Origin of the sequence: Nonomuraea sp. NPDC049158 (assembly GCF_040648335.1) — a bacterium.
Lineage (GTDB): Bacteria > Actinomycetota > Actinomycetes > Streptosporangiales > Streptosporangiaceae > Nonomuraea.
Genome location: NZ_JBEZDM010000002.1, coordinates 285063 through 341470 on the forward strand (window position 1 = coordinate 285063; position 56408 = coordinate 341470).

57 protein-coding genes and 1 pseudogene (1 of these 58 only partly in view) are annotated in these 56408 nt (G+C 70.2%); 24 read left to right on the forward strand and 34 right to left on the reverse strand.

The features are described 5' to 3' along the window. Both AB0B61_RS05460 and AB0B61_RS05465 read right to left on the reverse strand, forming a co-directional pair. On the reverse strand, window positions 1-147 hold the 5' portion of the coding sequence (locus AB0B61_RS05460; RefSeq protein ID WP_225292283.1) for a DUF5302 domain-containing protein. Its footprint begins 54 nt before the window's first position; 147 of the gene's 201 nt are visible here — the first part of the coding sequence; it begins with the start codon at window positions 145-147; its stop codon lies beyond the left edge, outside the window. Between the two features lie 48 nt (window positions 148-195). Continuing rightward, complete coding sequence (locus AB0B61_RS05465) at window positions 196-1653, reverse strand: MDR family MFS transporter (protein ID WP_358428383.1); 1458 nt, start codon at window positions 1651-1653, stop codon at window positions 196-198. A gap of 56 nt (window positions 1654-1709) precedes the next feature. Here AB0B61_RS05465 and AB0B61_RS05470 point away from each other — a divergent pair, with 56 nt between their 5' ends. Further along, window positions 1710-2240: a PadR family transcriptional regulator gene (locus tag AB0B61_RS05470; RefSeq protein WP_358428385.1), complete on the forward strand. Its 531-nt coding sequence runs from the start codon at window positions 1710-1712 to the stop codon at window positions 2238-2240. A 66-nt stretch (window positions 2241-2306) separates the two neighbouring features. Here the strand turns inward: AB0B61_RS05470 and AB0B61_RS05475 are convergent, their stop codons facing one another. Both AB0B61_RS05475 and AB0B61_RS05480 read right to left on the reverse strand, forming a co-directional pair. Then, a complete protein-coding gene (locus AB0B61_RS05475; protein ID WP_358428388.1) occupies window positions 2307-3164 on the reverse strand; it encodes an aldo/keto reductase in 858 nt (285 codons plus the stop codon). Window positions 3165-3429: 265 nt separating this feature from the next. Beyond that, on the reverse strand, window positions 3430-3858 hold the full coding sequence (locus AB0B61_RS05480; RefSeq protein WP_358428390.1) for a MarR family winged helix-turn-helix transcriptional regulator: 429 nt from the start codon (window positions 3856-3858) through the stop codon (window positions 3430-3432). A 67-nt stretch (window positions 3859-3925) separates the two neighbouring features. Here AB0B61_RS05480 and AB0B61_RS05485 point away from each other — a divergent pair, with 67 nt between their 5' ends. Both AB0B61_RS05485 and AB0B61_RS05490 read left to right on the forward strand, forming a co-directional pair. Beyond that, window positions 3926-4738, forward strand: coding sequence for a glucose 1-dehydrogenase (locus tag AB0B61_RS05485; RefSeq protein ID WP_358428393.1), 813 nt, complete (start codon window positions 3926-3928; stop codon window positions 4736-4738). A 2-nt stretch (window positions 4739-4740) separates the two neighbouring features. Continuing rightward, window positions 4741-5127, forward strand: coding sequence for a nuclear transport factor 2 family protein (locus AB0B61_RS05490; protein WP_358428396.1), 387 nt, complete (start codon window positions 4741-4743; stop codon window positions 5125-5127). Between the two features lie 11 nt (window positions 5128-5138). On the opposite strand, the gene AB0B61_RS05495 is transcribed toward AB0B61_RS05490, so the two are convergent. The 4 genes from AB0B61_RS05495 to AB0B61_RS05510 form a co-directional block, all read right to left on the reverse strand. After that, window positions 5139-5456, reverse strand: coding sequence for a YbaB/EbfC family nucleoid-associated protein (locus AB0B61_RS05495; protein WP_358428399.1), 318 nt, complete (start codon window positions 5454-5456; stop codon window positions 5139-5141). A gap of 9 nt (window positions 5457-5465) precedes the next feature. Beyond that, window positions 5466-6344, reverse strand: coding sequence for a hypothetical protein (locus tag AB0B61_RS05500; RefSeq protein ID WP_358428402.1), 879 nt, complete (start codon window positions 6342-6344; stop codon window positions 5466-5468). Further along, on the reverse strand, window positions 6344-6694 hold the full coding sequence (locus AB0B61_RS05505) for a hypothetical protein (protein ID WP_358428405.1): 351 nt from the start codon (window positions 6692-6694) through the stop codon (window positions 6344-6346). Before AB0B61_RS05505 ends, AB0B61_RS05500 begins: the two co-directional genes overlap by 1 nt. Before the next feature lie 408 nt (window positions 6695-7102). After that, window positions 7103-10048 (reverse strand): response regulator, encoded by a 2946-nt coding sequence (locus tag AB0B61_RS05510; RefSeq protein WP_358428408.1) that lies wholly within the window; start codon window positions 10046-10048, stop codon window positions 7103-7105. 180 nt (window positions 10049-10228) lie between these two features. Here AB0B61_RS05510 and AB0B61_RS05515 point away from each other — a divergent pair, with 180 nt between their 5' ends. The 13 genes from AB0B61_RS05515 to AB0B61_RS05575 all read left to right on the forward strand — a co-directional run bounded on the left by AB0B61_RS05515 (window position 10229) and on the right by AB0B61_RS05575 (window position 24228). After that, on the forward strand, window positions 10229-10915 hold the full coding sequence (locus AB0B61_RS05515) for a response regulator (RefSeq protein ID WP_358428411.1): 687 nt from the start codon (window positions 10229-10231) through the stop codon (window positions 10913-10915). Further along, window positions 10912-11745 carry a glutamate ABC transporter substrate-binding protein gene (locus AB0B61_RS05520; protein WP_358428414.1) on the forward strand — a complete coding sequence of 278 codons (834 nt, stop codon included), beginning with the start codon at window positions 10912-10914 and terminating at the stop codon, window positions 11743-11745. Before AB0B61_RS05515 ends, AB0B61_RS05520 begins: the two co-directional genes overlap by 4 nt. Before the next feature lie 96 nt (window positions 11746-11841). Then, window positions 11842-12585 (forward strand): amino acid ABC transporter ATP-binding protein, encoded by a 744-nt coding sequence (locus AB0B61_RS05525; RefSeq protein ID WP_358428417.1) that lies wholly within the window; start codon window positions 11842-11844, stop codon window positions 12583-12585. Between the two features lie 9 nt (window positions 12586-12594). After that, the gene (locus tag AB0B61_RS05530; protein ID WP_358428420.1) at window positions 12595-13431 is read left to right on the forward strand and encodes a glutamate ABC transporter substrate-binding protein; all 837 of its coding nucleotides are present in this window, start codon (window positions 12595-12597) and stop codon (window positions 13429-13431) included. A 2-nt stretch (window positions 13432-13433) separates the two neighbouring features. Next, entirely contained in the window at window positions 13434-14102 is a 669-nt protein-coding gene (locus AB0B61_RS05535; protein ID WP_358428423.1) for an amino acid ABC transporter permease, read from the forward strand. Beyond that, window positions 14099-14893 carry an ABC transporter permease subunit gene (locus tag AB0B61_RS05540; RefSeq protein ID WP_358428426.1) on the forward strand — a complete coding sequence of 265 codons (795 nt, stop codon included), beginning with the start codon at window positions 14099-14101 and terminating at the stop codon, window positions 14891-14893. Before AB0B61_RS05535 ends, AB0B61_RS05540 begins: the two co-directional genes overlap by 4 nt. A gap of 204 nt (window positions 14894-15097) precedes the next feature. Continuing rightward, on the forward strand, window positions 15098-16150 hold the full coding sequence (locus AB0B61_RS05545; RefSeq protein WP_358428429.1) for an extracellular solute-binding protein: 1053 nt from the start codon (window positions 15098-15100) through the stop codon (window positions 16148-16150). Next, complete coding sequence (locus AB0B61_RS05550) at window positions 16129-17268, forward strand: ABC transporter ATP-binding protein (RefSeq protein WP_358428432.1); 1140 nt, start codon at window positions 16129-16131, stop codon at window positions 17266-17268. Before AB0B61_RS05545 ends, AB0B61_RS05550 begins: the two co-directional genes overlap by 22 nt. After that, window positions 17265-18128 (forward strand): ABC transporter permease, encoded by an 864-nt coding sequence (locus AB0B61_RS05555; RefSeq protein ID WP_358428435.1) that lies wholly within the window; start codon window positions 17265-17267, stop codon window positions 18126-18128. The genes AB0B61_RS05550 and AB0B61_RS05555 overlap by 4 nt, the downstream gene beginning before the upstream one ends. Then, the gene (locus AB0B61_RS05560; protein ID WP_358428438.1) at window positions 18121-18933 is read left to right on the forward strand and encodes an ABC transporter permease; all 813 of its coding nucleotides are present in this window, start codon (window positions 18121-18123) and stop codon (window positions 18931-18933) included. The genes AB0B61_RS05555 and AB0B61_RS05560 overlap by 8 nt, the downstream gene beginning before the upstream one ends. Then, entirely contained in the window at window positions 18930-20978 is a 2049-nt protein-coding gene (locus AB0B61_RS05565) for a hydantoinase/oxoprolinase family protein (protein ID WP_358428441.1), read from the forward strand. Before AB0B61_RS05560 ends, AB0B61_RS05565 begins: the two co-directional genes overlap by 4 nt. Before the next feature lie 2 nt (window positions 20979-20980). Beyond that, window positions 20981-22999 (forward strand): hydantoinase B/oxoprolinase family protein, encoded by a 2019-nt coding sequence (locus AB0B61_RS05570; RefSeq protein ID WP_358428444.1) that lies wholly within the window; start codon window positions 20981-20983, stop codon window positions 22997-22999. Continuing rightward, complete coding sequence (locus AB0B61_RS05575; RefSeq protein ID WP_358428447.1) at window positions 22996-24228, forward strand: amidohydrolase; 1233 nt, start codon at window positions 22996-22998, stop codon at window positions 24226-24228. Before AB0B61_RS05570 ends, AB0B61_RS05575 begins: the two co-directional genes overlap by 4 nt. A gap of 1 nt (window position 24229) precedes the next feature. Here the strand turns inward: AB0B61_RS05575 and AB0B61_RS05580 are convergent, their stop codons facing one another. Genes AB0B61_RS05580 through AB0B61_RS05600 form a run of 5 tightly spaced genes read right to left on the reverse strand, consistent with a single transcriptional unit; the run spans window position 24230 to window position 27006 of the window. After that, a complete protein-coding gene (locus AB0B61_RS05580; RefSeq protein WP_358428450.1) occupies window positions 24230-25186 on the reverse strand; it encodes an ABC transporter permease in 957 nt (318 codons plus the stop codon). Beyond that, a complete protein-coding gene (locus AB0B61_RS05585) occupies window positions 25146-25973 on the reverse strand; it encodes an ATP-binding cassette domain-containing protein (RefSeq protein ID WP_358428453.1) in 828 nt (275 codons plus the stop codon). Before AB0B61_RS05585 ends, AB0B61_RS05580 begins: the two co-directional genes overlap by 41 nt. Next, window positions 25970-26425, reverse strand: a complete 456-nt coding sequence (locus AB0B61_RS05590; RefSeq protein WP_358428456.1) for a MarR family transcriptional regulator — start codon at window positions 26423-26425, stop codon at window positions 25970-25972. Before AB0B61_RS05590 ends, AB0B61_RS05585 begins: the two co-directional genes overlap by 4 nt. Before the next feature lie 46 nt (window positions 26426-26471). After that, window positions 26472-26786, reverse strand: coding sequence for a hypothetical protein (locus AB0B61_RS05595; protein WP_358428459.1), 315 nt, complete (start codon window positions 26784-26786; stop codon window positions 26472-26474). Beyond that, the gene (locus AB0B61_RS05600; protein ID WP_358428462.1) at window positions 26761-27006 is read right to left on the reverse strand and encodes a DUF6461 domain-containing protein; all 246 of its coding nucleotides are present in this window, start codon (window positions 27004-27006) and stop codon (window positions 26761-26763) included. Before AB0B61_RS05600 ends, AB0B61_RS05595 begins: the two co-directional genes overlap by 26 nt. Before the next feature lie 90 nt (window positions 27007-27096). Between AB0B61_RS05600 and AB0B61_RS05605 the strand changes: the two genes are divergently transcribed. Together AB0B61_RS05605 and AB0B61_RS05610 are read left to right on the forward strand one after the other, a co-directional pair. Beyond that, window positions 27097-27372: a hypothetical protein gene (locus AB0B61_RS05605; protein WP_358428465.1), complete on the forward strand. Its 276-nt coding sequence runs from the start codon at window positions 27097-27099 to the stop codon at window positions 27370-27372. Window positions 27373-27762: 390 nt separating this feature from the next. After that, window positions 27763-28425 carry a DUF4097 family beta strand repeat-containing protein gene (locus AB0B61_RS05610; RefSeq protein WP_358428468.1) on the forward strand — a complete coding sequence of 221 codons (663 nt, stop codon included), beginning with the start codon at window positions 27763-27765 and terminating at the stop codon, window positions 28423-28425. Window positions 28426-28505: 80 nt separating this feature from the next. Here AB0B61_RS05610 and AB0B61_RS05615 read toward each other — a convergent pair whose 3' ends face one another. Continuing rightward, on the reverse strand, window positions 28506-28727 hold the full coding sequence (locus AB0B61_RS05615; RefSeq protein WP_358429323.1) for a DUF4259 domain-containing protein: 222 nt from the start codon (window positions 28725-28727) through the stop codon (window positions 28506-28508). Between AB0B61_RS05615 and AB0B61_RS05620 the strand changes: the two are divergent. Then, a pseudogene (locus AB0B61_RS05620) lies at window positions 28655-28837 on the forward strand (hypothetical protein); the annotation flags it as partial. The gene AB0B61_RS05615 and the pseudogene AB0B61_RS05620 sit on opposite strands and share 73 nt — an antisense overlap. Window positions 28838-28994: 157 nt before the next feature. Here the strand turns inward: AB0B61_RS05620 and AB0B61_RS05625 are convergent. From AB0B61_RS05625 to AB0B61_RS05635, 3 genes are all read right to left on the reverse strand, one after another. Beyond that, the gene (locus AB0B61_RS05625; RefSeq protein ID WP_358428471.1) at window positions 28995-30170 is read right to left on the reverse strand and encodes a mannonate dehydratase; all 1176 of its coding nucleotides are present in this window, start codon (window positions 30168-30170) and stop codon (window positions 28995-28997) included. 135 nt (window positions 30171-30305) lie between these two features. Further along, a complete protein-coding gene (locus AB0B61_RS05630; protein ID WP_357956244.1) occupies window positions 30306-30464 on the reverse strand; it encodes a hypothetical protein in 159 nt (52 codons plus the stop codon). A 328-nt stretch (window positions 30465-30792) separates the two neighbouring features. Next, window positions 30793-31698 carry a LysR family transcriptional regulator gene (locus tag AB0B61_RS05635; protein WP_358428474.1) on the reverse strand — a complete coding sequence of 302 codons (906 nt, stop codon included), beginning with the start codon at window positions 31696-31698 and terminating at the stop codon, window positions 30793-30795. Between the two features lie 63 nt (window positions 31699-31761). Here AB0B61_RS05635 and AB0B61_RS05640 point away from each other — a divergent pair, with 63 nt between their 5' ends. Continuing rightward, window positions 31762-32094 (forward strand): Scr1 family TA system antitoxin-like transcriptional regulator, encoded by a 333-nt coding sequence (locus AB0B61_RS05640; RefSeq protein ID WP_358428477.1) that lies wholly within the window; start codon window positions 31762-31764, stop codon window positions 32092-32094. Between the two features lie 509 nt (window positions 32095-32603). Here the strand turns inward: AB0B61_RS05640 and AB0B61_RS05645 are convergent. From AB0B61_RS05645 to AB0B61_RS05660, 4 genes are all read right to left on the reverse strand, one after another. Further along, window positions 32604-33935 carry a TIGR02679 family protein gene (locus AB0B61_RS05645; protein WP_358428480.1) on the reverse strand — a complete coding sequence of 444 codons (1332 nt, stop codon included), beginning with the start codon at window positions 33933-33935 and terminating at the stop codon, window positions 32604-32606. A gap of 86 nt (window positions 33936-34021) precedes the next feature. Beyond that, window positions 34022-38131: a TIGR02680 family protein gene (locus tag AB0B61_RS05650; RefSeq protein ID WP_358428483.1), complete on the reverse strand. Its 4110-nt coding sequence runs from the start codon at window positions 38129-38131 to the stop codon at window positions 34022-34024. Continuing rightward, the gene (locus AB0B61_RS05655; RefSeq protein ID WP_358428486.1) at window positions 38131-39273 is read right to left on the reverse strand and encodes a TIGR02678 family protein; all 1143 of its coding nucleotides are present in this window, start codon (window positions 39271-39273) and stop codon (window positions 38131-38133) included. Before AB0B61_RS05655 ends, AB0B61_RS05650 begins: the two co-directional genes overlap by 1 nt. Further along, window positions 39270-40790: a TIGR02677 family protein gene (locus AB0B61_RS05660; protein WP_358428489.1), complete on the reverse strand. Its 1521-nt coding sequence runs from the start codon at window positions 40788-40790 to the stop codon at window positions 39270-39272. Before AB0B61_RS05660 ends, AB0B61_RS05655 begins: the two co-directional genes overlap by 4 nt. 308 nt (window positions 40791-41098) lie before the next feature. Here AB0B61_RS05660 and AB0B61_RS05665 point away from each other — a divergent pair, with 308 nt between their 5' ends. Both AB0B61_RS05665 and AB0B61_RS05670 read left to right on the forward strand, forming a co-directional pair. Beyond that, a complete protein-coding gene (locus AB0B61_RS05665; protein WP_358428492.1) occupies window positions 41099-42148 on the forward strand; it encodes an NADP-dependent oxidoreductase in 1050 nt (349 codons plus the stop codon). Window positions 42149-42196: 48 nt separating this feature from the next. Then, window positions 42197-42592: a MerR family transcriptional regulator gene (locus tag AB0B61_RS05670; RefSeq protein WP_358428495.1), complete on the forward strand. Its 396-nt coding sequence runs from the start codon at window positions 42197-42199 to the stop codon at window positions 42590-42592. Window positions 42593-42791: 199 nt separating this feature from the next. Here the strand turns inward: AB0B61_RS05670 and AB0B61_RS05675 are convergent, their stop codons facing one another. From AB0B61_RS05675 to AB0B61_RS05710, 8 genes are all read right to left on the reverse strand, one after another. Further along, window positions 42792-43856 (reverse strand): cellulose binding domain-containing protein, encoded by a 1065-nt coding sequence (locus tag AB0B61_RS05675; protein ID WP_358428498.1) that lies wholly within the window; start codon window positions 43854-43856, stop codon window positions 42792-42794. Window positions 43857-43912: 56 nt separating this feature from the next. Then, entirely contained in the window at window positions 43913-45688 is a 1776-nt protein-coding gene (locus AB0B61_RS05680) for a cellulase family glycosylhydrolase (RefSeq protein ID WP_358428501.1), read from the reverse strand. A gap of 175 nt (window positions 45689-45863) precedes the next feature. Beyond that, window positions 45864-46835 (reverse strand): L-histidine N(alpha)-methyltransferase, encoded by a 972-nt coding sequence (gene egtD, locus AB0B61_RS05685; protein WP_358428504.1) that lies wholly within the window; start codon window positions 46833-46835, stop codon window positions 45864-45866. Window positions 46836-46853: 18 nt separating this feature from the next. Further along, window positions 46854-47552, reverse strand: coding sequence for an ergothioneine biosynthesis protein EgtC (gene egtC, locus AB0B61_RS05690; protein WP_358428507.1), 699 nt, complete (start codon window positions 47550-47552; stop codon window positions 46854-46856). Window position 47553: 1 nt separating this feature from the next. After that, window positions 47554-48846, reverse strand: coding sequence for an ergothioneine biosynthesis protein EgtB (gene egtB / locus AB0B61_RS05695; RefSeq protein WP_358428510.1), 1293 nt, complete (start codon window positions 48844-48846; stop codon window positions 47554-47556). After that, window positions 48843-50048, reverse strand: coding sequence for an ergothioneine biosynthesis glutamate--cysteine ligase EgtA (gene egtA / locus AB0B61_RS05700; RefSeq protein WP_358428513.1), 1206 nt, complete (start codon window positions 50046-50048; stop codon window positions 48843-48845). The genes egtB and egtA overlap by 4 nt, the downstream gene beginning before the upstream one ends. A gap of 149 nt (window positions 50049-50197) precedes the next feature. Then, the gene (locus AB0B61_RS05705; RefSeq protein WP_357956278.1) at window positions 50198-50437 is read right to left on the reverse strand and encodes a zf-HC2 domain-containing protein; all 240 of its coding nucleotides are present in this window, start codon (window positions 50435-50437) and stop codon (window positions 50198-50200) included. Window positions 50438-50506: 69 nt separating this feature from the next. Further along, entirely contained in the window at window positions 50507-51145 is a 639-nt protein-coding gene (locus AB0B61_RS05710) for a sigma-70 family RNA polymerase sigma factor (RefSeq protein ID WP_358428516.1), read from the reverse strand. Between the two features lie 172 nt (window positions 51146-51317). Here AB0B61_RS05710 and AB0B61_RS05715 point away from each other — a divergent pair, with 172 nt between their 5' ends. Beyond that, window positions 51318-51902 (forward strand): NUDIX domain-containing protein, encoded by a 585-nt coding sequence (locus AB0B61_RS05715; RefSeq protein WP_358428519.1) that lies wholly within the window; start codon window positions 51318-51320, stop codon window positions 51900-51902. Window positions 51903-51993: 91 nt separating this feature from the next. On the opposite strand, the gene AB0B61_RS05720 is transcribed toward AB0B61_RS05715, so the two are convergent. Then, window positions 51994-52485, reverse strand: a complete 492-nt coding sequence (locus AB0B61_RS05720) for a hypothetical protein (protein ID WP_358428522.1) — start codon at window positions 52483-52485, stop codon at window positions 51994-51996. On the opposite strand from AB0B61_RS05720, the gene AB0B61_RS05725 reads away from it, so the two are divergent. Further along, window positions 52479-53813 (forward strand): hypothetical protein, encoded by a 1335-nt coding sequence (locus AB0B61_RS05725; protein WP_358428525.1) that lies wholly within the window; start codon window positions 52479-52481, stop codon window positions 53811-53813. The genes AB0B61_RS05720 and AB0B61_RS05725 overlap by 7 nt on opposite strands. Before the next feature lie 64 nt (window positions 53814-53877). Here AB0B61_RS05725 and AB0B61_RS05730 read toward each other — a convergent pair whose 3' ends face one another. From AB0B61_RS05730 to AB0B61_RS05745, 4 genes are all read right to left on the reverse strand, one after another. Continuing rightward, entirely contained in the window at window positions 53878-54168 is a 291-nt protein-coding gene (locus AB0B61_RS05730) for a hypothetical protein (RefSeq protein ID WP_357956291.1), read from the reverse strand. Between the two features lie 186 nt (window positions 54169-54354). Then, on the reverse strand, window positions 54355-54675 hold the full coding sequence (locus AB0B61_RS05735; protein WP_358428528.1) for a cyclic-phosphate processing receiver domain-containing protein: 321 nt from the start codon (window positions 54673-54675) through the stop codon (window positions 54355-54357). Beyond that, on the reverse strand, window positions 54675-55157 hold the full coding sequence (locus AB0B61_RS05740; RefSeq protein WP_357956294.1) for an NUDIX domain-containing protein: 483 nt from the start codon (window positions 55155-55157) through the stop codon (window positions 54675-54677). The genes AB0B61_RS05735 and AB0B61_RS05740 overlap by 1 nt, the downstream gene beginning before the upstream one ends. Before the next feature lie 13 nt (window positions 55158-55170). Further along, a complete protein-coding gene (locus tag AB0B61_RS05745; protein ID WP_358428531.1) occupies window positions 55171-56379 on the reverse strand; it encodes a tetratricopeptide repeat protein in 1209 nt (402 codons plus the stop codon). Between the last annotated feature and the right edge of the window lie 29 nt (window positions 56380-56408).

Genomic DNA, 56408 nt, shown 5'->3' on the forward strand with positions numbered 1-56408 from the left:
GCCGTGAATCTTGGAAGGGTCGTTGCCCCTGCCACCCGCGCTCGAGTCGGCATGCTGGTTACGCTTGCGATCCAGCGCCTCGCGGAACTTGCGCTTCATCTCGTCCTCGGGAGTTTCGTCGACTTCCGGCTCCGGTGTTTCCGCCATGAGGACCTCCTGGTGTTGGGGACAAGAACCAGCTTCCCATGACGGCGCTCAGGACGCGAAACTGGCCTCGACCTTGGGCTGCGGGGTTTCCCGGTCGATCCGCGCACCGGGCATGGCGATCAGGGCGACCAGCGCCACGAGGGCGCCCGCCACACCCAGCGAGGGGATGACCAGGGCCGCGGCCGAGGCGTGCGCGGCGGCCAGCCCGTGCAGCGGCGCCTCGGTGGCGATGACGGAGGTGTAGGCGGTGCCGGCCAGCGCCAGGGCGACCGAGCCGCCGATCTGGCGGAAGAACGTCAGGTTGGCCGAGGCCGTACCCATGTACTGGGGCGGCACCGAGTCCCGCACGGCCACGGTCAGGCCGGAGAGCATCGGGCCCATGCCGAGGCCGATCAGCGCCATCCACCCGACGAGCACCCAGGCAGGCGTGTCCACCGTCAGGCCGGCGCACAGCAGCGTGCCCACGACCAGGAGGAACGGCGCCGCCACCAGCCACGGCTTGTAGACGCGCGTCCGGCTGATCAGCGCGCCCACGACCATGCTGCCCACCACCATGGCCAGGGTCAGCGGGTAGATCCGCAGTCCCGACTCGGTGGCGCTGGCGCCGAGCGCCTCCTGGAAGTAGCGCGGCAGGAACACCACACCGGCGAACATACAGAAGGCGGTGAAGAAGGAGGTCACGTTGACCAGCGTGTACGTACGGTTCCGGAACAGGTGCATGGGCATGATGGGCGCCTCGGCCCGCCGCTCCACCACCACGAACACCACGAGCGACACCAGACCCAGCACGATCGGCCCGACCACCGGCGCGCTGGTCCAGGTGTGGCCGTCGAGCCCCTTCTCGGTCAGGCCGATGAGCAGCGCGCTGATGCCCACCGTGAAGACCCCGATGCCCAGATAGTCGGGCCGCCCGCCGCCATGCCCCGGCCGGCGCGGCAGGCGCAGCACGATGATCGCGATCAGGACCAGCCCGATCGGCACGTTCACATAAAAGGCCCAGCGCCAGCTCGCGTGATCGGTGAAGAGCCCGCCCAGGAACGGCCCGGCGAGGTAGCTGAGCGCCATCACCCCGCCCATCGCGCCCTGCACCCGCGCGCCGCCCTTCTCCGGCGGGAACAGTTCGAGCACCAGGGCGATCGACAGCGGCAGCAGCGCGCCCGCGCCCAAGCCCTGCAACGCGCGGAACAGGATGAGCTGCGTCATGTCCTGGGCCACCCCGCACAACGCCGACCCCAGGAGGAACACGGACATCCCGATCAGCACCAGCGGCTTTCTGCCGTGCTGGTCCGACAACCTTCCATAGAGGGGCACGGTCACGGTCGAGGTCAGCAGGTAGGCCGTGACGACCCAGGTGTAGAGGTCGACGCCGCCCAGCTCCGTGATGATCCGCGGCAGGGCCGTACCGACGATCGTCTGGTCGAGCATTCCCAAGAACATGCCGCCGAGCACGGCGACCAGCAGGAGGCCATCGCCTCCGCGCTTCGCGTCTTTCGTGTCAGTATTCACGTGTGGAGATTGACATGTAAGGACTGACATGTCAATCCATTGGTATGCTGGCCGGCATGTCCCTACGGATCGCGCTGCTCGGGCTCCTCGACGCCACGGGGTCGGCCAGCGGCTACGACCTGGCGAAATCCTTCGAGCGGTCGCTCAATCACGTCTGGCAGGCCGGGCACACGCAGATCTATCCGGAGTTGGTGAAGATGGCCGCCGACGGGCTGGTGGCGGTCGAGTCAGAGGGGGCGCGCGGGCGGAAAATGTACGCGATCACGCCTGAGGGCGCCGGGCAGCTGCGCTCCTGGCTGATCGAGCACGAGCCGACCGGTGCGATGCGCAGCGAGGTGGCTCTCCAGGCGTTCCTGCTCCCGCTGCTCGACAAGGAGTCGGCGATCGCGGTGGTGGAGCGCATCAGGGCGCGCTTGCAGCAGCGGCTGGCCGTCCTGGAGTGCAAAGACCCGACGAAGTTCGGCCGGTACGCGCTCAACCTCGGCCTCACACAGGGCCGTTCGGCGCTCGCCTGGGCCGATGAGACCCTGGCCGAGCTGCGCGGGCTGGAGCCGGCCGACCAGCCGGCCCCAGCCCACCTGCAGTAGGACTAAGAAAGCGTCCAGCTATGAAAGCGTCCAGTTAAGAAAGCGTCCAGTTAAGAAAGCGTCCAGCTAAGAAAGCAGGGACAGCTCTTCAGCGGTGAGGACGAGGTCGGCCGCGGCGGCCGAGTCGACGATGCTCTCCGGCCTGCTCGCCCCGGGGATGGGGATCACCACCGGGCTGCGCGCCAGCTCCCAGGCCAGGCAGACCTGCTGCGGCGACACGCCCCGCGCCGCCGCCACCGTGCCGAACGCCGCGTGCTTGCCGCCGAGCTCCCCCGCCGAGCTGATGCCGCCCAGCGGCGACCACGGCAGGAACGCCACCCCGAGCTCCGCGCACACGTCGATCTCCGGCTCGCTGGACCGGAACTTCGGCGAGTACTCGTTCTGCACACTGGCCAGCCGGCCGCCCAGGATCTCGTGGGCGAGCCTGATCTGCTCCGGATTGGCGTTGGAGATGCCCGCCATCCGGATCTTCCCCGCGTCGAGCAGGTCACGCAGGCCGCCGAGCGTCTCCTCGTACGGCACGGCGGGGTCGGGCCGGTGATGCTGATAGAGCCCGATCGCTTCGACCCCCAGCGCCTTCAAGGAGCGCTCGCACGCCTCGGCCAGGTAGTCCGGCCGGCCATTGACCTGCCAGCCGCCGCCCGCCACGCGGGTGTGGCCGCCCTTGGTGGCCACGAGGACGTCGCCGGTGTCGCCACTCCAGCCCGCCAGAGCCTTGGCCACGATCCGCTCGTTGTGACCCACCTGGTCGGCTGAGGGCGTGTAGGCGTCGGCGGTGTCGATGAGGGTGACTCCCGCGTCGAGCGCCGCGTGGATGGTCTTGATCGACTGGGCTTCGTCGGGCATGTGCCCCGCTACGGACATGGGCATGGCGCCGAGCCCGATGGCGCCGACACGGGTCTGGCCGATAGATCGTGTGTTCATGAAACCCATCCTCCCCAGGCCGCGGAGGTGAAGTCGAACCGGGGTCAGGGTAGTCCTCGCCCTGGACTCACTCCATCGACTGGCCCATCGCATCGGCGCCGATGACCTACCTGGTCATGGGGACCGATCCGGTCACCACGTAGGGACCGTCAGGCGTCACCTCGATGCGCATACGTCTCCACCTCCCGCGGGCGGGGGCCGTGGGCCATGCCTCCCGACGTGGATCGGCCGAAACCCGCAGGCTGAGCCCGGTCCGACCGCCTGTCTAGTCGCGGATGTTCTGCGCTAGCTGGATGAGAATCTCCTCGAACGAGGCGGTCTGCTCCTCGCTGAGCCCCGTGCGCAGGCGGGTGTCGAAGGCCACCGCCACCTCACGCAGCCGGTGGAACAACCGCTCCCCCTCCTCGGTCAGCTCGACCATGTGGACGCGCCGGTTGGCGGGGTCCCGGCGGCGGGTCAGCAGGCCGCCGCTCTCCATCGCGTTGAGGTGGTGGGTCAGCGTCGCCCCCTGGATGCCCACCGCCTCGGCGAGCTCGCGCTGGTTGCCCAGCTGCCGGGATTTGATCGAGATGAGGATCTGCCAGACCGGGGCCGACCCGCCCACGGAGGCGAGCGCGTCGTCGAAGGCCCGGCTCACGGTCCTGGCGGTGTTGGTGAGCAGCAGGCCGATCGGTGGCCGGAAGGGTGGCATCATGCCGCCGAGTTTAGCAGTGCCATCTAATCGTTTGACATCTAATGCTTCGATATCTATCGTCCTAGACATGCAGCCAAACCCTTCCCTCAATGGCAAGGTCGCGGTCGTGGCGGGGGCCAGCCGCGGCATCGGCGCCGTCACCGCCCAGGCCCTGGCCCAGGCCGGCGCCGCCGTGGTGCTCGGCGCCCGCGACACGCAGGCGGTCGAACAGGTCGCCGCGGACATCCGCTTCGACGGCGGGCAAGCGCTGGCCGTATCCCTCGACGTCGGTGACGCGGCGTCGAGCGAGCGGCTGGTCCAGCGGGCGCTGGAGACCTTCGGCCGGCTGGACGCGGCCTTCAACAACGCCACCGACGGGCCGATGCCCGCGCCGCTGGCCGACATCGATCCCGACGAGTTCGACCGGGGCATCCGCACGAACGTGCGCGGCACCTTCCTCGGCATGAAGTACCAGATCCAGGCCATGCTCGCCTCAGGTGGCGGGTCGATCGTCAACATGGCCTCGCTCGCCGGGCTCCAGGGCAGCGCGAACCTGAGCGCGTACGTGGCGGGCAAGGCCGGGATCATCGGCCTGACGAAGGTGGCCGCGCTCGACTACGCCGACCAGGGCATCCGCGTCAACGTGGTCGCCCCCGGTCCGATCCTCACCCATCACCTGGAGGCGGCGGGCGAGGAGGCGCAGCGCCTGGCCGGGCTGTCGACGCCCATGCGGCGCATCGGCCGATCAGAAGAGGTGGCCGCGGCGGTCGTATGGCTCTGCTCCGACCAGTCGTCGTTCATCACCGGAGTGACCTTGCCCATCGACGGCGGACAGGCGGCGGGCAACAAGCCCGCGCGCATGTACCGCCAGGGCCGGCCCATGGAGAGACAGGAGATCTGATCATGACCATCGACCAGCGACTCGGCGAACTCAGCAGGCAGTGGATGGAGGCCGAGCGCCGCGGCGACATCGAAGCGCTCGACGCGCTCACCGTGCCCGACTTCACCCTCGTGGGACCGCTCGGCTTCATCCTGAACAAGGACCAGTGGCTGGCGCGCTACCGCGGGGGCGGCATGGTCACGCACGAGATGAGCTGGGCGGACGTCACCGTACGGGAGTACGGCGACACGGCGGTGGCCATCGGCGTACTGGCGCAGCGCGCCGCGTTCCAGGGCACACCGGCCGACGGGCGCTTCCGCGTCACCCAGATCTCGGTCAAGGACGGGGACCGGCGCCTGCTGGCGAGCCTCCACTACAGCCCGATCGCGGCCCCACCGGGCCGCCCCTGACCCACGGGAGGTCAGCGGCCGGGGCTGTCGAAGATCGTCTGGGTGGCGGCGAAGGTCTGGGCGCTCACGTCTTCCTCGGCCTGCCGGGCCGCCTCCATGAGCGCGTCGGACAGCGCCTCGGAGCCCAGCCGCATCGCGCGCGGCGCGATGCGCACGCTCGCCAGCCCCCCGCTCGGCAGGACCTCGACCGTCACCTGCCCATCCGCCGCGACGCCGCGCCCCCTGGCCGACTCCAGACGGCGCCCCACCTCCTCGAGCTGCGCCGTCTGCGCGGCGAGCTGTGCCAGCGCCCGGTCGATCTCCGGATCGCCGCTCGTGGGTATGGTCATGCCGGCTCCTTATCGGTGGAGGATGAACGCCCGGGGGGCGTGCGCCAAAGCGGATCGGAGCGATCCCTGGACGGACATGTCCCCGTTGGCGACCAGCGCGTAGAGGGTCGCCGCCGACGTGGTCCGCCGGAAGAAATTGCCCATCGGACCGGTGCCGAGCATGGTCTCGGTGAACCTGGTGGCCGGGATGAACTTGCGTACGTCGCGCAGGGCCTTGATACCGCCGTCATAGGCCAGCTCGGCGACGAAGTGCTTGCCCGCGTACTCCCACAGGTTGCCCATCGGCTGGCCGGTGGCGGCGGAGCTCGCCGCGTGCACGCCGGTCTTCACCGTGGCCCACACGACCGAGTCGGCCACAGCGTCGAGTCCTTCGCGCACCGCGTACGTGCCCACGTTGAACTTGCCCACCTTCGCGGCCAGGATGGTCTTCATCAGCTTCTGGAAGATCGTCTTCTCCAGCCTGGCCCGCGCCACGAGCCACTTGAACACCCCCTCGGCCGCGATCCTGGCCCCCGGGTAGAGGTAGCCGAACATCATGGTGAACGCCATGGCGGCTAGCTGGGTGCCGATGATCATGAGCTGGTCACGGTGTTCCTCCACCGCCTCGGCGTAGTCGTCGCAGCCGTCGGCCATCTCGTTCAGCGCCGCCGCCATGGCGGCGTAGCGGGGGGCGAGCTGGTCGGGCCACACGTCCGCGAAGCGGTCGACCGACCGGCTGTCGTTCGTCTCGCGCACGGCCGCGACCCCGCTCGCCGTGTGCTGCGCGAGCGTGCCGATCGCCTTGGCGAACTCGCGCAGCTCCGTCGCGCGGGCCCGCAGGTTGGACACATCTGCCACAGGAACGTGTACCTGGGCGAAATAGGCGAGCGCCTGGAACGGATCGAACATCAGGCGCCTTCCCTGGCCGGTGGGGTCACGGGGATCGGGGCGTCGGGAAGGTCCAGGACCGCGGGCAGGGTCGCGATGATGTCCTGCTCCAGGTAATGCCAGAGTTTCCGGAAATCGCGGAGGTTGCCGGCCGTCGTGAAGTTCTTGTCGGCGATGGCGTCCATGTGATGGGTCAGGGCGGTGTAGCCGGCGTGGTACCACTCGGCGAAATCGCGGCCCTCGTCGTCGCCGCCGACCAGGCCGGAGGTGTCTCCCAGCTTCCAGGAGTTCAGGCGGCGTTCCACGACGTCGTCGCCCAGCTTGTCGAAGAGTCCGGCCAGCTCGCGAATGGACGCCCAGTCGATCTGCACCCGGTCCGACGCGCCGGGCCGGTGGGTTGGGGTTGGCGTGTACGTCGGGGAGGGTCTCGGCGTGGGGATCGGCGTGTACGCAGGGGCGCTTGGCGTCGGGCTCGACGGCGTGGGGGTACTCGGCGGAGTGGATGTGGAGGCATCCGTCGGAGTCGGCGTGGGAGTCGGGGTCGCCGTGTCCGTCGGAGTCGGGGTCGGCGTGGGAGTCGGGGTCGCCGTGTCCGTCGGAGTCGGAGTCGGGGTCGGGGTCGGAGTCGGCGTGTCCGTAGGCGTGGGTGTTGGGGTGTCCGACGCGGTGGGGCTGGGAGTGCCCGTGGGACTGGGCTCCTCGGTTGGATCCGCCATTTGCGCCCCCCATTACAAACACGTTAATTTACGGACATAAGCACCTTAGTGCTACAAAATTACTCACAAGTTAATAAATCCGTCGCCGCGGTTAATTTGTGCGCGCAATAAACCGCCCAGCCGATCCGCCAATTCCCGTTCGGCGACGCCGCGCATGGCCGATGCCTCTACCCGCTCGCACACCTCGGCCGCGTCGGTGAGCCCGACGGTCGCGCAGCCGCCCCTCAACCGGTGCGCGAACGAGGCGGCGCGGGCCAGGTCTTCCCCGTGTACTGCCTGGAAGAGCTCGTCATAGACCTCCATGGCCGTCGAGCGGAACGCTTCGGCGATCGCCGTGATCTCCGCCCGCGACAGTCCCGCCAGCTCCGGCGGGAGCCCCGGCGCGGCGGCCCACAGCGGTACCTGGGTCAGGACGTACTGCCAGTCCACGGGCTTGGCGAGGTGGTCGTCCATGCCCGCCTCCAGGCATCGGAGCCGGTCGTTCGGCATCGCCGCCGCGGTCATCGCGATGATCGGCGTACGCGGCTCCTCGCGCCGCCTGATCTCGGCGGTCGCGGCCAGGCCGTCGAGCACCGGCAACTGGCAGTCCATGAAGACCAGGTCGTACCCGCCCGAGAGCACCGCCGCCACGGCTTGCCTCCCGTCAGCGACGGAGTCGACGTGGTGGCCCGCCTTCCGCAGGACGACCACGGCCACCTGGCGGCTCACCTCATCGTCCTCGGCCACCAGGATCCGGACCGGCGCCACACCGGCGCCCGGCGCCTCGGTCGCACCGGTCGCGGGGTCCAGCGCCGCGCCCTGCGCGGAGGCCGGCGCGTGGGCCGACCCGGGGACCAGCGCCGCGCCCTGCGCAGGGGCCAGCGCGTTCTCCACGGCGGCGAGCAAGCGGCGGCGGCTGAGCGGGCGGGTCATCGACTGCACGATCCGCTCGGCCACCGAGATCGGCCAGGAGCGCCCCGGCCGCCCCGGCGTGACGAGCACGATGACGCCGGCGTCACGAAGCAACGGATCGGACAGCACTCCGTCGGTCGACACCCCGCCGGTCAGCACCCCATCGGTCAGCGTGGAATCGGCGTTCGTGGCGCACAGGTCGAGGTCGATCACTACCAGGTCGAACGGCCGGTCCGCTGCGGCGGCGGTCCGCAGGGCGGTCAGCGCGGTCGGGCCGTCGGATACCGTCTCCACCACCAGCCCGGCGTCGTCCAGGATGCGGCCGGCCAGCGCGAGGTCCTCGGGCCGGGCGTCGGCGACGAGCACTCGCCGTCCGCGCACCTCGGGCGCGGACGGGGCCGACCAGGTCAGTACGTCCACCGGCAACGTGACCCAGAAACGGCTGCCCACCCCCTCGACGCTGTCCAGCCCGATCTCGCCGCCCATCAGCTCGGTGAGCTGCCTGCTGATGGCCAGGCCGAGGCCGCTGCCGCCGGTCCGCTGGGTGATCGGGGAATCGACCTGGCGGAAGATGCCGAAGACCCGCTCAAGATCTCCCTGCCCGACGCCCACACCGGTGTCGGTCACCGTGAACCGCAGCGCGACCCGATCATCCCCGGGACCGCCCTCGTCGAGGGTCACCTCCAAGTCGACGCCGCCCTGGACGGTGAACTTCAGCGCGTTGCCGACGACGTTGGTGAGCACCTGCCCGAGCCGTACCGGATCGCCGATCACCTGTTGAGGCAGGCTGTCGCCGAGCCGCGAGGTGAGCCAGAGTCCCTGCTGGTAGGCGTGCGGCGCGAACGGGGCCACCACCTCGTCGCAGAGCCGGGGCAGGTCGAACGGCACCGACTCCACCTGCAGATGCCCCGCCTCGATCTTCGACAGGTCGAGGAAGTCGTCGAGCAGCCGGAGCAGGCCCCGCGCGGACTCCTGGGCTGTGCTCGCGTAGTGGCGCTGCTCGCCGTCGAGCCGGGTCTCCAGCAGCAGGGAGTTCATGCCGAGCACGCCGTTGATCGGGGTGCGGATCTCGTGGCTGATCTTGGCGAGGAACTCGGACTTGGCGCCGGACGCGCTCACCGCCTCGTCCCGGGCGGCGGCCAGCTCGGCCGCGTACCGGGCGAGTGTCCGCTGCGCCCGGCGCCGGCCGCGCGTGGTGTGGATCTGCAGGCCCAGCCCGATGAGGATCAGCAACGCCAGGACGGCGGCGATCGACAGCACCCGTACCCGGAGCTGCTCGGCGGAGGCGAGCGCCGTGTCGGCGGGCACCTCGGCGGTGACCGTCCAGCCGACGTCGGGGATGGGCTCCGACGCCGACAGCACCTTGCCGTCGGGGCCCTGGTGGGTGGTGAAGAGGGTACGGCCGGCCAGCGCCGCGTCCACCCTGGGGTCCTCGCGCAGGGAGGTGAGGGCGTAGAGCTTCCTGCCGGGATCGGCGACGAGCACGCCCGACTGGTCGGTGATCAGCAGCCGGATCCCCTGCGCCTCGGCGGCCTGCGACGCGAAGTCCTGGATGGCGTCCAGACTGTAGACGACGGCCAGGACGCCCAGCACGCTCTTGCCGTCGGCGCTCGGGATCGCCGCGGCCGCCGCGACGGCCCTGGACACGCCGCGCATCGTGGGCGTGTACGCCTGGGAGACGTACGGCTGCGGGCGGTCGCGGACGGAGACGTACCAGTCGGTACTGCTCACGTCCTGGGGCAGCACGCTCGTCGGCTCGGCGCCGGCGATGTCGCCGTGCGGCCCGATCACGATCACGCCGCCGACTCCGGCGCGCATCCTGGCCAGCTCCTCGCGGAACCCGATCATGGTGTCGCGGCCGGCCGGCTTCCCGGAGGTCGCCGCGGCGCGTACCGCGGGCTGCTGGGCGAACGCGCTGACGAGCTGCTTGAGCGAGCCGAGCTGCTGCTCCACCACGACCCGGCTGACCGAGGCGGTGGTCCGCACCCGGTCGCCGACCTCGTCGCCGACGGCGTCCGCCGACAGCGTGATGCTGGACGACGTCAGCAGCGCCAGCGGGAGCAGGCCGAGCAGAATCCACAGTGCCGTCACTGCCAGGAGCCATCCACGGTCTCTCACCAGCGTCACCTCCCCCCGCGGTTCGTCGGCCGCGCGGCCGCTGACACACCGCAGAACACAGTAGGAGGCGGGAGCTTGGCGCGAAGCCCCGCGCTGAGCAAAAGGAGCAGAACGCGATTTGTTGTAACACAACGTCCCTAAGATGCCCGCGTCGATCACAGTCGAGCTAGGAGTGTGGCGATGCCTGGAGCGGGGGACATCACCGTTCTCATCGTGGACGACGACCCGGTCGTGACCGCCGCGCTGCACGCCCAGGTGAACCGCGTCTCCGGGTTCAAGGTGGTGGGAATCGCGCACACCGGCCAGGTGGCGCTCGCCGCCGCCCACCGGTTCGCGCCACGGCTGGTGCTGCTCGACCTCCACCTGCCCGACCTGCCCGGGCTCGAGGTCGCGCACCGGCTGCGGCGCCCGGACCAGCCGCCCACCGACGTGATCGTGATCTCCGGCCACAAGGAGTCGGCCGCGGTGCGCGCGGCCATGCAGCGCGGCGCCCTGTACTACCTGGTCAAACCGACCAGGGCCGGGATTCTGGAGCAGACACTGCTGCGGTACGCGGCGACGGTCGAGCAGCTCGGCTCGGACGGCAGGTTCGTCGAGCAGCAGGAGATCGACCGGATTTTCCGCTCGCTGCATCTGGACGCCTCTCCCCGGGCCAAGAGCATCTCGGCGGCGACCGAGCAGACGGTGCTCGACGGGCTGGCCGCGGTCGAGGACGATCTGTCGGCGCACGAGCTGGCCGAGGCCATCGGTGTCAGCAGGGCGACCGCCCGCCGCTATCTGGAGCACCTGGTCGAGCGGGGGCAGGTCGAGGCCCGGCTGAGGTACGGGCCGACGGGCCGCCCGCAGCACCGGTACTGGGTGCGGTGAAGCCGGTCCGGGCGCTGCTCGCCGTACTCGCCTGCCTGGCACTGGCGGCCTGCGGCTCCTCCGGGGAGCCCGCGTTCCCCGAGGGCTCCACGATGGCCCGCGTCCAGCGGAGCGGCATGCTCACGGTGGGGATCAAGTTCGACTATCCACTGTTCGGGTTCAAGGACCCGGGCAGCGGGCGGATCACCGGGTTCGACGCGGAGATGGCCAGACTGGTCGCCAAGGACCTGACCGGCAGCGAGCGCAACGTCCGGTTCGTCGAGACCCTGCCCGTGCAGCGCGAGGACTTCCTGCGGCAGGGCGTGGTGGACATCGTCGTCGCGACGTACTCCATCACACCGGCCAGGAGCCGGATCGTCGGCTTCACCAACCCCTATTACTACGCCGGACAGGACGTGCTGGCCAGGGCCGGGGACAAGCGCATCGACGGCGTGGCGGATCTCGACGGCCGGGCGGTGTGCACGACTACCGGCTCCACCTCCCTGGACCGGCTGCGGGAACGCGTGCCCGGCGCCCGGCTGGTGATCGTCGACAACTCCAGCGAATGCGTGCCCGCGCTCACGGCCGGGCGCATCGACGCGATCAGCACCGACGACACGATCCTGCTCGGCCTGGTGAAGCGGCGTCCGGGCGCGCTCCGGCTGGTCGGCAAGCCGTTCGGCCGCGAGCCGTACGGCATGGGCGTCCGCAAGGAGGACGTCGCCTTCCGCGACTACCTCAGCGGGCTGATCGGGCGCTATCTGCGCGACGGGCAGTGGGATCGGGCGTTCAGGGACACCATCGGCCTGTCCGGCGCGACCGCCACACAGGCCAAGCCGCCGGTTCACTAACCGGCCCGCCGATCACTGAGCAGAACGCGCACAACCCTCTGCGTGACACATGCCACTCCTACCGTTGCGCCAACGCGGACGGAAGGAGCGTTACCCGTGTCCGAACAGGGGCTGGTCGTCCTCGACCAAGTCAACAAACGCTTTGGCGATCATCACGTACTCAGGGACGTCGACCTGAGCGTACGGCGGGGCGAGGTCGTGGTGATCATCGGCCCGTCGGGCGCCGGCAAGTCCACCCTGTGCCGCGCGATCAACCGGCTGGAGACCATCGACTCCGGCACCATCCGGATCGACGGCATGCCGCTGCCCGAAGAGGGGCGGCAACTGGCCCGGCTGCGGGCCGAGGTCGGCATGGTGTTCCAGTCGTTCAACCTGTTCGCGCACAAGACGGTTCTGGAGAACGTCATGCTCGGGCAGGTCCACGTGCTGAAGAAGAGCAGGGCGGACGCCGAGAAGAAGGCGTATGAGCTGCTGGAGCGCGTCGGCATCGGCGGTCAGGCGGCGAAGTTCCCCGCGCAGCTGTCGGGTGGCCAGCAGCAGCGCGTCGCGATCGCCCGCGCGCTGGCCATGGAGCCGAAGGTGCTCCTGTTCGACGAGCCCACCTCGGCCCTCGACCCGGAGATGGTCAACGAGGTGCTGGAGGTGATGACGGCGCTCGCCCGTGAGGGCATGACCATGGTCGTCGTCACCCATGAGATGGGCTTCGCCCGCCGGGCCGCGGACCGCGTGGTGTTCATGGCCGACGGCGAGATCGTCGAGCAGAACGCCCCCGACGACTTCTTCGGCACCCCGCGCAGTGAGCGCGCCAAGTCGTTCCTCGCCAAGATCCTCACTCACTAAGGACGCGTCATGTTTGGAAGATCCCTTTACGCGGTGTTCGCCGTCGTCGCCCTCACCGCCACCGCCACCGCGTGCGGCGGCGGCCAGGCGAGCTACGACTCGGTCGTGGACAAGGCCAAGAACGACAAGAAGCTGGTCATCGGAGTGAAGGCCGACCAGCCGGGGCTCGGTCTGCGGACGCCGGACGGCACCTTCACCGGGTTCGACATCGAGATCGCCAAGTACGTGGCCAAGTCGCTGGGCGTCGAGGCCAAGGACATCACGTTCAAGGAAACGGTGTCGGCCAACCGGGAGGCGTTCCTGCAGCAGGGCCAGGTGGACATGGTGGTGGCGACGTACTCCATCAACGACGCGCGCAAGCAGAAGGTCTCCTTCGCCGGGCCGTACTTCGTGGCCGGTCAGGACCTGCTGGTCAGGGCGGACGACGCGACGCTGACCGGGCCCGACGCGCTGAACGGCAAGAAGCTGTGCTCGGTCGCCGGGTCGACGTCGGCGCAGAAGGTCAAGGACAGCTACGCCAAGGAGGTGCAACTGCAGGAGGAGCGGACCTACTCCGCGTGCGTGGACCGGGTGCTCGGCGGGCAGCTCGACGCGATCACCACGGACAACGTCATCCTCGCCGGGTACGCCGCGCAGCACACCGGCAAGCTCAAGGTGGCCGGCAAGCCGTTCAGTACGGAGAAGTACGGCATCGGGCTCAAGAAGGACGACTCGGCGGGCCGCAAGGCCGTCAACGAGGCGCTGACCAAGATGTTCGCCGACGGTAGCTGGAAGAAGGCGCTGGAGACCAGCTTCGGCGCAGCCGGCTTCACCGTGCCGGAGGCCCCGAAGCTGGAGCAGTACTGATCATGGACGCGCTGCTCCTGGAGTGGGACACCGTGGTCGCGGCCTTCTGGATGACCGTGTGGCTGACGGCGGTGAGCGCGCTCGGCTCGCTGCTGCTCGGCACGCTGCTGACGGCCATGCGCGTCGCGCCGCTGGCGACCCTGCGCCGAACCGCCACCGTCTACGTGGCCGTGGCCCGCAACACCCCGCTGACGCTGGTGCTGCTGTTCACCGGCCTCGGCGTCGGCGCGAACCTGGGCGTGGAGCTCTCGTCCGACATCGCCACCAACAACTTCTGGCTGGCCTGCATCGGCCTGACCGCCTACACCTCGGCGTTCGTCTGCGAGGCGCTGCGCTCGGGCATCAACACAGTGCCGGTGGGACAGGCCGAGGCCGCCCGTTCGCTCGGGCTCGGCTTCCTCCAGACGTTGCGGCTGATCACGCTGCCGCAGGCGTTCCGCGCGGTGGTCGCGCCGCTGGGCAGCATCCTGATCGCGCTGACCAAGAACACCACGATCGCGCTCGTGGTGGGCGTGAGCGAGGCGTCGGTGCGGATGCGGGAGATGATCGAGACGTACGGGGACCAGGTGATGCAGATCTTCCTCGGGTTCGCGGCCGGGTTCGTGCTGCTGTGCCTGCCCATGGGCCTGCTGTTCGGCTGGCTGTCGCGGCGGCTGGCGGTGGCCCGGTGAGCTACGCCAACCTCTACGAGACGCCGGGGCCGCGCGGCGCGCGCCGCAACCGGGTGCTGGCCGGGGTCATCGCGCTGGTGCTGCTGGCGCTGGCCTATGTGATCTATGTACGGTTCGACGCCAAGGAGCAGTGGTCGGCCGCCAAGTGGACGCCGTTCCTGCGGCCGGAGGTGTGGACCACCTTCATCCTGCCGGGACTGGCCGGAACGCTGGCCGCGGCGCTGGCGGGTGTCGTGCTGGCGGGCCTGTTCGGGCTCGTCTTCGCGACGGCCCGCCTCTCGGACCACCGGTGGATCCGGTGGCCGGCGGCGGCCGTGGTCGAGTTCTTCCGGGCCGTGCCGCTGCTGCTGCTCATCTTCTTCGCGTTCTTCGGTTCGTACGTTCTCATCGGGGTGAACGTCTCGGCCTTCACGGCTGTGGTGTTCGGGCTGACCTTCTACAACGGGTCGGTGATCGCCGAGATCATCCGTGCCGGGGTGCTGAGCCTGCCCCGCGGCCAGGCGGAGGCGGCCCACGCGATCGGGCTGCGCAAGGGGCAGGTCATGCGGCTGGTGCTGCTGCCGCAGGCGTTCCGGGCCATGATGCCGGCCGTGATCAGCCAGTTCGTGGTGCTGCTGAAGGACTCGGCGCTCGGGCTGATCGTGGGTTACGACGAGCTGGTGGACCGGGGGCTGAACGGGATCGCGGCCAATTTCTCGAACATCATCCCGGCGGCCATCCTCATCGCGGCCATCTTCATCGGCATCAACCTGTCGCTGGACCGGCTCGCCCACCGGCTCAGCCGGCGGTGACCCCGCCATTTACCCCATACAGCCAGTCAGACTGCCATACATCGCAATAAGTGGGGTATGGGGCGCACCAGGCCAAACTCGGCATGGGGTAAAGTAACCCATCATTCCGACTGTTATAGTCGGTTTTTGTCTTCGGGCCTGACTGGCGGCTCAGACAGAGAGGGATTGATGAGGGGCGGAACAACACGCCTTGCGGCAGCGGGCGTGGCGATCGTGCTGGGGCTCGCGGCGTGCGGCGGAGTGGACACGGGCGGCGGCTCGACGAATGCGGCGAAGCAGGAGATCACGGTCACCGCGTTCGCGGGCGCATGGGGCGAGCTGTTCAAGAAATCGTTCGTCGAACCGTTCGAACGCGACACGGGCGTCAAGGTGAACCTCGTCTACGGCGCGAACGCCGAATGGCTCACCAAGCTGCGCGCGGCCGGCGGCGAGAACCCGCCGTTCGACGTCATCGCCTTCACGCCCGACGCCTCGCGCCCCGCCGCGGCCACCGGCCTGCTCCAGCCGCTCCCAACCGACCGGCTGGCGCACTGGAAGGAGCTGGACCCCGTACTGACCGAGAAGTCCGCCTATGACGGCAAGCAGTACGGGGTGCCGCTCACCACGGGTTCGACCGGGCTGATGTACCGGACCGACAAGATCAAGAACCCGCCCGCCGACTGGTCGGACATCTTCGACAAGCAGTACTGCGGCCATGTCGCCCTGCCGCCCCTGACCTACAACCCGGGCCTGGAGTTCTTCTCCGCCCTGGTCACCTCCCAGGGCGGCAAGCTGTCCGACCCCGCCGCGGTGGACAAGGCGTTCACCCAGCTGGCGAAGCTGAAGGGCTGCGTGTCGTCGTTCCCGGCCAACGCCGGCAACGCCGCCACGGTCATGGAGAACGGCGACGCCTGGATCATGCCCTTCTGGGACGGCCGCGCCTTCGCCATGGAGCAGGCCGGCTCGCCGATCGGCTACACCTATCCCAAGTCCGGTCCGGTGGGCGCGCTGACCTCCTACTTCGTCGCCGCCGGCACGGCGAAGACCGTTCTCGCCACCAAGTTCCTCGACTACCTGACGGCGGCGCCCAACCAGAAGCCGTTCGGCGAGGGCACCTGGTACGCCGCCGGGAACGACACGATCACCTACAGCAAGGAGTTCGACCAGCGGGTACAGCACGGCCCCGAGGTCTACCGGAAGTTCATCTGGGTCGACTACACGGTCGCGACCCCCAAGCTGAACGAATGGCAGCAGCGGTGGAACCAGATCTTCGGATGATCGAACTGCCCGAGGAAGGCGCCGGACACGTCGAGATCGAGGGCCTGGCCGCCGGCTACGAGGGCGCCCGCGTGCTCGATCTGGAGCGGCTGTCGATCCGCAAGGGCGAGTTCCTGTCGATACTCGGGCCCAGTGGCTGCGGCAAGACGACCCTGCTCAACTGCGTCGCCGGCTTCGTGCAGCCGACGGCCGGGCGGATCGTGATCGACGGCGCCGACGTGACGGACCGCCCGCCGTACCGGCGGGGGCTCGGCATGGTCTTCCAGAGCTACGCGCTGTTCCCGCACATGACCGTCGCCGGCAACGTGGCGTACGGGCTGCGGATCCGGCGGCTGGACCGGGCCGAGCGGGAAGAACGCGTACGCGAGGCCCTGCGCCTGGTCGGCCTGGAGGGCTACGCGGACCGCCGCCCCCGGCAGCTGTCCGGCGGGCAGCAGCAGCGGGTGGCGCTCGCCCGCGCCCTCGCCATCCGGCCCGCCGTCCTGCTGCTCGACGAGCCGCTGTCCAACCTCGACGCCAAGCTGCGCAGGGAGATGCGGGTGGAGCTGCGGGCCATCCAGCGCCGCATCGGCACCACGATGGTCTTCGTCACCCACGACCAGGAGGAGGCGCTGGCCCTGTCCGACCGGATCGCGGTGATGAACGGCGGCCGGATCGAGCAGCTCGGCACCCCCGACGAGGTCTACCGGCGGCCGGCGACCCGGTTCGTCGCGCAGTTCATCGGCGCGGCAAACGTCCTGGAGGGCACGGTGGCCGACGGCCGGCTCGACGTGGACGGGATCCTGCTCGACGCCGGTCCGCTGCCGGTCCGGCAGGCTGGCCGGGCGGTGGTCGCGATCCGTCCCGAACGCATCCGGCTGGGCGCTGATGGCCAGGGCGTTCCCGGGACCGTGGGCTACCGCGCCTTCGCCGGCGACGCCTGGCACGTGGAGGTGCGGCTGGCGAACGGGCGCACGCTGAGCGTGCAGGTCGCCGACACGGGCGCCGACTCCGCCGACCCACCGGGCGCGGGCTCGGCCGTCGTCGCGCACTGGGACCCGGCCGACGTGATCGTCCTCGACACGGGAGCGGGCGGCGAAGACCTAGGAGCTTCCGGAGACGTGGGAGCGGGCGGATGACCCGTGCCAGGCGGTGGGCCGGTCTGACGTACGTGGCTCCGCTGGTGGTCTTCCTGACGGCGCTGTTCCTGGTGCCGCTCGTGGAGTTGCTCCGGCTCAGCTTCAGCCCGGTCGACTCCTACAACACGGCGCTGCCCGGATTCACCCTCGACCAGTACAAAAGGGTGTTCACCGAGCCGTACTTCTACGGCTCGCTGCTGGAGACCCTGGCCACCGCGCTGCTGGTGGCGACACTGTGCGTGCTGCTCGCCTATCCGGCCGCGTACGTCCTGGCCCGCCGCGCCCCTGGGACGATGCGCACCCTGCTGTTCGTCATCGTGATCTCGCCGCTGCTGACCAGCGTGGTGGTACGCACCTACGGATGGGTCGTGCTGCTGTCCGGCAACGGGGTCGTCAACCGGCTGCTCGTCGCCACCGGGCTGCGCGACGAGCCCGCGCGGCTGCTCACCAGCTACCCGTCGGTCGTGATCGCCGTCACGCACGTGCTGCTGCCGTTCGCGATCATCCCGCTCACGACCGCCCTCGGCGGGCTGGACCACAACCTGCACCGGGCCTCCCAGACGCTGGGCGCCGGGCCGGTACGGACGTTCCTGCGGGTCACGGTGCCGCTGAGCCTGCCCGGCGTGGTCACCGGCGCGCTCATCGTCTTCGCCCTCGCCATGGGGATCTACATCACGCCGCTGCTGGTCGGCGGCGTCACCCAGCCGCTGGCCGGCATCCGCGTCTACGACCAGGTGGAGACGGTGTTCAACTATCCGGTCGCGGCCGCGCTCAGCTTCGCGCTGCTGGCGCTCACCCTCCTGTCCACGACGCTGCTCGCGGGCGGGTTCCGGATCTGGGAACGGCGGCTCCATGGCTGAGCGGCGGCGGAGATTCGGCTACGACCGGGCCGTGGGGCTGCTGGGCGGCGCCTGCGCGGCGGCCGTCTTCCTGTTCCTGATCGCGCCGCTGGTGGTGCTGGTGGTGAGCTCGTTCAACCGGGACGCCTCGATGGCCTTCCCGCCGTCCGGGCTGTCCCTGCGCTGGTACGCCGAGGTGCTCGGCTCGCCCGACTGGCAGGTGTCGTTCCGGCTGAGCGGGATTCTGGTGCTCATGGTCGTACCGACGACCGTGGTCATCGGCACCCTCGCCGCCTACGGCCTGGCGCAGGGCTCCTTCCCCGGGCGGCGGCTGCTCCAGGGGCTGGCGCTGTCGCCGCTGATGGTCCCGGAGATCATCACCGCGCTCGGGTTGCTCTACTACTTCCACGGCGTCGGCCTGATCAACAGCGTCCCCGGGTTGTGGCTGGCGCATTCGCTGGTCGCGCTGCCGTTCGTGGTGCGCGCGGTCATGGTGAGCGCGGCGAACCTCGACCCGGCGCTCGAACGGGCCGCGACCAGCCTGGGCGCGGGCCGGGTCCGGGTCTTCTTCACCGTGACGCTGCCGCTGCTGCGGCCGGGCATCATCGCGGGCGCGATCCTCGCCGCGGTCACGTCACTGGGCGAGGTGGCCGTGACGGCCCTGGTGGCCGGCGCCAACACCACGACGGTGCCGCTGCGGATCTTCTCGGCCGTGCAGTACCAGCTCGACCCGTCGATGGCCGCGGTGTCCACGCTCCTCATGGCCGCGAGCGTGGTCGTGATGGTGATCGCCGATAGGTTCGCTCGTATTTCGGAGGCTTTGTGACTACGGCTGTACCCCTGATGGCGCGGATCGGCATCGACGTCGGGGGCACGTTCACCGACCTCGTCGCCGCCGTACCGGAACGCGGCCTGGTGGTCCACCACAAGGAGCCGAGCACGCCCGCCGACCCCTCCAGAGCGGTCGCGGACGGGCTGGCGGCCATCCTGGCCCAGGCCGACCTGCGGCCCGAGGAGATCGGTGGCATCACGCACGGCACCACGATCGGGCTGAACGCCATCATCCAGCGTCGCGGCGCGCGGATCGCCCTGGTGGTGACCGAGGGCTACCGGGACATCCTGGAGATCGGCCGCAGCCGCATGCCGTCCTCCTTCGACCTGTACGCGGGCAAGGAGGAGCCGCTCGTCCCGCGTGACCGGATCGTCGAGATCTCCGCCCGGCTGGGTCCCGGCGGCGTGCCCGTAGCCGAGCCGGACGCGCCGGAGCTGGACCGCGTCGCCGCCCGGCTGCGCGCCATCGGGGCCGACGCGGCGGCGGTCCTGGTCCTGCACGGCTACACCGACCCGGACTTCGAGGAGGGCATCGCGGCCGGCCTGCGGGAGCGGCTCCCGGAGCTGCCCCTGATGGCCTCCGCGACCGTCTGGCCCGAGGTACGCGAGTACGAGCGGGCACTGGTGGCCTGTCTCAACGCCTACATCCAGCCGCTGATGCGCGACTACTTCGGGCGGCTGGAGAGCAGGGTACGCGCGCTGGGCGTGCCCGCCCCCATCTTCATCAGCGCGTCCAACGGCGGGTCGATGAGCCTGCGCTCCGCCGCCGAACGGCCCATTGAGACCGTGCTGTCGGGCCCGGCCGCCGGAGTGGCCGCGGCCGCCCGGCTCGGCATGGGCGCCATCGTCACCTTCGACATGGGCGGCACCAGCAGCGACATCGCGGTGACCGTCAACGGTTCGCCCGAACTCGCCACGCACACCACGGTCGGCGGGCTGCCGCTGATCGTGCCCGTCGTCGCGGTGAGCGCGATCGGGGCGGGCGGCGGGTCCGTCGTCCGGGTGGACGATCAAGGGGTGCTCAAGGTCGGGCCCGAGAGCGTCGGGGCCGAGCCCGGCCCGGTGGCCTACGGCCGGGGCGGGGACCGTCCGGCGGTGACCGACTGCTACCTGGCCACCGGGCTGATCGATCCGGCGACGTTCCTCGGCGGCCGGATGCGGCTCGACGCGGACGCCGCCGCCAAGTCCCTCGCCGACCTCGCCACCCGTCTGAGCTCCGAGGGGGACGGCGCTGACCGAGTCGCCGCGGGCGCGCTGCGGGTGGCCACGGCGGGCATGGCCACCGAGCTCCAGAAGATCATGGCCCAGCGCGGCCTCGATCCCCGGCTGTTCACCCTCGTCCCGTTCGGGGGCGCGGGCCCGACCCACGCCGCGATGCTCGCCGAAGAGGTCGGCATCACCCACATCGTGGTGCCGCCCACGGCCGCCACCTTCTGCGCCCTGGGCGCGGCGGGCGCCGACCTGCGCCGCGACTTCGCCCGCAGCCTGCGCCGCCGCCTCGACCCCGCGAGCGCCGCCCGCCTCGCCGACGTCCTCGGCGAGCTGTCCGGCCAGGCCCGCGCCTGGCTCGCCGAACAGTCCGCCACCGGCGCCGCATCCTCGCTGTCCTACTCGGCCGACATGCGCTACTCCGGCCAGGCGTACGAGCTCCGTGTCGCCCTGGACCCCGGCCGGTTCGAGGTTGAGGCGATCTCCGAGGCGTTCCACGCCGAGCACGAGCGCCTGTACGGCTTCCGCGACCAGCACGCCCCCATCGAGCTTGGCACCGCCAGGCTCGGCGTCGTCGGGCCGGTGGCCGACCTGCCGTCGGCCACCGTACCCCCGGGAACGGGACGTCCCGCCCCGCACGGCCGCAGGCAGGTCCTGCTCGCCGGCGCGTGGCACGCCGCCGACGTCCACCTGCGAACCGCCCTGGGCGTGGGCGACGCGTTCGACGGCCCGGCGATCGTCGAGCAGGACGACACCACCGTCGTCGTCCCGCCCGGCTGGTCCGGGGACGTGGACGGCGCCGGGAACCTGCATCTACATCGAAAGGCCTGATCGTGCGGCTCGACCCCGTCACCTTGGAGATCGTCGGCAATCGGCTGAGCGCCCTGACCGAGGAGATGTGCCTGACGCTGCAGCGTACGAGCCGGTCTCTGTACGTCAAGGAGACCGCCGACTTCTGCTGCGCGCTCGCCGGACTCGACGGCGGCTTCGTCGCCTACCCGCGCGGCATCGGCGTGTCGGGGTTCGTCGGGCTGAACCTCCTGGAGGCGGTACGGGGCGCCGGGCCGCTGGAGCCGGGCGACGTGATCATCACCAACGACCCGTACCGCTCCGGCGGCCTGGCCACCCACCTCACCGACATCCAGGTCATCGAGCCGTACTTCCACGACGGCGAGGTGGTCGGCTACGGCTGGGCGTTCATCCACTGCTCGGACATCGGCGGCCGGGTGCCGAGCAGCCTGTCGCCGATCAACGACGAGATCTACCAGGAGGGCCTGCAGATCCCGCCGGTCAAGCTGGTCCGGGCGGGCGAGCCCAGCCGCGACGTGGAGGCGCTGATCACGGCCAACAGCCGCACGCCGGAGGCCAACCTGGGCGACATCCGGGCCATGCTCGCCGCCCTGCGCACCGGCCGCGAACGGCTCGCGGGCGTCATCGCCCAGCACGGCGTGGACACGGTGCTCGCCGCGCAGGACGACCTGGTCTCCTATACCGCGGGCAAGGCCAGGGCCGCTCTGTCCCGCCTGGACGACGGCACCTACCGGTTCGTCGACTACCTCGACGACGACGCGGTCTCCAGCATCCCGGTACGCCTGTCGGTCACCGCGACCCTCGACGCGGGCCGGCTGCACCTCGACTTCACCGGTACGGATCCGCAGGTCGCCGCGGCCTTCAACATCGCGACCCTGGGCCGGCCGCACGCCTGGATCACCACCCGGGTGCTCGCGCTCATCTGCACGCTCGACCCGGGCATCGCGCTCAACGCCGGGCTCATCGAGCCGATCAGCGTCACCGCTCCCGAGGGCTCGCTGGTCAACCCCGTGCGCCCGGCGGCCGTGGGCGTACGGCATGCCTCGGCCTCCCGCGTCAACGACGCCGTCGGCGGCGCGCTGGGACTCGCCGCCCCGGCGATCCTCCCGGCGGCCTCCAGCGGCCTGGTGGTGCCCGTCGTGGTCGCCGAGCAGCAGAACGTCCAGGTGCTGGAGCCGATGGTCGGCGGAACCGGCGCCCGCGACGGCGCCGACGGCGTGGACGGCCGCGACAGCGGCATCTCCAACCTGTCCAACAACCCGGTGGAGACGGTCGAGACGGAGATCGGCGTCGAGATCCTCCGCTACGGCCTGCGGGCGGACTCCGGGGGCGCCGGGCGCTGGCGCGGCGGCTGCGGTCTCGAACTGACCTTCCGCGTACTGGACGACGGCTCGAAACTGCTGGCCCGGGGGCTGGAACGGCTGTGCTTCCGCCCGTGGGGCGTGCGGGGCGGCGGTCCCGGCGCGCCGACCGAGCTGATCGTCAACCCGGGCACGCCGGGAGAGCGCCGGCATCTCAAGATCGATGTGCTGCCGCTGGAGCGTGGCGACGTCGTCACCCTCCTGACCTCGGGCGCGGGCGGCTACGGCGATCCGTACACCAGGGATCCCGCCGCCGTCCTGCGCGACGTGGAACGCGGGGTGGTGTCCCGGGAGGCGGCGGAGCGCGAGTACGGCGTGGTGCTGCACGGTCCTGCCGACGGACCCGCTCATGGCCGTGCCGATGGTCCCGCCGTTGGGCTCGCCATTGATGAGGCGGCCACCACAGCGGCCCGCCTGCTCGATCGTCGCGAGGGCTTCGGGTTCGGGCCCGAGCGGCAGGCGTGGGAGTCCGTCTTCGACACCGGCACCGTGGACCGGCTGGTGGCCGCCCTGTTCCGCCTCCCGCGACCGGCGCGTCAGCCTCGCCGTACCGCCCTGTACAACGCCGTACTCCGCGAGTTGCCCGACGGCTTCCCCCGAACGCCGCCTGCCCCGGGCCAGCTGGACGCCGCCCGCCGTACCCTCAGCAAAGAGATCATCACGCTGGAAGGACTCGTATGAGGGGAATCGACGCGGTGCTGGCCCGGCTCGACGACGCGGCCCGAGACGAGCTCGCCGCGCTCTACCGGGACCTGCACCAGCACCCCGAGCCCGCCTTCGAGGAGAAGCGCACCGCGGGCATCGCCGCCGGCCGCCTCCGGGAGGCCGGGTTCGAGGTGCGCACCGGCATCGGTGGCACCGGCGTGGCCGGCGTCCTGCGCAACGGCGAGGGCCCGACGGTCGCGCTGCGCGCCGACATGGACGCCCTGCCGGTGCTGGAACGGACCGGCCTGCCGTACGCGAGCACCCATGACGGACTCATGCACGCCTGCGGTCACGACGTGCACGTGACCTGCCTGACCGGGGCCGCGCAGCTGCTGTCGGCGGGCCGCGACCAGTGGCGGGGCACGCTCGTGGCACTGTTCCAGCCCGCGGAGGAGATCGCCGCCGGGGCGCGGGCCATGGTGGACGACGGGCTGTTCGACCTGACCGGCCCGCCGTCCGTCGTCCTCGGCCAGCACGTCTTCCCGCGCCCGGCGGGCACGGTGCTGATCCGGCCGGGAGAGATCCTGGGCGCCGCCGACAGCATGGAGATCCGCCTGTACGGCAGGGGCGGGCACAGCTCCCAGCCGGAACGTACGGTCGATCCCGTGGTCCTGGCCGCGGCCATCGTGATGCGCCTGCAGACCGTGGTCTCCCGCGAGGTGTCACCCTTCGAGCGCGCCGTGCTGACGGTGGCCCAGATCCACGCGGGCCACAAGGAGAACGTCATCGCCGACGAGGCGTCCATCACGCTCAACATCCGCACCTTCTCCCCCGAGGTCCGCCGCACCCTGCTGGCCGCGATCGAACGCGTCGTCAACGCCGAGGCCGTGGCGTCCGGCGCACCCCGTCCGCCCTCGTTCCACACGCTCAACGCCTTCCCCCTGACCGCCAACGACCCCGGCGCCACCGCCGACCTGACCGACGCCTTCACCAGCCGCTTCGGCGCCGCCCGGGTGGCCGACATGGCACCGATGATGGGCAGCGAGGACTTCGGCGTCTTCGGGACCGCCGCCGGGGCGCCGTCCGTCTTCTGGGGGCTCGGCGGCGCCGACCCGTCTCAGTACGCCCGCGCCGAGCGGGAGGGCCGCCTGGGCGAGGACGTACCGAGCAACCACTCCCCCTTCTTCGCCCCCTTGATCTCCCCCACCCTGCCGATGGGCGTCGAAGCCCTGGTCACCGCCGCACTCACCTGGCTGAGCCGGTGAGTTACCGCGCCAGCCGCCCCAGCAGGCCGGAGGCCGCCGTGATGCCGAGCGCCGCGGCCGCGATCAGCACCACGAAGTCCAGCGGCAGGTTCGCGGGGATGCCGAGCAGCAGCCCGCGCAGCGCGTCGACCTGGTAGCTGAGCGGGTTGATCACGCTGATGTACCGCAGCCAGTCAGGCATGGCCGTGGTCGGGTAGAGCGCGTTCGACGCGAAGAACAGCGGCATCGTGATGGCCTGCCCGATGCCCATCAGCCGGTCGCGGGTCAGCACGATCCCGGCGATCGTCACCGACAGGCAGGAGAAGAACGCCGAGCCGAGCAGTACGGCGACGATGACCCCGGCCAGGCGGACCGGGTTCCAGGTCATGCTCACGCCCAGCAGCGCGGCGATGAGCACCACGACCACCGCCTGGATCATCGCCTTGACCCCGGCGGCGAACGCCTTGCCGGTGACCAGCGCGGCCCGCGGCGTCGGCGTGACCAGGAGCTTGGTCAGGACGCCCGAGTCGCGTTCCCAGATGATCTGGATGCCGTAGAAGATGGCGATGAACATGGTGGACTGGGCGATGATCCCGGGGGCCAGATAGTCCAGGTACGGGATGCCGTCGGTGGGGATCACCTTGATGCGGGTGAAGGTCTCGCCGAAGATCAGCAGCCAGAGGGCGGGCTGGATGGCGCGGGTGTACAGCTCGGTGCGATCGTGGCGCAGCTTCTGCAGCTCCACCACGCACATCGCGGCGACCCTGGCGGGCAGCACCCGCCACCCGGTGCGGGCGCGCGGCGGAACGAGCAGCAGATCGAAACCGGTTTTGTCGGCGCCGGGCCGGTCGGCGCCGGGCCGGTCGGCGCCGACTGTGTCGGCGCGGGCTGTGTCGGCGCGGGCTGTGTCGGCGCGGGCTGCGTCGGCGCGGGCTGTGTCAGCCGACGCGGGTGGCGGTGTTGCGGGTACGTCGGACATCGCGGAACTCCCCTCCTCCGTCGCCGAGGCCGCTGCCGGCGACGTCACGGAAGACGTCCTCCAGCGTCGGGGCCGAGCCGTCGCCGAGGCGGGCGCGCAGGTCGTCGGTGAGCTGCTCCGGTGTGCCGAGCGCCCGTACGCGTCCCTGGTGCATGAGCGCGACCCGGTCGCAGTACTGGTCGGCCTCGTCCATGTAGTGTGTGGTGACCAGGACGGTCATCCCGGTGGCGGCGCGTACCGCCATGATGTGCTCCCACACGCTGGTGCGGGCGATGGGGTCGAGCCCGATCGTCGGCTCGTCGAGCATGAGCAGGCGCGGCGCGCTGACCAGCGCCTGAGCGAGCTCGAGGCGGCGTACCATGCCGCCGGAGAAGGTGGCGGCCATCCGGTCGGCGGCGTCGCCGAGCCCCACCGCCTCCAGCGCCTGCTCGACCCGGGCCGCCCGCTCACGCCGGGGGACGTCGAAGACGCGGGCGAACAGGGAGACGTTCTCCCGCCCCGTCAGGCTCGCGTCCGCCGACAGTTGCTGGGGCACGTAGCCGAGCAGGCGGCGTACCGCCATCTGCTCGGTGGCCGCGTCGTGCCCGAACACCCGCACCATCCCGGACGGTACGGGCAGCAGTGTGGTCACGCAGCGGATGGCAGTGGTCTTGCCCGCGCCGTTGGGACCGAGCAGACCGAACACCTCACCGGCGACGACCGTCAGATCAAGGCCGTCCACGGCTCTGGTCTGCCCGAAGGAGTAGCGCAGGCCGGTGCAGGCGACGGCCGACTTGTCGTCACTCATATCATTTCCGCCTCCTCTTGCAGGCCTTCGGCCAGCCTGCGCAACGCCGGAAGCGCGACGGCCAGCGCGACCCGGTCTTCCTCACTGAGCCGTTCGACCTGCTCGCGTACGAGCGCGGCCCGCCGCTCTTCCCACGCCCGCAGCCGCGCCTCGGCCTCGGGGGTGAGCAGCAGCCGGGCGGAGCGGCGGTCGTCATGACCGATCTCGCGCCGCAGCAGCCCGGCGGCCGTGAGCTGGTTGACCAGCGTGGACACCGAGTTTCCCGCCAGATAGAGCTCCTTGGCCGCCGCCGAGACGCCGATGCCGGGGTTGGCGCCGACCAGCCGCAGCAACTCGACCTGGGCGCCACGGAGCGGCGGCCCGGTCATCCCCTGACGCAGCCGACGCCGGATGAGCCGCTGGATACCGGTCAGGACACCGACGAGGGCGTCGGGTAGATCCGCTGTGCTCATACCAAAAAGATTAGCTCTGCTCACGAGCTAATGGGAAGACCCCAGCTCAGCGGTATTCGTAGTACGAGTTGACCGCGGGCTGGCCGGTGTAGTTGGGACCGGCTTGATCGTCGGACCCCCGGTAGCGGTACGGCAGGTCGATGAGACGCCGCCCCGTCCAGCCGATCCGCCGGGTCCGGCCGTCGTACGTCACGCCCTGCGAGCGCAGCGACGTGGTGAGGCGGCGGCCCGCGGGCGCGCCGCCCTCCAGACGGATGGCGCGAACGTCGAAGTTCGCGATGAACAGTCCGTCATCGGCGAGCCATGTGCCGATCCTGGCAAGTAACCCGAGCTTGTCACCGATGTAGTGCAGCCCGTGCACGCAGGTGATCAGGTCGAAGGGATGCTACGCCGCCCTCGACCGCGCTCGCAGCGACCGCCCCCTCGTCGAGAAGGTCCTCGATGCCCGCCTCCGGATGGACGGTGATGCCCAGCCGGTCGAATGCCTCCTGCGGGGTCAGCCCTCGAACGAACGTGATGCAGAAGGCCATGGCCAGACTTTCGTCGTGGTCGTCGAACCAGGCGTAGTCGTCGGCGTTCATCAAGTCTCCACGTCATCGGGGATCAACGCTGGAGATCCTGCCAAGCATGTCCGACAGGAATTGTCGGTCTACCTGCCTAAGGTCCAGACCGTGATCACCTATCTCACGGGCGACGCGACCGACCCAGCCGGCAACGAGCCGCGCATCATCTGCCACATTTGCAATGACGTCGGCGGCTGGGGCCGTGGATTCGCCCTGGCCATCTCCCGCCGCTGGCCGGAACCCGAGGCCGAGTTCCGCGCCTGGCACCGCTCAGGTGCGGGATTCGAGCTGGGCCAGGCGCAGCTGGTGCAGGTCGAGCAGTCTCTGTGGGTGGCGAACATGATCGGCCAGCACGGCATCCGCCTCACCAAGGAAGGAACCTGATCGAACCGCTCATCGCCCACTGGCTCGTTACAAAAGGCATCCCGGTGACCGTTTACGACCTGGAGTGAGCACCTACTGCCGCCCTCACCGTGGCAGCCTCGGCAGGCTGGATCCCACGCAATGCGAGCACCCCTGGATCAGGGGTGCCCCGGTTGCCATGCGTGCCAATCTCACGCCTCGAGTAGATCCAAGTTGCGCTTGCGGTCGTTTCCATTCCGGTACGGCCACCTTCGCGGGCGTTCACGCTGCAGTCTTCCGCGACAATTCCCGGAGCGCCCCGGCTGGCTGCTCTCCGCCGTATGTCAGCGGCGGCGTCAGGACGGCGACAGCCCGGTATCAGAGCGGTTAGCGATGGTGGACATCGAAAGAACACCGCACAAGGAGCACATGATGCACACGTTCGACACCCTCGCCCCGATCACCGCCGTCCTGGACATCCCCGCCGGGCGCGTTCAGTTCATCGCCTCTGAGCGGGCCGACACCACGGTTGAGGTCCTGCCCGCCAACGCCTCCAAGGGCCGTGACGTCAAGGCCGCCGAGCAGACCACGGTGGAATACGCCGACGGCGTCCTGCGGATCGAGACCGCGACGAAGAACCAGTACCTCGGCCCGACCGGATCCGTCGAGGTGACGGTCCAGCTGCCCACCGGTTCCCGCGTCGAGGCGAAGACGGGCAGCGCCGAACTGCGGACCGTCGGCCGCCTCGGCGACGTCTCCTTCGAAGGCGCCTACCACCAGATCAAGCTGGAGGAGACCGCAAGCCTGCGCCTCACCGCGACCGACGGCGACGTCGAGGTCGGCCGGCTGGGCGGCGCCGCGGAGATCAGCACCGCACGGGGCGACATCCGGATCGCCGAGGCCACCGGCGGCAAGGTCGTGCTCCGCACCCAGTCCGGCGACATCTCGATCAGCGCCGCCGCCGGCGTCTCGGCCTCCCTGGACGCCGGTACCACCCACGGCCGCATCAACAACACCCTCAAGAACGACGGCACCGCCGAACTCGACATCCACGCCACCACCTCCAGCGGCGACATCACCGCCCGCAGCCTGTGACCCGCGGCCTCCCAAGGAGAGGCAGACCAGGCCCGGTGACGACGAACGGCCCCGGTCCCTCCATGTGGACCGGGGCCGTTCTAGAGAGCACCGCGAATGCCTTCTATGACCGTCACGGCCTCCAGGGAGGAGCCGCTCTCCTCCCAGAGCGCCAGCCACTCCGAGTCCTCGCCCATCACCCGGTCCAACGCCCGCACGGCCAGCGCTCGCCCAGGTGGCCGGCCGTCCGGTGCTCGCCATCGGCGCGAACTCCGAGGACGACCACTCGGGCCCCGGCAAGTTGCTGCTGCGCACCCTGTCAGGCGGGGAGGACGGCGAGCTGACCGGTCATCAAGGCCCGGTCACCACGCTGGCCTCGGGGACGCTTGGCGACACGCCCGTGCTGCTCAGCGGCAGCGAGGACAACACGATCAGGCTGTGGGACCTGCGCGCACGCCGACAGATCGGCGGCCCCACCCCGGGTGTGCCCGAAGTCAAGGCCGCCGCTTTCACCGCCGAGGGCGGAACCTGCGGCTACAACGTTCCGCCCCCGGAACAGCGATCTTGCGGTGGCCAACGCCGCGGAACGGCTACTCTCGGGGGTTCCGTCGCGCTGCTCGGTGTTCGGCGGCCGCGATCATGCCGAGGATATAGCCGTACCCCTGCGCGTATGCCTGCGACTTCGATGGGTCGGCGTCACTCGGAGGTACGTGGTCGGGGTCGATCGCCCCGTCGTATCCCGCGTCGGCCAGGATGTTGATGATCTCCGCGTGGTCGATGTCACCCTCGTCGCCCCACGTCTCGATGAAGTCGTTGCGCCGCCCCTTGATGTTGCGCAGGTGGATGTTGAACACCCGCTTGGTGGCGGCCAGCCTCTGGACGATGGGGTAGATCTCTCGCTTCGGGTTCCACAGCATCTCCGCCAGCGTCCCGCAGCAGAGGTTGAGGCCGTGGTAGCGATTGCGGCGCAGGTCCAGGAACGTGAACAGGCCCTTGCCGCCGGGGACGCTGAGGACGTTCTCGACCACGCCGCGGTACCCGCCCGGCGGCGTTCCCGGATCCTGGGGGTGGCAGGCGAGACGCACCTTGTACTGCTCCGCCACCGGGACGACCCGCTCGAGGAAGTAGTCGATGCGCTCCCAGAACGTGTCCGGATCGACCTTGCCCGCGATGGTGTCCGGCAAGGTGTGGTCGAGGTCGCTCGCACGGAACTGGCGTAGCTTCGATCCCCCGCGGCCGGGCACCTCACCCGTGGTCATCACACCCAGGATGCTCATGTTGTATTTGATGGTTCCGACGCCGGCACGGCCACAGGCCTCGATCATCCGCTGAATGTCCTCGATGTCCCGGTCCCGCTCAGGACTCTTGCCCATCATGATCGCGGGACGGAAGTCGGTGTCGATCAATGATGATTCGAGGAACGGCAGGGCGACCATGTCCATCTGCAGGCCCTGGCTCTCGATGCGCTCCTTCTCCTGCTCCACTTCGGACACGAGCCAATACCCGCGATCGCCGGTCTTCTGGTCGTAGGGCGGGTCCACCGGGTAGCCGCACACTCGGGCGACGCCGTGGCGCTTGAACTCCTGGAGCACGGCCTCAGACGGCGAGCGCCTCTGGGTGCCCAGCACCATGCGGGGCTTGGCGGTGTTGCCCGACTCCTGGGCGTCGGCGGATGCTGCCGCGGCAGGGTCTGACGAGGCCATCATCGACGCGAGGCCGGCCCCGGCCGTCGCGGCGCCAGCGCGGAACAGTGTTCTGCGATCCACGTTGCTCGATTCCATGTGCGGTTTCCCTTCTGGGGGGTGCGGACGAGGCGTGATGACGAAACCCCGGTGTGCAACGAGATGGCCGATGAGAAGGACGCCGCGTTGTCTCATGTGCGTCTATGCCGGGTAGGGGTGCTAGCCGGCTCTGAAGACCGGTGACCCGTCGTCGGGAATGGCGATGGCACTCGATGGCGTCAGGTCGACCCGACAGGTCCAGCCGGCGCGGACGGAGCGGGCGACCGCCTCGGCTTCGGCGCGCGTGTCGAAGCGTTGCGTTCGCAGCACTTCGGTCACGTCGGTTCTGATCGACTCGACCGGTCCCACTCCGGGCGGGTTCGCAGGTCCACGCGAGGCGATTCGAACCACACCTGGTCCAGCCATAGCGAGTTCCGCCTGCCGTGCGAGGTGGTCACGGTATCGGAGTCGTCGCCGCCGAGTTGATCGTCAAAGTGGGTCACGGGGAACGCGAGCAGGCCGGTGGTCAATCGGCTGGCCGGTTCGGAAGGGGGGTCAGCGCCACGCCGTCACGCTAGGAGCATCGATGATGCTTGTCCAAGAGCATTTCCGTATCACTTGATACCGTGATGGCATCATCGGCGGCGGCGCTCAGTAAACACCAAGGTCACCGCGTGGGCGGACCATCGGGGCAACCAGTCCCCAGAGCGTGCAGCACCCGGCTGAGCGCTGGGTTACGCGAGTGCCGCAACCAGAGTAGGTGCAGTTCGACGGGTTCGGGATGGCGACTGGCCAGGGGTACGTACTCCACCCCCGGGACGTTGTTCCGGGCGGCGGATGCGGGAACGAAGGCGATACCACGACCGGCGGACACCAACCACAGCATGGTGAGCACCTGGCTCACGCTGTGCACCACTCGTTCCTGGGTCAGCGGCACAGTGCTGACCACCAGGTCGTAGAAGTAGCGAGCTCGCTGCTGCCCGTGGAAGATCAACGGCTCTGTGCCGAGGTCGTCGGCGTGCGCGGGCCGATCGAGTCGGGTCAGCCGGTGCCCGGCGGGCACCGCCAGCAATAGTGCCTCGCGATACACCAAGAGGGAATCAAACAACTCGGGGTCGAACGGTGGGCGTGCCAGTCCGAGGTCGAGGTCCTCGCCGGCGAGAGCTGCGACCTGTTCGCGGGTCACCATTTCAAACAGTTCGATCTGTACGTCCGGCAATTCGTGTTCGAGCTGGTTGAGCATACGGCCAAGGACACTGAACGTGGCTGTGGCCGTGAAGCCGAGCCGAATCAAGCCACAGGTGCCGAAGTGGACGCGCTGCGCCAGATCGGACGCGGCTTCGGCGATGGCCAGAATGCGCCGAGCCTCGCCGAGGAATGCCTCACCGGCCGGCGTGAGCGCCACGCGCCGGTTGTCGCGTTCGAGCAGTTGCACGCCCACGGCTGATTCGAGTTTCCGGATCTGCCGACTCAGCGGCGGCTGGGTCATGCGAAGCCGCATGGCCGCCCGACCAAAGTGCAGTTCCTCGGCTACGGCGACAAAGCCTCGGAGTTGCTCAAAGGTGTACATCATACGGGGAAGGTATCTCTCCATCCACCAACGGGGTTGGACGGGCATTTTACGCAGTCACCGGCTGTGCGCGCTCGCAGATGCGGCTCGCAATCGTTCCTCACGGATCATGCCGAGGCCCTGTCCGGTCGAGACGTTCAGGAACAGCTCCGGTCGTGGTCGGGCCACCCAGCGGCGAGCCGAGGCACGGATCACCCGTCAGCAGCTGCTGATCCAGGACATGCAGCCCGAGGTCACCGTGATCTTGGACGAGGCCATCCGGCGGAGGCACGTATCACGATCTATCTGATCCCTTTCGGCGCGGGCGGTCATACCGGGCTGGACGGCGAGTTCACTGTTCTCGACCTTCCTGACGAAGAAGATCCTCCCGTCGTCCATCAAGAGGGGCTCACCCCTTGAGCCTGTATGTAAGGGCCGCACCGCGAATCTCCGATGGGCGACCGTTTCGCTGCGGTGTCGTGTAGTCACCCTGTGGGCGTTCCGACTGGTGCAGGCCAATATCACCGCCTATGTCAGCGACAGAATACAGAGCATCATGCCCGAAATGAATCCTCGGCATATTGCAGCATGTTTTTTCATCCGTCATCGTTGCAGCTGATGCCCGCATTCCGGACCGCTCCGTCTGTACGGCGCAGAAGCCGGGCCTAGGCATGGATTGGTGTCGAAACGGCGTGATAGCCAAGAGAAAGCTGTCAGAAATTGTGTACAACGAGGCGGGTGGGATAGTTTATGGTTCGCTTGTCCAAGCCCGTGACATATCCGGCGGAGTCCATTTCCACGAAGTGGCCTCCCTGCCCGCGCCGAGCCAGCTTCCCCCGCCGGGCCTGGGCACGCGGTCAGGGCATGGACGTGACCGATCGTGGGCGGCTCCGGCCCGAGATCTGGGAGGCATACCGCCGCGCCCACACCTAACCGGGTCCTCGATCGCCGGGACCAGGCGACAGGTCGCTGAGCAGGCCGGGCAGGACGAGCTCCTCCTCCACCCGCACCGCGTGGCGTGCCATCGCCTCGGCCAGGGCGGGGTCCCACGGCGTCGGACAGGGCCGTCCGGTCAGCACTGACTGGGAGACCGCTGCCGAAGATGCCGCCCCCTGGGAGACCGTATGCGGAGAGGCAGCCGCCGCCGGAGAGAGGGCCGCCTCGTAGGCGGCGGTGTCGAAACGCCAGGGCTCGAAGCCGTACCGGTCGTGGACGGCGGCCGCGATGGCGACGCCACCCCAGTCGAAGTCTCCGTGGTACGCGAACCGCCCGCCACCCTCCGCCAGCAGGTCGAGCAGCCGCCAGACGGCCGCCGACGGCCGGCCTCCCCCGCAGACCAGCGGCGGGCAGGACGGTCCCAGTTCGTCGGCGGCGGCCGCCACCACGACGGGGTTCTCGCAGATCCGCACCAGCCCGGCAGAGGACAGGGGCGCATCGTGGCGACGCAGCTGGCGCAGGGTCAGTACGCAGGGCTCGCCCGCGGCGCGGGCCGCCGCGAGCATGCGCCCGGTCGGCGTCCGATCGTCTCCCGGCAGGCCGAGGCAGAGCACCAGCGAGGACAGGTCGTCAAGGTGTACGCCGACGGCCGCCCAAGCGGCGCGGCGCGCGTCCGCGCCGCCTTCGCCGGGGTAGGCCCGGCCGGTGAGCGCCTTGGCCGCCGACAGCGCCAGTGTCCCCAGTGGCCTCCCCTCGTCGAGGGCGTGCGCGTCACCGGCGGTCTGCGCGGCTAGGCGGCCGATGGGCAGACCGGGTGACGGCAGCCGCGCCACCACCCGGGCCAGCTGGTCGAGCAAGGGCCGTGCCTGACCCGGGTCCGGAGCGAGGCGCCTGACCAGGCCGGTGGACTCCAGCCAGGCCCGCCATCCGGCCAGTTCGGGGCGGGCGGCCGTCGCGACGTCGAGGTTCCCGTACGCCGCCCGCCAGGCCGACGCCGACGCCTCCCGTTCCCCGGCCAGGTCTCGCAGGGGGCCGCGGAGCCGTACCACCGCCTCATGGAGCCCTTCGGGGGCGGCGCCGCTGGTGCGCAGGACCCGGTCCACCTCCTCCAGGGAGACCGACAGCGAGGCGCCGGCCCCCGCGCGGCGGCCGAGCAGCAGTTCGGCCGCGCGGCGCTGCGCCGCGGAGGCGGTGCCGAGGGTGACCGTGCCCGTGAGCGGCCGGCCGCGTTCGAGCCGCTGCCGGGCGCGGTCGACGAGCCACGCGATCTCCTCACCCCCCAACAGCCGCCGCAACCGCTCCTCGCCGCCCGACAGTGGTCGCAACCGCTCCTCGCCAGTCCAACCGCCGCCGGTCAAACCATTGCCGGTCAAACCCCGGCCCGCCGCATCTCCGTCCGTCACCCCGCCCGTCAAAGCAGGCTGTCCTGTACGGCAGCGGAGGCGGGCTCAGTCCCGGGATCGGCGACGGCAGCGGCCATCGCCTGCGGCCGTTCGGCCCGTGTCCGCTCACGCCCGTCCCACCGCCACGGCGTCACCAGAACGGCGTCGATACCGTCACGCCTGGTCAGCTGGCAGATCGCCAGCCCCGGCACCGACGGATAACAACCCCACTCACGTTCACTGGTCATCACCACATCCATGTCGAACGTGGCCAGCAACCCCAAGCACTTGGCCCGCGAATCATCATCCACCCCGGCGAACGCCTCATCCAGCGCCACCAACCGCGGCGTGTACGGATTCCCCGCCGACTTGTAGTGCGCCGACGCGGCGGCGAACAACGGAACGGACGCGGCCAGCACCCGCTCACCACCGGACGCAGGCCCGGTGGCCGGCCGCCACTGCCCGTCCTGGAGCCGCTGGATCGCGAACTCGTGCCAAGTCCGATAGTCCAGCGCCCTGGTCAGCGCCTCGCTCCAGCCCGCCGCCGGGTTGTCGGCGTGCTCGCGGGCGATCCGCTCCTGCAAGAACGCCCCGACCGCCGCTCGATCCTCCAGCGACCACGCGTCGACGATCTGCCGGAGTTTGTCGCGTACCCGGTCGAGCCCTTCCGGGGCGTTCCTGGCCTGCTTCCACAGCAGGCGCAGGCGCATTCCGGTGGACGTGGGGCGGGCGGCCAGCTCGGCGTTCATCTCGCGCACCTCGGCCTCGGCCGCGGTGATCAGCTCCTGAAGGGTGCCGGCGACCTCGTTGAGCAGGTGGTTCTCCAGGATCTCGCGCTCCTTGGCCGACAGCAGCCGGGCGCGGTGCTCGGTCTCCTCGCCCAGCGCCGCCACCAGGCCGGGCACTTCCCGGGTACGGCCCTGGAAGTGCACGTCCACCACCATGACGCCTTCGCGCAGGGTCAGCCCGACCGAGTGGCCGTGCCTGGCCATGGCGTCGGAGAGCAGTTTGTGCTCTTCCGCGACCTTCTTCTGCACCCGATCCCAGGGACCCTCATCGTCGTCGACGCTCTCAAGCGAGGCGTTGACAGCCCTGGCCAGATGCACGGCAGGAGTGGCCGCCCATTCGGCGGCCGGGTCGGGAATGTCGAGCTCGGGCAGCGCGACCCGCATCAGCCCGGTCGCGGCGAACGCGCGGAACTCGCGTACCTCGTCGTCGCGCGTGTCGGCCGCCTCCTTGATCTGGCGGCGCAGGCTCGCGCTGGTGGCCTCGGCCCGGCCCCGCTCGGTCAGCGCCTGCTGCTGGTCGGCTCGCGCCTGCTGCTCCTGTTTCGCCCGCTCGCGCAGCTGGAGCCGTACCTCTTCGAGACGGCGGAACAGCTCTTCGACAGCGGCACCGGCCGTCGCGGTCAGCTCCCGGTAGGTCTCGGCGGCGGCCTGTTCCTGCTCGCGCGCCTCGGCCGCCACCACGGCCGCCTCCGTGAGCGATTCGCGGGCCTGCGCGAGATCGTCGGTGGCCTCCCGCGCGGCCTCCTCGGCCGTCCGCGCCGCCCGCACGGCGGGCCAGAGCTCGGCCAGCGCCAGCCGGTACGCGGCCAGGCCCGCCTTGACCTCGGCCAGCTCCCCGGCGACGACGGGCAGGCCGACGTCGCCCGCGAACTCCGCCGCCCGTTCCCGCGCGACGCCCAGCTCACCCTGCCGGTCCTGCGCCAGCCGCTCGGCCACGCCGTGCTCGGTCGCCAGCTGGCCGCGCCGCTCGTGCTCGGCCGCCAGCTTGACGTGCGCCTCACGGACGGCCGCGTCCGGCGGCAACGCCCGCTGCTCGGCGGCCAGGTCATCCTGGCGTACGGCCAGCGCGGCCAGTTCGTCGCCCAGCGCGGTGATCTGCCCGTCGACCTCGGCGAGTTCGGCCCGGAGCGCGGTCAGCCTGGCCCGCCGGGCCGCTTCCCGCGCGCCTTCGCCGATGTAGTCGGCGCTGGCCTTGTGCCAGGACCCGGCCAGCACCCCGTTGCCCCACCGCCCGTCGACCGCGACCCACGTCGCCGCTCCCGGCCCCAGCCCGATCGCCGCCAGTACGGCCTCCACGGCGGCGTCCGGCAGCGCGGCGGCCCCCGGGTCGGCCCGGTCCACGGCGGGACGCAGCACGACGGCGCAGGACGGACCGGACACCGGCGCCCCCGCCACGATGGTCGTGTCGTCCTCGGCCAGGAGGGTTCCGGCGGGGGTCAGCCAGGCGTCGAGGATGCCCGCCGCTTCCAGCGCGGCCTCCAGCCCGGCCCGATGCTCGGCGGGCACCGCGTCGGCGAAGTCCACGGCCCGCCACAAGGGTGCGCCCGGGCGGCCATCGCGGGCGGTGCCACGGGTGTGCGGCACGGGCGGGGCGTCGTGACCGCCCGCCTCCAGCCTGACGATCTCCTCCCCCAGCTCCCGGGCCTGCCGGCGCGCCGCGACCAGCGCCGCGTCCAGCTCGGCACCACGGCGGCCGAGTGCGGCGGTGGCGGCGCGTACGGCGTCGTTGACGGCGGCTTCCGCCGGATTGGCGCCGTCTGCGGTGTTCGCCCAGCCGGCCAGCGCGGCGAGCACGCCGTCGGGGTCCGCCAGCCGCAGCTCGGTCAGTCCGGCCAGGTAGAGCGTGTACGCCTGGACCAGCTCGGTGATCCTGGTGGCCGTGGCCTCTTCCGCGGCGGCGATGCGTACGGCCGACGCCTGCAGCTCGCCCGTCAGCCGGTCCACCTCCGTGCGGGCCGCGGCCAGCCGGGCCTCGGCCTGGGCGACGGCGTGGAGCAGCCGTTCGAGCTCGGCCACAGCGTGTTCCTGCCGAGTAGCGAGCGCCTCGGCGGCCTGCCGGTCCAGCGGCTCGCCGGGCAACCCGGCTTCCCGTGGCTCGCCGGGCAACGTAGCCCCGCGTGGCTCGCCGGGCAGTCTGGCCTGGCGAGCCGCCCGCGCCGTCCGCTCCTGGGCGGCCGTCAGCCCGGCCGCCGCCTGGTCGGCCTTGAGCCGGGTCGTGTCCGCCCGCCCGCGCATCTTGTCGACCTGCCCGGTCAGGCGGTCGCGATCACGGTCGGCGCGGCCCGCGTGCTCGGCCAGCCGACGGGCCTCCTCGCCCGCCTGCTTGAGCCGCTCGGCGGAGCGCATCTCCGGGCTCTCCTGGAGGGCGTTGCGGCGGGCCTCCAGCTGGTTCTGGCGGGTGGCCAGGTCCGAGAGCAGGTCGTCGAGCTCCTCCAGCCTGGTCTCCGCCGCGCTCTGCCGGGTCTCCGCCTCGGCCAGATCGCGGCCCAGGTGCTCGTACCGGCTGTGCGCCAGGCGGGGGCCCGCCGCCTTGCGCTTGGCGGCGATGGTGGCGTATCGGCGGTAATGGGTGAGGAACGCGGACGCGGCGGCACGCGCCTCCTCCAGACCGCGCAGGGCGTCGCGCTCCTCGTCGAGGCCCCGGAAGGCCTCGGCGACGGTGGCGATGAGGGCGGGGCTGAGCGGCGGCAGCGCCTCGGTGAGGGCCCTGGACAGCAGCTTCTCGTCCGGCTTCTTGGACAGCTGGGGCTGGCGCAGCTGGATGAGCAGGTTGACCAGCGCCTCGTAGCGGTATTCGCCGAGGCCGAACATCGCCTCGTCCACCGCCCGCCGGTAGTCGGCGGCCCGGTCGTACACCATGCCGTGGCCCTCGACCGCCTCGCGCAGCTTCTCCCTGGTCAGCACCACTCCGGTGGCGGACAGCAGGTGCAGGTCGAGGCCGGGCCGCTGGGGCGTGACGAAGAACCAGTGCCGGACGATGCCACGGTCCTTGACCGCTTTGAGCCCGCAGCCGATCGTATGGAACTCGCGGGTGCCGTCGGCGGCGCGGCGGCCGAACTCCAGCCAGGCGTAGCCCAGCCGCTCGGCGTGCGGGTGCTTGCCGCCGAGCAGGAGGTTCCACTCCATCCGCTTCTGCCGGTCGCCATCGGGTTCGACCCGGTGCGGGGCCAATTCGCCGTCCAGCAGGAAGGGCAGGGTCAGGGCCAGCACCTTGGACTTGCCCGTGCCGTTGTTGCCGCGCAGCAGCAGCCGCCCGTCGTGGAAGTGGAACTCCTCCACGTCGTAGTAGAACAGGTCGACCAGGCCGGCGCGCAGCGGCTTCCAACGTTCTGAGGTGGGCTCGGGGAGCATCACGTTCCTTTGACGACGGGGGCGTCGAGCGCGTAGCGGGCGATCGCCGGCAGTCCGGCGACCGTGTCGTGGCGGACTTCGGCCAGGCGCAGCGCGGTCAGCTTGCCCAGCGCCGTGGCCAGCAGGCCGTCCTCGGCGCCCGGCTCGGTCACGCCCTTGCGCCAGAAGGAGGTGTGCTCGCGGGCGGCCTGCCGAACGAAGCTTCTGAGCTCTTCCATGCTCTGCTCACCGCGCTCGGCGAGCAGCTCGGCCACCAGCAGCGTGACATGGCCGTCGGTACGCTGCTCGGGCATCCGTACGTCGGTCAGCTCGTCGTCGGGATCGGCCATCGCGATGCCCTCGGCCCGTACCTCGGCGACCAGGCCGGTGGCCTCCTCGATCCGGCGGGTGATCGCGTGCCGCTGGGAGGTCAGGTAGACGCGCTCGGCCTCGTCCAGATCGGTGTAGTAGACGACGGGATCCTCCAGGAGCCGCCGGGTGAGACGGCGGCGCAGCGCCTGGTTGCGCAGGTCATCGGTATCGGCGACCGGCTCGGCCGCCAGCTCCGCGATCCGCTCGCCGAAGGACTCGGCGGTGATCGTGGACGGGCCGCGGGTGCCGGTGAGCAGGGCGGCCAGCACCGGCCTGCGTACGTCGTACAGGACGTCGCCGGTGGCCGACAGGTAGGCGTCCTCGTCGCCCGCGACCTTGCGCAGGACACCCCAGTCGATGAGCGTGCGCACCACGGCCACCAGGTCGGCGCGCTCCTGGCGGCTGTCCAGGGTGAAGGCGAAGTCCAGCTCCGGCTCGGCCGCCGCGTTCAGCACCTCTTCGGCCAGTCCGCCGAGCGTGGTCTGCGCGTCGGCCCGCTCCAGCATGGCCAAGGCCAGGCAGAGCACCACGTACCGCCGCCTTCCGTACGGTTCGCCGGCCCGGCCGCGCGCCGGATGGGTGGCGTCGGACGGGTCCGGCGCCGTCTTGAACAGTCGCGCGCTCTCGGAATCGACGACCAGCCGCCAGCCCGTCTCACGGGTCAGCCAGTCGCGCAGCTCGCTCAGGTGGCGCCGGACCAGCACCAGCTTGTCCGGATCGCGCAGCAGCGGGGCGGCCAGCAGGGCACGCAGCGCCGTACGCCGCTGGGCCAGGTCCTCCTCCGGTGTCACGGCGCCACCATCAGGTCGGTGATCTCGACGAGGTGCTCCGGCCCGCTCAGGACGCCGTCGTCGGTACGGATCTCGACCTGGCCGCCGCCGGGGACCAGCGCCAGCCGTACCTCGAGAGAGCCGTCGCTCGTCACGGTCTTCACCTCGAGGTCGTCCGGGTGCCGCGCGGCCAGCGCGTCGCCCAGCAGGCCCAGGAAGAGCCGGAACGCGCGCGGGTCCAGCACGTCCAGCTCCGACAGCAGCACCGGGCCGTCCGTGCGCAGCCGCGCCCGCGCCGCGGCGGTCTCGGCCGCCTCGCGTTCGGCCTGCTCCAGCAGCAACCGGCGGGCCCGCGTACGGTCGGCCACCTTGTTCGGCTTGCCCCGCCGCTCGTAGGAGCCGGTACGGCGCAGCTGTGGCGAGATCCTGATCGGCGGCGCCTGCGCCCAAGGCGTGGCGGCCGGAACGTCCTGCCATTCGTCCAGCGTGGACGCGGTGACGCTCAGGTGCCGAGCCGAGGTCAGCCCGAACGCCGCCCGCCACAGCCGGTGCATCGACGCCTCGTCGGGCGCCTCGGCGAACCAGCGGGCCAGCGTACGGAAGTCGGCCGTACGGTCGGAGCGGCCCGCCCGCCGTTCGTTGAGCAGCCCGACCGTGTCGATGAGCTGCTTGATCGCGGTCACCGCCGCCTGCCGCAGCAGCCGGGCCTGAGAAGGATGACCGGCGTCCTGGGAGACGAACCAGTCCGTCAGCCCGCGCCAGCGGTTCCGCCACGAGCCGAGCGCCTTCTCCTGGGCTCGGTCTTGGTCCTCGCCGTCCGGCACGGCGTCGGCGGCCTCGCGCCGGGCGGCCAGCACCAGCAGCCGCTCGTGACCGTTGCCTTCCAGCTCGACGAGCAGCGCCGCGATGCGCGCCCCCGAGTTGGCCAGGTCGGCGATGAACCGGTTGATGTAGTCGATCAGCCGCTCCTTGTAGGCGACGAACCCGTCCACGTCGCCGTCGGAGAAGTCGATGGCCCGCCGCAGTGACGCCATGAACGCCTGCGCGTTGTCAGCCAGCGAGGAGAACCGCTCGGCCAGGGACAGCAGCAGCAGGTGGACCCTGGCGGGGTCGGGCACGTCCTCCCCGGCGAGCAGGGCCAGCGACCGCAACTGCTCGGCGATGTCGGCCAGCGCCACCGACTGCAGCGAGCCACGCCGGCCGATCGCCTCCTCGTAGAACGCGATGGCCTGCTCGGCGGCCTGACCGGCCGGGGTCAGCTGGAACAGCAGGCGTTTGCGGTGAAACTCCTCGACCGTCGTCACCCGGCCGGTGTCGGCGTCGGCGCGTAGATTGCCCCACTCCACGAGCTTGTCCAGCGCGCCGGCCAGCTGCTCGTCACTGTCGCGCCGCAGCTCGACGGCCACGTCTTCGGGCCGCAGGTGCACGATGAACCGCTCTTTGGCGCTGACGAAGGTCCGCAGCACGTCCCGGTAGAGGGCGGCGTTCGGCGCACTCAGGTGCGCGAAAGGCTGAGGCTCCTGGGTCGGCGAGGACATGAGGTCAAGTGTCCCTCATGTCCTCCGCGTCGAACGGGGATTTCCGCTGTCGGTCGCGTCTCTCTGATCAGGCCGCAGGAGCCTCGAACCGCGGGGAGCCGAGATCGTGCCCGGAAGTGAGCTGGACATCCGCGTCCAGAGCAGCGGCGAGGAGCCGAAGCAGTGCGACCGTGGGCGCGGTTCTGCCTTCCTCGATGCCCTCGATCTCATGCCCAGGACCCCGCTTGGAGTTCCCGGGTACGTCTCTGGGCCGTCATCGGCTGGACGGCTTGACCTTCACGCATGGGTCAATCCTTAGCGTCGTCGGCATGAACGCATCTTCGAAGAACACAACATTCTCCGACCGCTCCGGCACCTCCCGCACCGGGCTGGAGGCCCGGCTTGTCGCACGGCCTGAGGGCCTGCCCGCTTCCGGTGACTTCGCGATCACCGAGGTCGCCGTTCCCGATCCCGCACCGGGACAGGTGCTGGTCCGCAATCTGTTCATGTCGCTCGACCCCGGCATGCTCATGCTGATCGCGGGCGAGTCCGGCCTGCCGATGCCCCGCTACGAGGTCGGTGAGGTGATGTACGGCGACGCCATCGGTGAGGTAGTCGCTTCCGCGGATCCGTCACTGAACGAAGGCGACCTGGTGATGCACCGGTTCGGCTGGCGCGAGTACGCCGTGGCGCAGGCTGGGCTGTTCCGCCGGGTCGACCGGGATGCCTACCCGACGCCCTCCACCTACCTGGGCTTCGGACTGGTCGCCTACGTCGGGCTCATGGATGCCGCCGAGCTACGGTCCGGTGACACCGTCTTCGTCTCCAGCGCGGCGGGGGCGACCGGGAGCATGGCCGGCCAGATCGCCCGGCTCAAGGGAGCGGCCCGAGTGATCGGCAGTGCCGGCTCGCGGGACAAGGTCGACTATCTGACCGGAAAACTCGGATTCGACGCGGCCTTCGACTACCACGACGGCCCGATCACCGACCGGCTGCGCGAGGCCGCGCCCGAAGGCATCGACATCTATTTCGACAACGTGGGCGGCGAGCAGTTGCGCGCGGCGATCGAGGTCATGAACCCGCATGGCCGCATCGCCGTATGCGGAGCCCTCAACCGGCAGAGCAAGGCCGGTCCCGACGACGGGCCCGGCGACCTGCTCGGCGTCCTCGGCAAACGCCTCACCATCCGCGGCTTCACCGTGGGCGATCACCTTGAGCGCGCTCCGGAGTTCGGCGCGCAGTTCCGCACCTGGCTGCGCGAGGACGCGATCGTCTACGACGAGACGGTGATCGATGGGCTGGCCAACGCGCCGCAGGCCCTCCTCGATCTCATGAACGGCGTGTACACCGGGAAGACGGTGGTCCGGCTGGGAGGTTGACCTTGACGTGTGCGTGAAGCCGTACGGTCGGACTCGGAGGTGGCTGCAATGCTGATTGGCGAACTGGCCGCGGAGGCGGGGACCACGACCCGCGCCCTGCGCTACTACGAGGAGCAGGGCCTGCTGGAGTCCGGCCGTACGACGGCGGGTTACCGCCTGTACGAGCCCGGCGCGGTGCGGCGGGTTCGCAACATCCGCGAGCTCCTGGCCTGCGGGTTCACCGTCGAAGACGTGAAGTCCTTCCTGAGATACCTCGACGCCGATCTGCCCGAGGTGTCCTCCTACCACCCGTTGTGCACCGACGGGTACGCCCTCGTCGGCGCACAACGGGTGACCGAACTGGAGGAGCGAATCGCGACCCTCACCCAGTTGCGCGACAGTCTCGTCCACCGGATGCCCTGGCTGGCGGCACCCGGCGACACCGCAGATGAGCGGGTCGCCTGATTGCGAGGTACCGCGGCCTTTTCAGCCGGCGAGCGCGCCATCCACCGCGCCGCGCCAAACGGCCCGAACGGCCCTGGCCGACGTGCTGGCCCGGATGTCCTCTCCCACCATGCTCCCGGCAGCGTCAGGCCCGCCAGATGGCGGACCCGATCGAGTGGTTCTATGAGGTTTGACGCTGAGGCGGCGCCCCGCGACGTGCTCAGCTGAGTGAGCAGCTCACCTGGGGCAGCGCGTTGGTGGTGTTGTTCCAGGTGGCGGTGAAGCCGAAGGTCGTGGACGCGCCGACCGGCAGGTTGCCGTTGTAGCTCGCGTTGCGTGCTGTGACGGTGGCTCCGTTCTGGGTGAGTGCGGTGTTCCAGGATTGGTTGATCTGCTGGCCGTTGGCGAAGGTGAAGGTGGTCGTCCAGGCGGTGGAGGCGGTCGAGGAGTCGTTCTTGACCGTGATCTCGCCCTGGAAGGCGCCACCCCACTGGGAGATCACCTTGTAGGTGGCGGTGCACCGGGCCGGCGTAGGGGTTACCGACGGGGAGGGTGAGGTCGGCGGGGTCACGCCGTTGAGTACCTTCGCGAGCGACGGGTACCAGCGGTCGGCCATCTTCTGGAAGCCGGTGTCGTTGGGGTGGACTCCATCGCCGGTGTCGGTGGCCGTGTTGAAGCCGGTCCACAGGTCGGCGACGACGATGGGCGACTGTGCGGTCGTGAGGCCGGCGGCCCAGCCCGGGATCGCGTTGTCGAGTGCCACCACGCTGGCCGCGCAGGTGGGGCAGCCGGACGGGTTCATAGGGATGATCTGCGCCACGATGATCTTCATGTTGGGGTTGTTCGCCCGCATCTGGCCGACCAGCTTGGTATACGCGGCGAGGACGGTGGCGGTGGGGATGAAGCCACCCCACATGTCGTTGGTGCCCAGGTGCATGAGGACGATGTCGGGCTTGGCGGCGTCCAGCCACGGCGGCAGTTGGTTCTGGTCGGCGATGCCGGTGGCGGCGTAACCGCCGTGGCCCTCGTTGTCGCCGTCGTAGGAGAATCCGTAGTTGCAGCCGCCGTCGGGGACGCTGCCGACGAAGTCGATATTCGTGTATCCGGCTGTCTGCAAGTGGTTCCAGAGCAGGGCGCGCCAGCAGCCGGGTCCGGCGGTGATGGAGTCGCCGAGGGGCATGATGCGGACGGGGGCCGTCGCCGACAGCGCGGGCAGGGCGACCCCGAAGGCGACCGCCACGAGGAGCGTGACGAGGACGGCGTACAGGTGGGATCTGCGGCGCATGAGCGGCTCCAGGGAGAGACCCGGGCCCGCCCGATGACGGACCCGGTCGAGTGCTGCTACGAGAGGGGGTTCTGGGTGAGCAGGTGCGCCTTGAAGCCCTCGCCGTACGTGCTGGTGGGGGTGCCGTTGTAGTCGGTGATGAGCACGTTGCCCTGGCTGCAGCCCCACGGGTTCCAGGTCCAGGCCGTGTACCCGACGCCGTGCGCGTCGGCCCAGCTCATCACCTGGTCGATGTAGTCGTGCGCGCAGGAGTTCTGGCCGATCTCCCCGGCCTGCACCGGCACCTGGGCCGCGACGGCGCCGACCTGGCTGTTCCAGCAGGCGGTGTTGGAGCAGGTGTTGAAGTTGTAGGTGTGCCAGGCGGCCATCAGGTTGCCGGTCGGATCGGTCGGCTTGTACGTCAGCCACTGGCTCAGGTCGTTGGACCAGGCCAGGCCGCCGAGCATGATCACGTTGGTGGCGCCGGTGGCGCGTACCGTGTTGACCAGCGACTGCATGCCGGCCACCTGGTAGCCGATGCCGGTGCAGGTGCCGCCGTCGCGCCAGCACTTCCAGCCGGCGGTCGCGTCCCAGTTCGCGGCCGCGTCCGGGTAGGGCTCGTTGAACAGGTCGAAGACGACCGCGTTGTTGGCCTTGAAGGCGTTGGCGACCCCGGTCCAGAACGTCGGGGCGTACTGGGCGTCGGGCATCGGCTTCTGGCAGGTCGCCGTGGTGTCGGAGCAACCGGCGCCCTGGCCGGTGTACAGGCCGTAGTTCCAGTGCATCTCCACGATCGGCGTGATGCCGTTGGCGACCAGCAGGTTCACGTAGTCCTTGACGTTCTGCTGATAGACGGGGCCGCTGGGCGTGCCGTTGGTGCCGTTCCAGCACTCCTCGTTCAGCGGGATCCGGACCGTGCGGATGTTCCACGCCTTCATCGCGTCGACCGAGGCCTGATCGACCGGGCCGCTGTCCCACATGCCCTTGCCCTGTACGCAGGCGAACTCGCCGCTGGCCCGGTTGACGCCCAGCAGACGGTAGGTGGCGCCGGCGGCGGTGACCAGCCGGTTCCCCGAGACGTGCAGAGCGGGTGCCGCGCCTGCCGTGCTGCCGTCGTTGTCGGCCTCGGTGGCGTTCACCGTCACCGACGTCAAGCCGCTGGATGCCACGGTGATCGGGCGGGTGCCGTTCGTGGTGTCGCTGTCCTCCGCGGCGCTCAACGTCACTGTCTGCGGGGTGTTCCAGTTGGCCGTGGTGAAGGTCAGGGAGGCGCCGCCGGTCACGGTGATGTTGCTGTCACCGGTGCCCGCGGTGCTGGTGACCGTCACGTTGCCGGTCGGCTGGGACCGCAGGCGGACCGTGTAGCCGCTGGTCCCGCCCTCGGGCACGCTCACGCTGGTGGCGGAGACGACCAGTGCCTGTTGCGTTCCTCCTCCGGTGCCGGTTCCCGTGCAGGAGACGCTGGGGTTGGTGTTGGCGCCACCGGTGTAGGTGCCGTTGAAGCCGAGGCTCCAGGTCGCCCCGGCGGCCTTGGCGGCGTTGTAGGAGACCGGGTTGACGGTGATGGCCGCGCCCGCCGGGGTGGGGGTCGCCGGCGTGGGCACGCCCTCCCACATCTGGGTGATCACCTGGTTGTTGGGGAAGTCGAAGCTCAACGTCCAGCTGGTCAGCGCGTCGCCGGTGTTGGTCACCGCGAGGGTGGCGCCGAACGCGCTGCCGTTGTCCCAGCTCTTGGTATAGGTGGCCGAACACGACACGGCGGCGTCGGCCGCGCTCTGGACGGTGGCGAGGCCGAACCCGGCCAGCACCACAGCGACCGCGGCCATCAAGGCCCTGCGTAACACGATCGGCATGAGAGCCCTCCGTGACGAAACCGATGGACACCGCTTTCTTGAAGCGGCCGAGCTCCGACACTTGGGAGCGCTCCCAACGATCTGCCGCCCTGATTCGCCTCGCAAGAGGCTCCCCCGCCTCAGCGCACGGCACCTACGCCGACCTTGGACAAGGCCGACGACGCTGCTGAAACTTTCAGCCGGCCTCGGCCAGGATCAGGGTGAAGTCCCCGGCCGGGTCCGTGTAGCGACGGCGTACCTTGAACCCCGCCCCCACGAGCTCCGCCCACAGCCCCTCCGGCCGGAACTTCGCGCTGATCTCGGTCCGTATCTCCTCCCCCTCCGCGAAGTCGGTGACCAGCCCCAGCCCGCCGATCCGCACCCGCATGTCGCGGCCGGCCCGCAACCGCATCTCGATCCATTCCCGCCGCTCGTCGAACAGCGCCACGTGCTCGAACGCCTCCGGATCGAAGTCCGCTTCCAGTTCCCGGTTGATCACCCGCAGCACGTTCCGGTTGAAGGCGGCCGTCACCCCGGCCGGGTCGTCGTAGGCCGCCACCAGCCGCTCGGTGTCCTTCACCAGGTCCGCCCCGAGCAGGAACGTGTCCCCGGGCTGGAGCGTGGCCCGCAGGTCTTTCATGAACACCTCGCGGGCGGCCGGTTCGAGGTTGCCGATCGTGCCGCCGAGGAAGGCCACCATCCGCCGCCCGGTACGCGGCAGCAGCGCCAGATGGCGCTCGAAGTCGGCGCACACCGCTCTCACCCGCAGCCCGGGGAAGCGCCCGGCCAGCCGGTGCGCCGCCTCCGTGAGGGTGACCGCGTCGACGTCCACCGGCGTGTAGACACGCGCGGCGAGCGCCTCGAGCAGCAGGACGGTCTTCTCGCTGGTGCCCGAGCCCAGCTCGACCAGCGTGTCCGCGCCACTGGCGGCGGCCAGGTCCGCGGCCCGCGCGCGCAGGATGGCCAGCTCGCGCCGGGTCGGATAGTACTCGGGCAGCCGGGTGATGCGGGAGAACAGCTCGCTGCCCGCGGCGTCGTAGAACCACTTGGGCGGCAGCCACTTGGGCACGGCTGTCAGCCCGGCCCTGACATCGTGTTCGAGCGCCTGGCGCAGATAGTCGCGGTCAAGATAGTTGATCACCTGCACGGTCGACTGGCTGACAGGCACGATGCCTCCTGAAGTGGATTACAACGGCTGGACGCGTACGTCGTCGCGGGTGACGGTCAGCAGGCTGCGCTCGGGTACGGCCCGCCATCCGGGCAGGTCGTCGAGCGGCTCGCTGGCCACCAGCACGCCGTCGTGGAGTCGGTGGTGGAAGAGGGTGTCGCCCCAGACGGTCGCGGCGATCGACGCGCCGTCGCAGGCGAGCAGGTTCAGGCGGGCGCCGGGGTCCTTCTCCCCGGCGCGGACGACCACCTCGGCGAGCGCCTCGCCCAGGCCCAGCCCGGCGTGCCCGCGCTGGAACACGGCGGCGGCGACCCAGGCGGCGTCGCACGCGCTTTCGGCGCTGTCGGCCAGGTCCCTGACCGCGTCCCGCTCGACGCGCCCGTTGTGGCTGAGCAGCCACCGCCCGTCGGTGAACGGCGCGGTGGCGCTCTCCTCGATCGGCATGCCGACGGTGGCCGAGCGTACGGCCGCCAGCAGGCAGGTCGAGCGGGCGATCCGCGCGAGTCCGGGCAGGTTGGCGTCGGCCCACATGGGGATGGCACGGCGATAGCGCACCGGTTCCTGCTCATACCAGCCCATGCCGTACCCGTCGGCGTTGATCATGCCGAAACGCTGCCGCCGCGGCGCGTACGACTGCTTCAGCAGGCCATGTTCCGGCTCGTTGATGAGCGCGGAGAGCGGGCGGGGGGCGCCCAGCCAGGCCGCGTGCCTGCACACGTTAGACCAGCTCCGAACGGGCGCAGCGGAAGCCGCTGAAGATCTGCCGGCGGATCGGGTAGTCCCAGTTCCTGAACGTGGTCCGCACCGCCGCCGGATCGGCCGCCCAGGAGCCACCGCGCAGCACCCGGTACTCCTGACCGAAGAAGACCTCGCTGTACTCCTTGTACGGGAAGGTGCGGAAGCCCGGGTAGGGCTGGAACCAGGAGGCGGTCCATTCCCATACGTCTCCCACCATCTGCTCGGTCCCGTAGGCGCCGGCCGCGGCCGGGTAGGCGCCCAGCGGCGCGGGATGGGCGGCGCGATGTCCGAGGTTCGCCCGCTCGGAGCTCGGGGCGTCCTCACCCCAGGGGTAGCGGCGCGCCTTCCCGGACACCGGGTCCCAGCCGCAGGCCTTCTCCCATTCGGCCTCGGTGGGCAGCCGCTTGCCCGCCCAGCGGGCGTAGGCGTCGGCCTCGTACCAGGACACGTGCTGGACCGGCTCGTCCATCGGGACCGGCTCGGTACGGCCGAAGCGGGTACGCCACCAGGCGTCTCCGTCCCTGACCCAGAACAGCGGGGCGAAGGCGCCGCTCCGCTGCCGCCACTGCCAGCCCTCCGCAGACCACCAGCGCGCGTCGTCGTAGCCGCCGGCCTCGATGAACGCCGCGTAGGCGCGGTTGCCGACCGGCAGCCGGTCGATCGAGTACGCGGGCAGGTCCACCCGGTGCGCCGGCCGTTCGTTGTCGTAGGCCCAGGGCAGCGTGTCGGTGCCCATGAGGAAGGAGCCCGCGGGCACGAAGACCTCTTCCGGACCCTCGCTCCGCCCCGGCGGAAGGTCACCGTCGCGCACCAGCCCGGGCTGCCCGGACAGTTGCAGGGTGGCGAGCATGGTCTCGTCGTGCTGGTGCTCGTGCTGGATCACCAGGCCGAACACGAAGCCGTCGCGGTGCAGCGGGGCCGGTCCGTCCAGGTCGATCGCGTCGAGGACGTCGAGCACCCGCCCGCGTACGCCCTCGATGTAGCGGCGGGCCTCGGCCGGACCCAGGAAGGGCAGGCTGGGGCGGTCCTTGCGCGGGGTCTTGAACGCGTCGTAGATGTCGTCGATCTCGGGCCGGAGCGGGTCGATGCCCCCGGCCTCGCGCAGCACCCAGAGCTCCTCGTAGTTGCCCACATGCGCCAGGTCCCAGACCAGCGGCGACATCAGCGGGGAGTGCTGGCGTACCAGCAGGTCGTCCTCCGCGGCCGTGTAGGTGAGTGACCGGTCGCGCACCGCGATGAGCTCGGCCGCGATACGTTCCTTGATGTCGTTCATTCCCATCCTTCGTCGCTCGGCCAGTTCGGGAGATCCAGCAGGTAGGAGGCCGGTGAGCGGCCCGTGCTCACGTGCCGGTCGGCGAACGCGGCCACCTCGCCGACCAGGCCGGGACCCGCGCCGCAGCGCGGCAGCGCCTCCAGCGCGGCGCGGAAGCACTCCTCGGCGGCCCGGCGCAGGCGCGGCTCGGCCAGCCCGCACCGCGCCGCCACCTCCCAGAGCTGTCGGTACGGCTCCGCGGCGGCCATCGCGGCGTCGGCGGCGCGGTCGTCGGTGATGAGGGCATGGGTCACGGCCACACAGATCGGCCAGATCGCCGGGTGCTGGGCGTCGAGGTAGCGGATCTCCAGCCAACCCCGGGGCCGCACCGGTGGAAACAGCGTCGTGGCGTGGTAGGCCAGGTCCTCGGCGGTGGGCCGCCGCCGGCCGTCGGCGTTCAGCCAGTCGCGGAAGCTGGAGCCGTCATGGACGGTGCGATAGCTCTGCTCGTCCTCTCGCACCAGCATGAGCCGGGCGTCCAGCAGGTATTCGGCCCAGTCCGCGGCGGGATCGTCCGAGGCGGGCACGGGCGAGGTCCTGGTGCGGTCGAGGTGATCCCAGACGGCCTGGCGGCCCGACATCCAGCCGCACGGCCGGCCATCGCGCAGCGGGGAGTTGGCGAAGGCCGCCATCAGCACGGGGCCGAGCGCGTGCGCCCGTTCCCAGCGCGTCACCGGCCGCTCGCCCAGGTCCAGGTTGACCTGGATCGAGGCGGTGGAGCACATCATGAGCGCTCCGTACGGCATGCCGAGGAACTCGGCCATCGCCTCGTACCGGGGCTGACGCAACTGGCGCCGGGCCGGCCGTACAGGGTCGAGACCGACACCGGCCAACACCAGCCCGGACGCTCGCAAGGCGGCGCGCACGGCGGCCACGTCGGCGGCCACGCGAGCCAGCGATTCGGGCAGCGGACCCGTCGGGCCGGACAGTTCGAGCTGTCCGCCCGGTTCGAAGGTCAACCGGCTGCCACCGGGCAGCTCGGGCATGGCCCGCTCGATCCTGGCCAGCGGGACATGCCTGGTGGCCGCCGTACGGTCGAAGATCAGGAATTCCAGCTCCACGCCGACCAGGTCCGCGGCGGCGGGACAAAAGCAGCGGCGCGCGAAGTCCACCACCTCCGAGGTGTCCCGCAACGGCGGACTCTCGGCCGTAAGCCCGATCATCGTTTCCCCTTCGCGTGGCGCATGGGTCTTTGATGGTCCAGCGGTCCACCGCAGGCAGCGGCGGCCCCATCTACAGACCCGCGAGACGCGCGAGCGTTACACACGGAATTCGGGTAATTGGATGAGCGGTCACATGGGGGGCTCGCGCCTCATGGCCGCCGGCGCTCGCGGAACGCGGACATGAGCCGATCGCGCACGTCGGCGGAGAGTTTCTCCGGGGGCGGGTCGCCCAGGGCGACGATGGTCGCGCGGAACTGTTCTAAGTAGCGGCCGCACCCCTCGCAGCCGGTCAGGTGGGCGTGCACACCCTCGCGCTCGGGCGGATCAAGGGCGTCGTCAAGGTAGGCGGTGAGGAGTCCCACCAGCTCGCCGCATGTGAAGCGCTTCACGACGTTGACCGCCCTCGTCTGCTGAATGAACCGTTTCACCTATTGTGCCGCCGCACAGAGCGGATGAGGTCAGTCCGGCTGTCTCGCGAACTCGAAGTAGTCCGCCAGCCACCCGCGCACCGCGACGCGGGCGCGATGCAACAGGACCCGCTGGTTGGCGGCGGAGATCTTCATGATCTCGCACACCTCGTCGGAGGTGCAGCCCTCCACGTCCCGCAGGGTGATCACGGTCCGCTGCCGGGGCGGCAGCCTGGCCAGGACGTCGCCGATCAGGCCGCGCACCTCCGAGGCCAGCACCTCTTTCTCGGGCGTCGGCCAGGCCGCGGGCGGATCCCGCCAGCCGCCCGGCGGCACCAGGTCGAGGCTCTGGCCGGCGATCGTGCCGCCGTCGTCCTTGACGGCGCTCCACGGCAGTGTGCGCCGCTCGCGTACGCCGCGCTTCTTCGCCGTGTTGACCAGAATGCGGAAAATCCACGTCTTGACCGACGAACGGCCCTCGAAGTCGTCGATTCCGCCGATCACCGCCAGCCAGGTGTCCTGGACGACCTCTTCCGCGGCGTGGTCGGTGGGCACGTACGACCTGGCCACCCGGAGCATGCCCCGGGACCAGGTGTCGAGCAGCGCCGCGAACATCGCCTCATCGCCCGCGCGCAGGGCCGGAACGATGACGTCATCCGAAGGCAACTCTCCGCCCGCGAAAGACCCCACGATCGCTTCCCTCCGGTCAGACGTCGGGACATCAATGACATCCAGGTCGAACCGACCCCGGCCTTTACCAGGCTAATCTCCCCCGCCGACGTCCATGCGCCCGGGATGCCGGGTCATCCCTGTGCGTATGCTCGAAGGAGCGAGTCCCCGGCGAATCGGTGAGGAGCGTCCCATGAGTCGGTCGGAAAGGCTGCTCTACGCGGCGAATGGGGTTGATCTTCGCGTCGTGGACCTCGAACTGACCGACGGCGGGCACGTGGAGCAACCCTTCGTCCGCACACCGCAGGCCGCCGGAGCGGTGGTCTTTCACGCCGGACGCGCTCTGCTGCTGTGGCGGCACCGCCCGGTCACCGACACGTGGGGGTGGGAGATCCCGCTCGGCGAGATCGGCCCGGACGAGGACCCGGAGAGGGCCGCGGCCCGTCTCGTGGAGGAGCAGACCGGCTGGCGGCCCGGTCCCCTGATGCCGCTGATCCGGATCCGCACCGCCGAGGACGTCGCCGACAGCGACCACGTGATCTTCGTCGCCTACCAGGCCACCCCCGTCGCCACGCCGACCGACGACCAGACTGCGCCGGTCGGCGAAAAGGCTCACGAACGGGCTGACGAACGGGCTGACGAACGAGAGCGGGCCGAATGGCTGCCGGTGCTGGGCATCCAGCGGCTGATCAGCGAGCAGGCCATCACGTCCGCGACCACGGCGGCGGCCCTGCTCCATCTCCTGGCCGACCTCCTGCAGGCCCGTACGTCACATTAGAGCAGCCAGGAACGCCAAAACCCCTGGTCAGCAATGACCTGGGGGGTCGGCGTCACCTGGCCTGACTCCCTGGATGTCGGCGTGTGACCCTTCATGCCCGGACGAGGGTGACGGCGTGACCGCGCGGGCTGGTGACCTGTTCGATGGCGCTGCGCTCCAGAAGGTGTGGGGTGGTGGGCCGGCGGTCGAAGACGATGAGGGTGCCGTGGCTCAGGTCGAGGCGATCGAGGTAACCGTCGAGCTGGTGCAGGCCGTCTTCGACGGGGTCGGGCTGTCTGGGTTGATGAACCTTGAATTCGATGTCCTCCCACTGCCAGCAGCGCTTGCCATCGGCGTCTGTGTAGGGCCATTGGACACAGATGTCGATGCGCCCACGACCCAGGGCGTACTCACGGTCGATCACACCGCCGCCGTTGACCACCCGATGCAGCCAAGCCATGAAGATCAGGTGACAGGCGGCCTCGTGATAGGTCTCGCGGCTTTGCAGGATCTCGCCGTTGCGCCGCCAGAAGGTGAGGAACCCCTGCAGGATCGCGGGCCTGGAAACTGTCGTAGGCCGGTGACACTCTGTTGTCCATGGCACGCGGTCTGGGCATGAAGAAGGTGCGCGAGGAGCTCGGCCTCGCCGTCTGGGAAGTCGAGCTCGCGGTCGAGACCAGCCTGCTCCGCCGCCTGCCGGACCGCACATTCGACCCCGTCTCGGTCAACGCGGCGAAGGCGGACACCGAGCGCTTCCAACGCCTGCTCGCCGCCGAACATCGCTGTAACGCCACCCAGGCGGCGATCAGGCTGGGCATTTCACCTCAACGTTTCAAACGCCTCGCCGACCGACTGGCGCCCGTCGCCGTCGATGAGATCCAGAAGTACGGCCGGACACTCACCATCCGCTACTACCGCGCCGCCGACATCGACGCGCTCGCCGACCTCGTCCGGGCCGACACCGAACTGCGCGCCGCGGCCCGGGCCCTTTCGCGGTCCGAAGCAGCGCGCAAGGCAGCGGCGACCCGCAAGCTCAACAAGGAGAGGGCGGTGGCAGCACGGGCCCTGCTGAAACGGGCCATGCCCTGTCACGACGGAGACCCGATCCAGGTGCTCGTCTGGGCGGCCGCGCTCATGGAGGCTTCCGGCACCAGACCGGGTCCGCTTCGTCGCCTCGCCTATCTTCATGACCCTCGTATCACCGAACTCCTCGCGACGCTCCGCACGGCCCGGCTCTCCCGCCCTGACCTCGATGCCATGCTCGGCTCGCTCCTTCCCCTCGCAACCGAGGCGGTCACCCTGCTGACCACGCCAACGGATGCCCTCCGCGTGCCTGTTGATGCGTTCCCCGCCGATTTTCCGCGCCTTGGCGACCACCTGTTCGCTCCGGCCCTGCGTGAGCTGCTTTCCGCACCACCGGCCTGGTTCCTGCACGCCCGAGCCGATGAGGAGCTACGCCGAGCCGCCCAAGCGGCGGCAAGCCGTGCCGTGGCGGACGCGTCCCGGCGCCAAAGCGCCGAGCAGGCAGCCGTCGACGCGGCCATCCGCGCAGCCACCAGGCTCTCCGACGCATCGGTGGCCGAGCTGTTCAGCCTGCCGGTCGATGTGATCCGGCAGGTGCGCCCCAGTAGCGGCCGCTGGTCGGCCCAGCATGTGGCAGGTTTGCTGCGAAATCCGCCGCCCTGGCTCCGGTCGGAGAGCGCAGCCCTAGCCGAGGTCGAGCGCCGCCGCCGCAAGGCTCAAACCCGCGTGGAACGCAGGGCTCAACGTGGACTCGCCTGGCGTCGTCGTTGGGCGGAGGCGTTGGGCATACCGCTCGAAAGGGTTCCGCAGTCTGCTGGACGGCCCACCGCAAAAGCGATCTCGGCCGCGCGGGACAGGCCACCTCCCTGGGCACAGCCAGGCCGGTCGGTAAATCGAGGAGGAGGGTGAGGTGGCTGGGCCTGATCACTGGGATCTGGTCCCCCTGGGACAGCCCCTGAGTGGGCTGGGGCCTTCAGCGGAACTCGTGAACGACCTCGATCGGCCCGACGATGTGAGCGTTGAAGGCGTCGAGATCCTCGGCGGGAACCCATAGCTCCAGGATCGTTTGGCCACCGGCCTGCTGGACCGGGTAGCGCGAAAGGAACTCAGATTCGACCTCGAAGCGGGTGACGAACCCGGCACCATCGTGCTTGACGTTCCAGTCCCGGGCGATCTTGATCGCGTAGTCCTCGTTGAGAACCGGGTAGAAGATCGGCTGCTCGGTCAGGCGCGGCGGCCACGCCCGCCAGTTCAGGGCTCGCACGAGCTCCAGCTCCTTCGGGCCGGTCGGACGCCAGAGGGTCGTCGTTGCGCTTCCACCGGACACGAGCGCTGCCCCCTTCCAGAGGTGATCAATCGATCGCAAGGTCAGGACGGTGGACGATACCGGGCGCAGAGGACTGGGCCAACCTGGTTTTCACGACGCTGGCAAGCGGGCGGCTCCGTCGATTCAGGCGACTGCTCGTCGGACTCGGTAGTCCCACCGTGTAAGGACGCGGACGACCGTCTCCGCACCGATCGGGTTGGCGCTGTGGACGAAGATCGCTCCGATATGGAAGGGCTGCCCGTTGAAGGCCGCCTCCTCCAGGAGCGTCACGACAGGCATGATGCTGTCGTCGCCGCCCAGGTCGTGGTCGAGCCAGAGTTCGTCGATGAAGCCGTCGCGGTGTTCCTGGAGAAGCCGGATGCCCTCCTTGCTGGTGCGGGCGACCTGTGAAGCTCCGGGCAGCGGCCGCAGGTCATCGATGCCGAGGATGAGCGATTCCGACATCAGAAGCCTTCGGTGGTCACCATGGGACCGCTGTTGAGGTAGTTGATCAGTGCGGTCCGGGTGGTCGACACGAATGCCTCGGGCACTTCGTCGACCGGATGCCACGCGACGTCACCGTGGTTGTGTGGTTCGGCGTTGAAGGGGTCGCCGCTCCATTCGCTGGCGACGAAGACGACGGTGACGAAGCCGTTCGGTGCTTCGACGCCCCAGGCGCAGTGGATCAGACCGGCCACGCGGAGGTCGGCGGGGTCTACAACCAGGCCGGTTTCCTCCTTGAGTTCGCGGACTGCGGTCTGGGTGATCACTTCGCCCTTACCGGCTTTGCCGACGGGGAGGTCCCAATGGTCAGGGGCGAACTTCGCCTGGCGTCCTCGCCGGATGAGCAGTACCCGTCTCTGCTCCTGGTCGTGGATGATGACGGCGGCAACGAGGAGGGTGTGCGCTTCGAGTGCGGGGGGCAGTGCGGTGCCGGGCATGGGCATGGGTGCGATCCTTTCATGCGGCGGTGGCCGCATGCCGGATGCGTTGTTCCAGTAGGGCTGCTCCAGGGACGCCTCGGTGTTTGTAGACGGCGAGGGTCGGGCGGATTCCCGCCAGGGCGGTCCTGCTGCGGCCCGACGCCATCCCTTCGGCGAGGTCGAGTGCCTGGCTCCAGGCTCCGATCGCTTCGTCGGCTCGTGCTTGGACGGCGAGGCAGTCGCCGAGGTCCATGTGAGTGAGTAGATGGACGCGCGGGTAGGCGGCGGGGTCCCAGGAGGTGAACGCCGCCCGGTGGCGAGCCTCGGTGCCGAGGTGATCACCGATCTCGGTCAGGGTTCTCGCGGTGTGGGAGTCGACGGTTCCCGAGGCCGGTCGCATGAGCAGCGAGTACGAGGGCTGCGGATCTCCGGAACGACTCAGTGCGTCTTCTGCCGCGAGAAGTGCTCGTGCGGCGCCGGCCTTCTCCCCGAGTGCCGCGTTCGACCTTGCGTGCGTGATGTGTAGGAGCGCCTTGGTCGCGCCGTCGCAGCGACCTTCGGCTCGCTTGAGAGCGGCTTCGATGAGATCTCGGCTGTGGTGGCGTTCCGTCAAGCTGAGTGCTTGGTGGGCGATCGCTCGCATCATCCAGGCGGCGTGGGCGCCGGGGTCGGCTTCGACGGCGAGTTGGAAGCCGGTGAGGTAATACCGCTGGGCCGCGCCTTCGTGGCTGAGGTCGTGGTGTTTCCATCCGAGTAGCCAGGCAAGTTCGGCTGCGGCGCTGAATGCGTCGCGTCGTGTTGCTTCGTCGGTGAAGCGTCCCGACAGTATGGGGGCGACGGTGTCGGAAAGGTAGGCCGCGACGGTGGACAGCCCGTGTCCGCCGCCGAGGCGTTCGTCGGCCGCGCCGAACGCCTTGGTGATCTGCCGGACGACAACTACCTCGGCCGCTCCGACTCGGGACAGTCCTGTGCGCGCCCGGAGGAGCCTGCTCACTGCCTCGGCGTCGTAGTCGAGGGGCGTTCTCACGTGGGCGGCGGTGTAGACGGCCGTAGCGAGATAGCGCCTGTTCTCGACATCGGTTCGGCCGAGAAGGGTCGCGGTCTCGATGGGCTCTGTACCCTCGATCGCTGGCGGTTCATCGGCGAAGAACCCGAGTTGCTGGCGGGTCACCGGACGCCCGGCGCGGCGCGAGAGTGCTTCGACGAGGTAGCCGATGGTGCGTTCACCCGGCTCGATGCCCGCCACCCAGTGCGCGATGGCCGACTTGTTGGTGC

Coding starts and splice junctions, on each gene's coding strand:
- AB0B61_RS05470 (WP_358428385.1), top strand. CDS start 1,710: ATGTCCCTACGGATCGCGCTGCTCGGGCTCCTCGACGCCACGGGGTCG.
- AB0B61_RS05475 (WP_358428388.1), bottom strand. CDS start 3,164: ATGAACACACGATCTATCGGCCAGACCCGTGTCGGCGCCATCGGGCTC.
- AB0B61_RS05480 (WP_358428390.1), bottom strand. CDS start 3,858: ATGATGCCACCCTTCCGGCCACCGATCGGCCTGCTGCTCACCAACACC.
- AB0B61_RS05485 (WP_358428393.1), top strand. CDS start 3,926: ATGCAGCCAAACCCTTCCCTCAATGGCAAGGTCGCGGTCGTGGCGGGG.
- AB0B61_RS05490 (WP_358428396.1), top strand. CDS start 4,741: ATGACCATCGACCAGCGACTCGGCGAACTCAGCAGGCAGTGGATGGAG.
- AB0B61_RS05495 (WP_358428399.1), bottom strand. CDS start 5,456: ATGACCATACCCACGAGCGGCGATCCGGAGATCGACCGGGCGCTGGCA.
- AB0B61_RS05500 (WP_358428402.1), bottom strand. CDS start 6,344: ATGTTCGATCCGTTCCAGGCGCTCGCCTATTTCGCCCAGGTACACGTT.
- AB0B61_RS05515 (WP_358428411.1), top strand. CDS start 10,229: ATGCCTGGAGCGGGGGACATCACCGTTCTCATCGTGGACGACGACCCG.
- AB0B61_RS05530 (WP_358428420.1), top strand. CDS start 12,595: ATGTTTGGAAGATCCCTTTACGCGGTGTTCGCCGTCGTCGCCCTCACC.
- AB0B61_RS05535 (WP_358428423.1), top strand. CDS start 13,434: ATGGACGCGCTGCTCCTGGAGTGGGACACCGTGGTCGCGGCCTTCTGG.
- AB0B61_RS05555 (WP_358428435.1), top strand. CDS start 17,265: ATGACCCGTGCCAGGCGGTGGGCCGGTCTGACGTACGTGGCTCCGCTG.
- AB0B61_RS05560 (WP_358428438.1), top strand. CDS start 18,121: ATGGCTGAGCGGCGGCGGAGATTCGGCTACGACCGGGCCGTGGGGCTG.
- AB0B61_RS05575 (WP_358428447.1), top strand. CDS start 22,996: ATGAGGGGAATCGACGCGGTGCTGGCCCGGCTCGACGACGCGGCCCGA.
- AB0B61_RS05580 (WP_358428450.1), bottom strand. CDS start 25,186: ATGTCCGACGTACCCGCAACACCGCCACCCGCGTCGGCTGACACAGCC.
- AB0B61_RS05585 (WP_358428453.1), bottom strand. CDS start 25,973: ATGAGTGACGACAAGTCGGCCGTCGCCTGCACCGGCCTGCGCTACTCC.
- AB0B61_RS05590 (WP_358428456.1), bottom strand. CDS start 26,425: ATGAGCACAGCGGATCTACCCGACGCCCTCGTCGGTGTCCTGACCGGT.
- AB0B61_RS05600 (WP_358428462.1), bottom strand. CDS start 27,006: ATGAACGCCGACGACTACGCCTGGTTCGACGACCACGACGAAAGTCTG.
- AB0B61_RS05610 (WP_358428468.1), top strand. CDS start 27,763: ATGCACACGTTCGACACCCTCGCCCCGATCACCGCCGTCCTGGACATC.
- AB0B61_RS05635 (WP_358428474.1), bottom strand. CDS start 31,698: ATGATGTACACCTTTGAGCAACTCCGAGGCTTTGTCGCCGTAGCCGAG.
- AB0B61_RS05650 (WP_358428483.1), bottom strand. CDS start 38,131: ATGCTCCCCGAGCCCACCTCAGAACGTTGGAAGCCGCTGCGCGCCGGC.
- AB0B61_RS05660 (WP_358428489.1), bottom strand. CDS start 40,790: ATGTCCTCGCCGACCCAGGAGCCTCAGCCTTTCGCGCACCTGAGTGCG.
- AB0B61_RS05665 (WP_358428492.1), top strand. CDS start 41,099: ATGAACGCATCTTCGAAGAACACAACATTCTCCGACCGCTCCGGCACC.
- AB0B61_RS05670 (WP_358428495.1), top strand. CDS start 42,197: ATGCTGATTGGCGAACTGGCCGCGGAGGCGGGGACCACGACCCGCGCC.
- AB0B61_RS05675 (WP_358428498.1), bottom strand. CDS start 43,856: ATGCGCCGCAGATCCCACCTGTACGCCGTCCTCGTCACGCTCCTCGTG.
- AB0B61_RS05680 (WP_358428501.1), bottom strand. CDS start 45,688: ATGCCGATCGTGTTACGCAGGGCCTTGATGGCCGCGGTCGCTGTGGTG.
- egtB (WP_358428510.1), bottom strand. CDS start 48,846: ATGAACGACATCAAGGAACGTATCGCGGCCGAGCTCATCGCGGTGCGC.
- egtA (WP_358428513.1), bottom strand. CDS start 50,048: ATGATCGGGCTTACGGCCGAGAGTCCGCCGTTGCGGGACACCTCGGAG.
- AB0B61_RS05715 (WP_358428519.1), top strand. CDS start 51,318: ATGAGTCGGTCGGAAAGGCTGCTCTACGCGGCGAATGGGGTTGATCTT.
- AB0B61_RS05725 (WP_358428525.1), top strand. CDS start 52,479: ATGGCACGCGGTCTGGGCATGAAGAAGGTGCGCGAGGAGCTCGGCCTC.
- AB0B61_RS05735 (WP_358428528.1), bottom strand. CDS start 54,675: ATGTCGGAATCGCTCATCCTCGGCATCGATGACCTGCGGCCGCTGCCC.
- AB0B61_RS05740 (WP_357956294.1), bottom strand. CDS start 55,157: ATGCCCATGCCCGGCACCGCACTGCCCCCCGCACTCGAAGCGCACACC.